Below are 55,624 nucleotides of genomic sequence, written 5' to 3' on the forward strand. Positions count from 1 at the left end.
GATGACACGGATCTCGCGGGCGACGCCGCCGAGGCGCTCGACGCCGCCCACCCCCTTCACGCCCTGGATCTGGCGGGCGACGACGTCGTCGATGAGCCAGGACAGGTCCTCGGGCGTCATCGCCGGCGCCGAGGCGCCGTAGACCATGATCGGCAGGCCGGCGATGTCGACGCGGCTGACGATGGGCTCGTCGATGGTGCGCGGCAGGGTGACCCGGACCTTGGCGATGGCGTCCTTGACGTCGTTCACCGCCCGGTCGGTGTTGGTCTCCAGCCGGAACTCGATGGTGGTGGTCGAGGTGCCCTCGGCGATGGCCGAGGTGATGTGCTTGACGCCCCTCACGCCGGCGACCGCGTCCTCCACCACCTTGGTGACCTGGGTCTGCAGCTCGGAGGGGGCGGCACCGGCCTGCGTCACCAGGATCGAGACGATCGGGATGTCGATGTTGGGAAAGCGCGTGATCGGCAGGCTGCGGAAGCTGACGATGCCGAGCACCACCAGGACCAGGAACAGGACGATCGAGGGGATGGGCTTGCGGATCGCCCAGGCGGAGACGTTGAGGCGCATGGCGTCAGATCCCGCTCACTTGGCCACCGTGTCGGCAGAAGGCTTGGCCGCCGTGTCGGCAGAAGGCTTGGCCGCCGCGTCGGCGGCCACCGCCGCCCGGACCATCCGGATGCGGTCGCCGTCGCGCAGGAAGCTGCTGGCGCGCACCACCACCGCCTCGTCGGCCTCCACGCCCGAGCGCACTTCGAGCAGGCCCTTGGCCGAGAGGCCGGGGACGATCTTGCGCGCCTCGACGCGGCCGTCCACGGCCACCAGCACGCCGGCGCCGCCGTCGGCCCGGTAGAGCACCGCCGAGAGCGGCACCGTCACGCCCTCGCGCCGGCTGACCTCGACCCGGCCGCGGGCGAAGGCGCCGATGCGCAGGCCCGGATCGGGATCGAGGCTGATGCGGACCTTGCCGAGCCGGGTGGCGCGGTCGATCTCGGGGTCGATGCGGCGGACCCGGCCGCCGAGGGTGCGGCCCTCGTCGAGGTCGAGGCGGGCGGGGTCGCCGACCTCGAGCCGGGGCATCGCGGTCTCGGGCACCTCGCCTTCGAGCTCGATCTCGCCCCGGGCGATCAGGCGGAACAGCGGCTCGCCCACGGCGGTGGCGGTGGCACCGACCCGGGCGGTGCGGCGGTTGACGATGCCGGCTTCGGGGGCGCGGATTTCGGTGCGGGCCCGCCTGAGGGCGATCTCGCTGGCCTGGGCCCTGGCGGAGGCGAGCTCGGCTTCCGCCAGTTGCAGGCCGCCGCGGGCGGAGGCGAGGCGCCCCTCGCCGGATTCGGCGGCCGAGACGCGCTGCTCCAGGGTGACGGCGGTGGCGTTGCCGGTCTTCACGAGCGACCGCGCACGCTCCAGGGACAGGTTGGCCTCGGTCTGCGCGGCCTGCGACTGCACGATCTGGCTGCGGGCCTGGACGATGGAGGCCTCGGCCTTGGCGATGGCGGCGCGGTTGGCCGCCTCCTGCGTCTCGACCATCTCGCGCGAGAGCCGGGCCAGCACCTGGCCCTTCTCGACGCGCGCGCCCTCCTCGACCAGCAGTTCGGTGATGCGGAAGCCCTCGACCTCCGGCGCCACCAGGATCTCGTCGCGGGCCACCAAGGTGCCGGTGACCACGGCCTCCTCCACCAGTTCGCGCCGGGCGGCGGGCGCCACCGTCACGGCGGGCGCCAGGGCCGCGGCGTCCGGCACCGTGGAGGGCTCGGCCGCAGCGAGGCCCGCCGATCCGAGGACCGACGCGGCGAGGGCGAGGACGAGGCGGGTGGCGTGCATCGGTTGTCGGGGCCCGGCGGACGTGTTGACGCGGGGACGGACGCGTCGCGCCGCTGCCCCCCGAGCACCCAGCGGTGCCCGGCAAGGCCGGCGTTTTCAAGGCCCCGAGGTTTCCGGACCGTTGCGCCGTCGTCGCATGGCGGCCCGGACCGCGGCATCGTCACGGACTGCAACCGGGGGCCGCGTCCGGCGTTGACCGTCCAGATATCCACCGGGTGAAGGCGGAGCGGACATGACCATCTACCAGATCAAGCAGACCACCAGCGGTGCCGTGCTCTGGACCGGCCAGGCGAGTGACGCCGATTCGGCCCTCGACGCGATGGCCCGCGAGGCCGGCTACACCCACTTCAGCGCCCTGCCCGATCAGATCCGCGCGAGCGGCGTGGTCGCCACCGAGCTGACCCAGCTTCGTTGACGCGGGGGCTTCGGCCTCCGTCGACCATCCTCCCCGGGACCGCAGCCCACACGGCTGCGGTCCCTTGACGTGCCTGGGGCGGGCGCCCATTCCGGCCGCCATGGCCCGTCCCTCCACCGCCCTGTGGCGGCCGTACACGCAGATGCAGACCGCGGCGGCGCCGCTCGAGGCGGTGCGCACCCACGGGTCGCGGATCGTTCTCGCCGATGGGCGCGAACTCGTGGACGGCATCGCCTCGTGGTGGACGGCGGTCCACGGCTACAACCATCCCCACATCCGCGCCGCCGTGGCCGACCAGCTCGCAGCCATGCCGCACGTGATGTTCGGCGGGCTCAGCCATGCCCCGGCCGAGCGCTTGGCCGCGCGCCTCGCCGCCCTGCTGCCGGGCGACCTCGACCACGTCTTCTTCACCGATTCGGGGTCCGTCGCCGTCGAGGTTGCCCTCAAGATGGCCGTCCAGATGTGGACCAACCGCGGGGTGGCCGGGCGGACGCGCTTCCTCGCCTTCCGGGGCGGCTACCATGGCGACACCATGGGGGCGATGTCGGTGTGCGACCCCGTCGACGGCATGCACCGCGCCTTCGGCGACGCGGTGCCGGCCCAGGTCTTCTGCGACCTGCCGCGGTCGGAGGCCGAAGTGGAGGCCCTCGACCGGACGCTGGCAGCCAACCGCGAGACCCTGGCCGGGGTGATCGTCGAACCCCTGGTGCAGGGGGCCGGCGGCATGCGGATGCACGCCCCGGAGGTGCTGGCGACCATCGCCCGCCTCGCCCGGCGCCACGGGCTGCCCCTCATCTGCGACGAGATCTTCACCGGGTTCGGCCGCACCGGCACCCTGTTCGCCTGCGAGCAGGCGGGCGTGGTGCCCGACATCCTGTGCCTGTCGAAGGCGCTCACCGGGGGCACCATGGCGCTGGCCGCCACCGTGGCGCGCACGGAGGTGTTCGAGGCGTTCCTGTCCGACGATCCCGCCCACGCGCTGATGCACGGCCCGACCTTCATGGCCAACCCGCTGGCATGTGCGGCGGCCAACGCCAGCCTCGACCTGTTCGAGACGCAGCCGCGCCTCGAACAGGCCGGTGCCATCGCCCTGCGCCTCGCCGAGGGGCTGGCGCCCCTGTCCGGCCTGCCCGGCGTCGTCGACGTGCGCGTGCTGGGCGCCATCGGCGTGGTGCAGCTCGCGGCTCCTCCGGATCTGGCCGACCTCAAGGCCCGCTTCGTCGCGCAGGGCGTCTGGGTCCGGCCGTTCGGCGACATCGTGTACCTGACCCCCTCGCTCGCCATTCCCATGGCCGACCTCGACCGTCTCGTGGCGGCGGTGACGCGCGTGGTGCGGGACGTCGTCGGCGAGGGAGGGCTGCAACCCTGACCGGCCTCGGTCGTTGGGTCACTGACACGCCGCGCGGTGCGCCCTCGCACGCCGCCGGCGCCGATACCCTTCGCAAAGAGGACGGCTATCGTGGTGGAACAGACGACAGGCCCGGCCGGCGACCGCCCGGTGATCCTCCTGGTGGAGGACGAGGCGCTGACGATCATGGATCTCGCCGACGTCCTGGAGGATGGCGGCTACGACACGGTGCAATGCGCCTCCGCCGAGCGGGCGCTCGGCATCCTGCAGGCGAGGCCAGACATTCGCGGCCTCGTCACCGACGTCGAATTGTCGGGCAAGGTCAACGGGTTCGATCTCGCCACCGCCGTCTCGGAGGCGCGGCCGCACCTGCCGATCGTGATCGTCTCGGGGCGGGCCGCACCGGACCCCGAGCGGATGCCGGACGGCGCCCATTTCATCGCCCGTCCGTGCACGGGCGAGGACATCCTGCACCAGATCAGGCGACTGATGCCGTGCTGAGGGAGCCGGCCCGCGCCACGATCCCGTCCAGGTCGCGGTGGTCGCGGTAGATCGGGACGGCGCCGGCCGCCGCGAGGTCGGCGCCGGAGCGGTCGTGGCTCCAGTGGCCGCCGCCCGTGAAGCCGGTCACCCGCATACCCGCCGCCCGTGCCGCGATCACGCCCGGCACGCTGTCCTCGATCACCAGGCAGGCGGCCGGGGCCACGCCCATGGTCGCGGCGGCGTGCAGGAACAGGTCGGGGGCCGGCTTGCCCCGCGCCACCATGGTCGAGGAAAAGATCCGTCCCTCGAACAGGGGCAGCAGGCCGGTGAGGCCGAGGGAATGGCGCAGCCGCACCGGATCGCTGCTCGATGCGACGCAGAACGGCAGGGACAGCGAGGAGACCGCACCCGCGATTCCGGGCATCGGCGTCAGCCGCGCGTCGAACGCCGCCAGGGTGTCGGCCTTGAGCCGGGGGAGGAACCCCTCCGGCGCGGCAATGCCGGTATCCTGGGTGACCGCGGCCATGATCGAGGCCATCGACATGCCGGCGAACCGCGCCCGCACGGTGTCCACGTCGATGGCGACACCGATGCGGTTGAGACCGGCCGTGAGGCAGGCGAGACTGATCGGCTCGCTGTCGATGAGCACGCCGTCGCAGTCGAAGACGATCAGGGCGAGGGGGGCATGACTGTCGGGAGCTTGGCCGTCAGGAGCATGGCGGTCGCCTGTCGTCGGTGTCGCTGGTGGTCCACTGTCCCGCATGCCGCCCCTGTGGCATGGCTTGCGCGCACCCCGCAACCGCAGCCCGATGCTGCGCTCCTCATCCCGTCACGGCCGAACCGGCAGGGTCTTCAGCCGCCATGCTCCGCTTTCTCCTCCGCGCCCTCGGCCTCGTCATCCTGGCCGCGGGCTTCGTCTGCCTCGTCTATGACGGCGCCCGTTCGGTGGCCAACAACGGGTTGCGCGTCACGACCCTCGGCGAACTGCCTCTGACCACCCTGGCCACGCCGCTGGCCAACCTCAAGACCGCGATCGAGGGCATCGCGCCCTGGCTGTGGCAGGCGATCCTGCTGCCGCTCGGCGTCGCCCCCGCGGCACTGATCGGCCTGGTGCTGGGCGTGATCCTGCTCTGGATCGGCCAGCCCCTGCGCGAACCCGCCCGCTCCTACGGCCCCATCCCCGCCGGGCGCCGCGGCGGGCCTGCGGGACCGTAACCCGCGCGACCGTGCCCGCGAGACCGTGCCCGGTTGAGCGCGAGCCGGCTCGCCGTCACGCACGACGTAGACGAGAAACGGTTGCGCTCGGGCCTCCGATCGGTTGTCTCTCCGCCGCGAACGAATCACGGGAGGAACCATGTCGGGTCACGGGGCCGTAGACGGCGCGAACAAGAAGATCGCGTTGCTGATTTCGGTGCTGGCGCTGTTCCTGGCGCTGGCGGAGACGCTGGCCAAGGGCGCGCAGACCGAGGCGCTCAGCGCCAACGTCGAGGCCGCCAACCAGTGGTCCTTCTTCCAGGCGCGGACCATCCGCGGCACCATCCTGCGCAGCGCCGACGAGACCCTGGTGCTCACCGCGCCCGGGGGCGCCGAGGCGGAGGCGGTCAAGGCGAAGCGGGCGGAATGGGCCAAGACCCTGGCGCGCTGGGAGTCGGACCCCGCCTCCGGCGACGGCCGCAAGGAACTGCAGGAGAAGGCACGCGCCTCGGAAGCGCGCCGCGACCTCGCCCTGCACCGCTACCACCAGTACGAGATCGGCTCGGCCGCGTTCCAGATCGGGATCGTGCTGGCTTCGGCCCAGGTCATCACCGGTATCGCGGCGCTCGGCTTCCTCGGCGGCGGCCTCGGGGTGATGGGCCTCGCGCTCCTGGGCTTCGGTCTCTACGCGCCGCACGCCCTGCCGTTCTTCCACTGACCGCGAGAGGGGGACCGCCTCGGCCCCCTCTTACCCCCTCACGCCGCCGCGGTGGCCTGACCCTCGGCGCGCTCGCGGGCGAGCCGGGTGACGGTCACCTGGTCGACCTTGCCGGTGCCGAGCATCGGCACCTTGTCGACGACCACCACCTCGGCGGGAATCGCGATCTCGGTGGCGCCCTTGCCCTTGGCGAAGACCTGGTAGTCGGCCCGCGTCGCGCCCCTCGCCTCGGTGAACAGGATCAGCCGCTCGCCCTTGCGCGCGTCGGGCACCGCGGCCACCGCGCTCGGGGCCTGGGGCCAGAGTTCGGCGGCGAGCGACTCGATGGCGGCGAGCGACACCATCTCGCCGGCGATCTTGGCGAAACGCTTGGCCCGGCCCTTGATGGTGACGAAGCCGGCCGCGTCGATGGTGACGATGTCGCCGGTGTCGTGCCACCCGTCGGCCGGCGGCTCCAGCACGCCCGGCTTCTCGGCGCGCAGGTAGCCGAGCATGACGTTGGGGCCGCGCACGAACAGGCGCCCGCCCTCCTCGATCCCCGGCACCGTCTCGAGCCTGGATTCCATGCCCGGCATGATCCGCCCGACGCTGCCGAACTTGTTGAACATCGGCGTGTTGAGCGCCAGCACCGGGCCGGTCTCGGTGACGCCGTAGCCTTCGAGGATCCGCAGGCCGAATTTTTCCGCATAGGTGCGCCGGGTCGATTCCTTCACCGGCTCGGCGCCGGCCAGGATGTAGCGCAGGGAGCGCAGGTCGTAGGCATGCGCCGCCCGGGCGTAGCCGGTGAGGAAGGTGTCGGTGCCGAAAAGGATGGTGCTGTTCGAGCCGTAGATGAGCTCGGGCACGATCCGGTAGTGCAGCGGCGAGGGGTAGAGGTAGACCGGCACGCCCGAGACCAGCGGCAGCACCAGCCCCACCGTCAGCCCGAAGGCGTGGAAGACGGGGAGCACGTTGAAGACCTTGTCGGTGCGGCCGAAATCGATGCGCGCGGCGGCCTGGGCGGTGTTGGCGAGCATGTTGCGGTTGGCCAGCACCACGCCCTTGGGCGTGCCCTCCGAGCCCGAGGTGAACAGGATCGCGGCCGGGTCGTCGCCCTTTCGCGCCACCAGGGGCTTTCGCTTGGCCAGGATCCCATTGGCGAGCAGGCCACGCAGCTTGTCCGTGGTGGAGATCGTGGCGCGCACGTCTTCGAGGTAGACGAGCTTCACCGCACCCTGGATCGCCTCGACCAGCCCCCCGAGGCGGGCCTTCTCGATGAAGCCGCGCGAGGTCAGGATGGTGGTGACCTGCGCCGCCTTGCAGGCGGACAGGATGTTGGCGGGCCCGGCCGAGAAGTTGATCATCGCCGGCACCCGGCCCGCCGAGGCCAGGGCGAAGAAGGTCACCGCCGCGCCGTTGGCGTTGGGCAGCATCAGGCCGATGGGACGGCCCTCCGGCGCCAGCGGCATCAGTTTGCGGCCCAGCACCGTGGCCCCCATCACGAGGCGGGAGTAGGAGAGCTTGCCGGTGATCGGGTCCTCCACCGCGGTGCGGCCCCAGCCGTAGTCCTCGCCCGCCGCGATCAGCGCTTCCATCAGGCCGCGGTCGATCGGCGTGGTGTCGAACACGAGGTTCGACATGATGCCGTAGAGGGCGGCCCCCGCCGCCTGCCGGCGGTTCTTGCCCTTGAGGGCGGGATCGACCTCGAGGCGCACCGGCGGCATCACGGTGACGACGATCTTGGGCCACCAGCGCCCGCGCACCTGGTCCCGCGACAGGCGGGAGAAGATGGTCTTCTCCGGTCCCTCGATGCGCACCGGCACCACCATGGCGCCGGACTTGTCGGCGATGAGCCCGGCCCCGTCGTAGACCTTCATCAGGCTCCCCGTCACCGTGAGCCGGCCCTCGGGGAAGATGATCAGCGTCTCGCCGTTCTTGACGGCGTTGATGAGGGTGCGCGTGCCCATGGGCTTGGTCGGATCGAGCGGCATCGCCTTGGTGATCCGCAGGAACGGCTTCACCCACCAGCGCTGCGCGATGCCGTGGTCGATGGCGAACACCGGCTCCTGGTCGAGGAGCGACAGGGCCAGCGGCGCATCGAGGAACGAGACGTGGTTGAGGGCGATGATCGCGTTGGGGCCGGCGGCCTCCACGTTCTCGAGGCCGCGCACCTCGAGGCGGTAGAAGGCGCGGAACAGGATCGAGAGGAAATCGCGAAACGCACTGGTGGGCATCACCGTCAGGATCACCGCGCCGGCCACGAGGTTGAGCACGGAGATCAGCGCGAACAGGGCGGCCATCGACCAGCCCGCGCCCTGCAGGGCGGCCAGCGCCAGGGTGCCGCCCACCATGAAGGCGGCGGTGAGCACGTTGACGGCGCCGATGACGCGGGCGCGCTTGTCCTTGTCGGTCCAGGCCTGGACCGCGGCGAAGGAGGGTACGATGTAGAGGCCGCCGGCGATGGCCAAGCCCACGAGGTCGATGGTGACGCGCAGGCCGGTGCCCGTGGCGAGGAAGGCCTGCGCGCCGACGAGTTCGCCGCTGCCCGGGGGGAGGTGCGACAGCGTCCAGGCGAGGTCGAGGCCGAACAGGCCCATCAGCACGGCGCCGATCGGGGTCGGCAGCAGCACGATGCGCCCGCTCGCCAGCCAGGAGGCGAGGCCCGAGCCCAGCGCGATGCCCACCGAGAACATGGCCAGCAGCAGCGTCACCACCGTCTCGGAGCCGTGGAGGCTGTTCTTGACCATGACGGGCAGGAGCGAGAGCACCACCGCGCCCACCAGCCAGAACCAGCTCACGATGAGCGAGCCGCGCCACAGCCGGGTGTCCGACCACAGATCGCGCAGGAGGTCGCGGGTCGAGCGGGCGATGTTGGGGTCGATCACGAGATCGGGCGCGCCTTCGCCGGTGCGCGGGATGCCGCGGGCGCAGAGCCAGCACAGGATCGCGAAGGCCATGATCATCACGCCGAAGGCGGCGGGCTCGCCGCCCATGGCGGTGGCCAGCCCGGCGACGATGGTGCCCAGCAGGATCGCGAGGAAGGTCGCGCCCTCGATGAGCGCGTTGCCGGCCGGCAGTTCGGCCCGCTTCAGGTGATCGGGCAGGATGCCGTACTTGATGGGTCCGAACAGGGCGGCGATGGCGCCGAACAGCCCGAGAGCCACGAACAGGACCGGAACCGAGTGGAGGTAGAAGCCGAGCACCGCGGCGCCCGCGGCGAAGATCTCGGCGAACTTCAGGCGCTTGGCGACCACCGCCTTGTCGTAGCGGTCGGCGAGCTGGCCGCCGAGGCCCGACAGGATGAAGAACGGGCCGATGAAGACGGCGCTGGCCAGGGTGACGAGCATGCCGGGGGACGCGCCGTCGCCGCCCTGGCTGACCTTGAACAGGATCAGGAACGCCAGGGCGTTCTTGAGGAAGTTGTCGTTGAAGGCGGAGAAGAACTGGCACCAGAACAGCGGCGCGAAACGGCGCGCGGTCATCAACGAGCGGAACATGGCATTCTCCTCCGGCGGGAGCATGACTGCCCGCCACATAACGAAGCGTCAAATTCGGGCCTGCGCGGCTCATTTCGGGTGAGCCCGGCCGCGATCTATTTGAACGACGTGCAAATTATGGCGTCGTTTTATACGCCGTGCAATCTTGATCCGGGGGCGCCGGGCCCCTAAGCCGCCGGCTCCGTGCGGCGCCGCACGGCCGGGCGGGAGGGACGAGCGCGGTGACCGAGCCAACCCGAAGCAGAACGACGGCGCGGCGCGGCACCGGCCCGCGCGGCGAGCACAGCCGCGAGGAATTCTCGGCCCTCGTCACCAAGGCGGCAGAGGGGCTGGTACGGACCGAGGGCCTGCGCGGCCTCGGGATGCGGCGGCTGGCCGCCGTGATCGGCTACGCCCCGAACTCGATCTACAACGCGGTCGGCGACCTCGACACGGTGGTGATGCGGGTGAACGCCCGCACCCTGGCGCGCCTGCACGCGGCCCTCGTCGCCTCGGTGGACGCCGGAGCGACGCCCCGCGCCAACGCCCTCGCGCTGGCCGACACCTACCTCGCCTTCGTGGCCGCCGACCCGCAGGTGTGGAGCCTCGTGTTCGAGCATACCCTCGCCCCGGATTCGGCGTTCCCGGAGTGGTATGCGGCGGCCCTGGCCCAGGCCACCGACCTCGTCGACCGGGTGCTGGCCCCGATGATCCCCGATGCGACGGAACGGCGCCAGGCGGTGGCGACCCTGTGGGCGGGCCTGCACGGGCTGGCCTCGCTCTCGACCTCGCGCAAGCTCGCGGTGCTGACCCCGGAGCCGCCCCGCGACCTGGCACGGCTGCTGGTGGGGCGGTTCCTGGGTCCCTAAACGCCCGGGCCCGGCACCCGCGCCGCGGCCCGGATCGCTTCGATGTCGAGCCGGGCCGGCGCGTCCAGACCGGTGACCGCGAGGCGGGATGCGCCGGTGGCGAACAGCAGCGCCAGGGCCTCCTTCAGCGAGGCCTCCCCCGCGATGGCCGGGGCGCCGGGGGCGTCGCCGGGACTCGCGCAGGCGGCCACCGTGACGAGGGCGAGGCGGCGCAGCACCCGGTCCTCGCCGAGGAAGGCGGCGACGCCCGCGTCGGCGGGGGCCGCGAGCAGCGTCAGGGGCGCATCGGCCTGGGCGATCCGGCCCTCGCGCATCACCACGACCCGGTCGGCGAGCCGCATGGCCTCGTCGAGGTCGTGGGTGACCAGGATCACGGTCTTGCGCAAACGACGCAGGATGGCGCCGATCTCCCCCTGCAGGCGGTCGCGGGCGGCCGGATCGACCGCACCGAAGGGCTCGTCCATCAGGAGCACCGGCGGGTCGGCGGCCAGTGCCCGCGCCACGCCGACCCGCTGGCGCTGGCCGCCGGAGAGGGCGTCGGGCCGGCGCCGGCGGTACTGCCCGGGATCGAGGCCCACGAGGTCGAGCATGGCGTCGACCCGCGCCTCGACGCGGGCGCGCGGCCAGCCCAGCAGGACGGGCACGGTGGCGACGTTCTGCGCGACGCTGCGATGGGGAAACAGCCCGACCCCTTGCAGCACGTAGCCGATGGAGCGGCGCAGGACGACCGGATCGACCTCGGCCACGTCGCGCCCCGCCACCCGGATGCGACCGGCATCGGGTTCGACCAGCCGGTTGACCATGCGCAGGGTGGTCGACTTGCCGCAGCCGGACGGGCCGATCAGGGCGCAGGTCGTCCCCTCGGGCACGGTGAGGTCGATGCCGTCCACGGCCGGGCGCTCGGCGCCGGGATAGCGCTTCGAGACGGCCTCCAGGCGGATCACGGGGGCGGACCCGACCGGACGGCGGCCCGGGTCAGCAGCCCTTGCAGATCGAGCCCATGGTGGTGCGCATCTTGGCGTCCCAGGCCTTGTCGCGGGCGGCGGCCTCGCGCTGGGCCTTGAGCATGGCGGCCTCGGTCCCGGCCTTGGAGAACGGGGCACCCTTGGCGGCGGTCCGCTCGGCGGCGCCCGGCGGCTTGGTGACGCCGGTGGCGGTGACGGCGCGCTGCCCGCCCGCGGGCCGGGCGGCGGGATCCTGCGCCATCGCCCCGGACGCGGCCGAGCCGGTAACCAGGACGATCAGGGCGAGGAGGGCGGCGGCTTTGGCCATGGCGGTGTCCTGGAAGGGGGGAGGCAAGGCGGTGGCGAGAGGGCGCCACCGGCCCACGCCACCGGCCGGCGGCGGGAGCCGGCGCAGTGTGGCAGAGATGATGAAAGGATCCGCCCAGCGATACCCACCACCCGGCCGGCGGACAACCGCCGGCGGGCGACCCTTTGCATCCTCCGCCGTTAGCCGACACAGATGGAAAGATTGTGGCCGGGCCGGATCGCCCGGGCCCGCAAGGCCGACCGAGCGTGGCCGATGGAGGACGCCGCCGATGCATCGACCCGACGGCCCGACGCGGCGCGAGGCCGTGGCCGCCGCCCTCGCCCGCCTCGCCCCGCGCCTGCCGGCGTTCGAGGCGGGGGCGGTGCTCGACCGGGTGCTGGCGAGCCCTGGCCTGCGCCGGGGCCGTCCGGAGGCGTCGGCCTGGCTCGGCCTCGTCGCCTATGCCCGCCACGTCTGCACCGACTACGACGACCTCCTCGACGAGGGCTACGACCGCGACAGCGCCCGTCACTTCGTGCGCGACGACATCAATGCCGCGCTGGCCGGCTGGGGTGTCGCGCGGCGGGTCAGCGGCGAGGAGACGGAGGACGGCGACGACCCGGCATGACCCGGTCGGGAGCCGCGACGCGGTCGCGCGAAGGCCGGTGGAGGTGTATGAGATCGGGCCGACATCAATCCCGGGATCGAGGTCTCCCTCATGCAGATCAGCGCACGCAACGTCATCAAGGGCACCGTGGTGTCGGTGGAGACCGGGGCCACGACCGCCCACGTCAAGATCGAGATCGCACCCGGCCAGGTCGTCACCGCCGCCATCACCAACGACGCCGTGGCGAGCCTGAAGCTGGCGGTGGGCAAGCCCGCCTATGCCGTGGTCAAGGCCTCCGACGTCATGGTCGCGGTGGATTGAGGCCGATGCGCACCCGGCTCCTCGCCTGCCTCGTCGTCGTCCTCGCCGGGGTCGCCGCGTCCGCGGCGCGGGCGGGCGAGACCGAGGCCTGCGCCTCCTTCGACTGGCCGCTCCAGCGCGAGCTCGCGTGGTTCTCCGCGCCGGACCTGCCGCGCCTGGCCTCCGGTGCCACCCTGCCGCCGGAAATGCCGGGGGCGGTGCTCGCCCTGTCGGCCGAGGCCCAGGCGCGCCTGCCGCTCACGCCCTCGCGCGAACCCAAGCCCGAGACGCGCGGCGGCGTCCTCGAGATTCCCGCCCCGCTGATGCCGGGGATCTACCAGGTCACCCTCTCGGAAAAAGCCTGGATCGACGTGAGCCAGGACGGGACCACGACCCGCCCGCCGCTCGCCAGCACCCGCCGGCAGGGATGTCCCGGGATCGCCAAGAGCGTGCGCTTCCAGCTCGGCACCCGGCCGGTGACGATCATGGTGAGCGGCGCCGAGGCCGACAGCATCCGGATCGCGGTGGCGCCGGCCGAGTGAGGCCGATGCCCTCGACGCAGCGGGCCAGGATGGACTAGCGTCCGGCCCATGATCCGATCCCCCGCCTTCGCCGCGTTCCTCGCCCTCGCCGCCCTCGTCCCGTCCCCGGCCGCACTGGCCCAGGACCGCGGCACCCTCGACGCCAAGCCGCTGCCGCCGCTGGCCAATCCCGACGATCCCTCGACCCCCGCCAAGGCCCTGTTCGGGCGCGCCACCAGCCCGGCCCCGGGGCCGGAGGCGGCCTACGGTTCCTATGCCAGGGGCTGCTTTGCCGGGGGCGAGGCGCTGGCGGTGGACGGCCCGACCTGGCAGGTGATGCGCCTGTCGCGCAACCGGATGTGGGGCACCCCCCACCTCGTGGCGTTCATGGAGCGCCTGGCCGCCAAGGTGCCGCGGGTCGGCTGGCCGGGCCTGCTCGTGGGCGACATGTCGCAGCCCCGCGGCGGCCCGATGCTGACCGGCCACGCCTCGCACCAGCTCGGCCTCGATGCCGACGTGTGGCTGACGCCGATGCCCGACCGCCGCCTGAGCCGGTCCGAGCGCGAGGAGATGTCGGCCACCAACGTGGTGCGGCCCGACCGCCTCGACATCGACCCCGGCGTGTGGACGCCCGAGCACCTCAAGCTGATCCGGCTCACGGCGCAGCAGCCCGAGGTGGCGCGCCTGTTCGTCAACCCGGCGATCAAGAAGGCCCTGTGCCGCGAGGCCGACGGCAACCGCGGCTGGCTCTCCAAGGTGCGCCCGATGTACGGGCACAACTACCATTACCACATCCGCCTCGCCTGCCCGGCGGGGGCGGCGCAATGCGAGGACCAGGCCTCGCCGCCCGGCAGCGACGGTTGCGGCGAGGAGCTCGCCTATTGGTTCAGCGACGCGGTGCTCAACCCGCCCAAATCCACCAAGCCGGGCAAGCCCAAGCCGCCGATGACCATGGCCGCGCTGCCGCCGTCCTGCCGGACCGTGCTCAAGGCCCGCTGAGGGACCGGGCGGGCCTCAGCGGCCGGCCGGTGCCCGCGGTGGCACGATGCGATAGGCCACGATCGACCGGCCGTGGCCGATGGCGGTGAGGGCGCCGGGCAATGGGTTCTCGCGCACCGGACCGATGACGTAGAGGGCGTCGAACGTCGTCAGCCATTCGTTCATGGCGGCCGGCAGGCCGGAGTAGCGCGCGCCCTGGCCGATGGCGGCGAGCGTGTCGATCGAGGGCAAGGCCAGGCCTGCGTCGAGGGAGGCGAATTCCGGCCGGGGCAGGATCGGCTGCTTGCCCTTGGCGGCGAACAGGACCGTGACGAAGGCATCCACGTCGCGCACCGCCAGCACCGCCAGATGCCGTACGGGCTGGCCGTCCGGGTCGGCGCCGGAGGACCTGTCCGGCGTTGCGCTATGGGCCACAAGGATGCGGGGATGGGGCGGCAGCTGCGCGAAGGTGGCCAGGACGGCCTGCGCCTCGGCGTCGTGGCTGCGCTGGACCGGGACCACGGCGAGGATTCCCGCCAGCGCCAGGGCGGCGAGGACCGCCACCAGGGAGACACGCGGCGCCCGCGCCGGCAGCCGCCATTGCAGGAAGGCCGGCAGGATCATCGCCGCCGCCGGCAGCAGCCGGGTGTCGGCCATCACCGAATCGAGCAGGCGGTACGGCATCGCGACGTAGAGGAGCGCAAACCCGACGGCGAGCCAGCGTCCGGTGGCATCGAAACGCAGCTTTCCCTCGCGGGCGAGGACGTAGCCCGCCATCGTCAGGACGCCCACGGTCACCAGGGACACCGGCATGCTGTAGCTGTTGACGATGAGGATCTGGAACAGCTTGTCGCGCCACAGCCAGACCACGCCGGTTTCGTCCGAGGCGCCGTCGCCCGCCAGCAGCAGCCCCGCCACCACCGGCATCGGCGCGGCCAGGATCGCGAACGTGCCGAGGTTCCGGGCGGTCGGACCCCCGGTCCAGAGGTCGCGCAGGGCGACGACGCCGAGGGTGAAGCCGTAGATGCCGAGCGCCACGAGATGGCCCACCGAGAGGGCGGCCACCAGCACGACATGGAGCCCGAGGCGGAGGAGCCAGCCGCGACGGGCCAGGGCGAGCCAGGCGGCGATCCCCCACAGGGCGAGCCCGAGGGCGAACACGAAGTTGAGGAAACCGTAGGCGAAGGGCTCGCTGTTCATCCAGACGAGGGCCACGAGCCCGGAGATGCCGAAGCGGCGGGCCCATACCCATTCGATCGCGGCCGCCCCCGTCGCCACCAGGACGAGGCCCGCGACGAGGAAGGCCTTGGTGGCCGCCTCGACCCCGATCCAGCGGCCCAGCGGCGGCACGATCAGGTCCATCGCCAGGTTCGGGTAGAAGCCCCAGTCGCTACCGTAGAAGGGGTTGGCGTCCGGCCCGTCGAGGCGGGCGAGCACCCACATCCGGGCGAGGTGGTTGGCGTAGTCGACCTGCGCCGGCAGGGCCGAGGCGATGGGCAGCACGAGGCTCGCGGCGAGAAGGCTCGCGAACAGCGCCGCCATCGCGCTGTCCGCCGCGGTCCATGCCGAGGGCGCCCCCGTCGACGGGCTGAGCGAGGAGGCCATCGGCGTTCGAGATCAGAAGGAGGAGACGCGGCTGTTGCGCCGGGTGCCGATCGCCTTGTAGCCGGAATCCGGCCCGGCCTGCGTGTTCGCCTCCTCGACCCGGGCCGGCTCGGGCAGCTTGCCGACGCGCTCGATCCGCACCCCGGCGTAGTGACCCCGGCGCCAGGCGAGCTTGACGAGGCAGACGAAGTTGCGCCCCACCACCTTGAGCATGAAGGTGTCGGGCAGCACGCAGGAGGCGGGGACGCCCAGGCGCGCGCCGGATTTCGAGATGTCCTTGACGTTGCAGGGCAGCTCGGTTCCGTCGAGCAGCCGGATCAGCGCGATCCAGTTGGTCTCGCTGCGGGCCTCGCGCCGCTCGATGAAGGTCGAGGACATCGCAGCATGGCCCTGGATGTCCTGGTCCAGGAGTGCGCGCCCTTCGGCGTCTTCGACGATGCTGTGCTGATGCGATGTCACGCAGCCCTCTGAAAACCGCTCGCCGAACCCTTTCGAGACCCTGCACCGGAGCCGTTAAATATTACTCACGTTCATGCGGCCCGCCGGCCTGCCGCCGGATCACCCATCCGTGATCGGGACCGGGCGCCCTACTTGTCGTGGTGACCGGCGGCGATGCGGTCGGTGAGTGCCATGAGGATGCCGGAGACCACGAACACCATGTGGATGCCCACGAGCCACGCCAGTTCGCGGTCGCTGGTGTTCTTGAGGTCCATGAAGGACTTCAGGAGCTGGATCGCCGAGATCGCGACGATCGACGACAGGAGTTTCAGCTTCAGGCCGGTGAAGTCGATCGTCCCCATCCACTCGGGCCAGTCCCGATGGTCGGAATGGTCGATCTTGGACACGAAGTTCTCGTAGCCCGAGAACATCACGATGATCAGCAGCGAGGCCGTGAAGGAGAGGTCGACGAGGGTCAGCACGCCGAGGATGATCTGCGCCTCGTTCGCCTCGGGCGCGTGCAGGACGAAATGGATGAGCTCCTGGATCAGTTTGTACAGGAGCACCATGATGCCGATGGCCAGCGCCCCGTAGAAGGGCGCCAGCAGCCAGCGGCTGGCGAACAGCGCCCGCTCGAAAACCCGCTCGATCATTCCCATTCCACCCCGCCTCGACCGGCTGCGCATGTCGCATGCGTGAACCGGGCCAGCAAGGCCGAGCTTGGGTCTCGGCGCGGGCGATCGTCAGGTGGAGACGCCGGTCCCGATCGGGCAGGCGACGCCGGTGCCGCCCACGCCGCAATAGCCGGCCGGGTTCTTGGCGAGGTACTGCTGGTGGTAGCCCTCGGCGAAGTAGAACGTGTCCAGCGGTACGATCTCGGTGGTGATCGGCGGGAACCCGCGCTCGGAGAGGGCGGCGCCATAGGCATCGCGCACGGCTTTGGCCGTGGCCGCCTGCGCGTCGGTGAGGGTGTAGATGCCGGAGCGGTACTGGGTGCCGACGTCGTTGCCCTGGCGCATCCCCTGGGTCGGGTCGTGACTCTCGAAGAAGGTCCTGAGCACCGCCTCGAGGGGCAGCGTCGCGGGGTCGAACACCACGAGGACGACCTCGTTGTGCCCGGTCTGGCCCGAGCAGACCTCCTCGTAGGTGGGGTTGGGCGTGTAGCCGCCGGCATAGCCCACCGCCGTCACGATCACGCCGTGGGGCAGCGTCCAGAACTTGCGCTCGGTGCCCCAGAAGCAGCCGAGCCCGAGCACGATCCGCTCGGCGCCCTCCGGGTAGGGCCCCTTCAAGGGTTGGCCGTTGACGAAATGCCGCTCCGTGGTCGGGATCGGGTCGGGGCGGCCGGGCAGCGCCTCGGCGGGGCCGGGCATCACCGGCCGCTTGCGGAACATCTGGAGCATCGCGGGATCGCCTCGTCGCAACGGGTTCGGACCCTCACGATATGGGGCGGCGCGCGCCGGTTGCGTAGGGAGCGCGACGACGCCCCCCATGTCCGCGCGCCTCAATCCGCGAAGACGTACCCCCCGAGGATGCGCAGGCCCACCGGCAGCCCGGCGGCGAGGCGGGCGGTGTCGGAGGCCTCCACCACCACGGTCTTGCCCTCGCCCTCCCGGTCGACCTCGATGCGCTGGCGTCCTTGCGTGCGGTAGGAGGAACGCACGGTGCCGTGGAGATGGGCCTCGTGGGCCTCCGCGAACTGGAGCTGCCAGGGCCGGGCGTAGAGCTTGACCGGGCCGACGAGGCCGGGATGGGCCACCACGGGGGTGGCGCGCCCCTGGACGAAGACCTGCCCGTCGCGCGCCAGGGCCTCGATCTCGATGGTGTCGCCGAGGAACTTGAGCACGGTGGCCGAGACCGGGTTCTCCTGGACCTCGTCGGGGGTGCCGACCTGTTCGAGGCGGCCTTTGTCGAGCACCGCGACCCGGTCGGAGAGTTCCAGCGCCTCGTCCTGGTCGTGGGTGACGAAGATCGTGGTCTGGCCGGTGCGGTCGTGGATCTCGCGCAGCCAGCGGCGCAGATCCTTCCTCACCTGGGCGTCCAGCGCGCCGAAGGGCTCGTCGAGGAGCAGGACGCGAGGCTCGACGGCGAGCGCGCGGGCGAGCGCGATGCGCTGGCGCTGGCCGCCCGAGAGCTGGCTCGGGTAGCGGTCGGCGAAGCCCGACAGCTTGATGAGGTCGAGGAGGTCGCCGACGCGGGCCTTGATCTCGGCCTTGGCCGGGCGCTCGCTGCGCCTGCGGGCATTGAGGCCGTAGGCGATGTTCTCGGCCACGCTCATGTGCTTGAACAGGGCGTAGTGCTGGAACACGAACCCCACCGCGCGCTGCTGCACCGGCAGCTGCGTGGCGTCGTCGCCGCCGAAGATGATGCGGCCGCGATCGGGGAAGTCGAGCCCGGCGATGATGCGCAGGAGCGTGGTCTTGCCCGAGCCCGAGGGGCCGAGCAGCGCCAGCAGCTCGCCCGCCCGCACGTCGAGGGAGAAATCGTGCAGCACTGCCGCCGTGTCGAAGGTCTTCGACAGCGCCTCGACGCGGATCGCGGTGGAGCCGCCCACGCCGTCAGTGACGCCGTGCGCCCGCCGCGATGTCGGCACTGTAGCGCCATTCGAGGACGGATTTGATGACGAGGGTGACAAGAGCGAGACCGGCAAGGAGGGAGGCGACGGCGAAAGCGGCAACGAAGTTGTACTCATTGTAGAGGATCTCCACGTGGAGCGGCAGCGTGTTGGTGAGCCCGCGGATGTGGCCCGAGACCACCGAGACCGCGCCGAATTCGCCCATCGCGCGGGCGTTGCAGAGGAGCACGCTGTAGAGCAGCCCCCAGCGGATGTTGGGCAGCGTCACCGTCCGGAAGGCGTGCCACCCCGACGCCCCGAGGGTGAGCGCGGCCTCCTCCTCGGCGGTGCCCTGCTCCTGCATCAGCGGGATCAGCTGGCGGGCGACGAAGGGGAAGGTGACGAAGATCGTCGCCAGCACGATGCCGGGGATGGCGAAGATGATCTGCACGTCGCGTTCGATCAGCCAGGGCCCGATCAGCCCCTGCGCCCCGAACACGAGCACGTAGATCAGCCCCGAGACCACCGGCGAGACCGAGAACGGCAGATCGATGAGGGTGACGAGCAGGTTCTTGCCCTTGAACTCGAACTTGGCGATGGCCCAGGCCGCGGCCACGCCGAACACGAGGTTGAACGGCACCGCGATCGCCGCCGCGATCAGGGTCAGCCGGATCGCCGAGTGGGCGTCGGCTTCGGTGAAGGCGGCGAGATAGGCCGCCCATCCCTTGGCGAACGCCTGGACGAACACCGTCACCAGCGGCAACACCAGGAACAGGGCGAGGAAGCCGATCGCGACCGCGATCAGGAGCCACCGCACGAATCCGCCCTCGGTGACGACGCTGGCGGTGCGCGGCGCCGGCTGCGACGTCGGTCGTGACGGTCCCGGGGCCCGTACGGCGAGGCTAGACATAACCGAACCTCCTGCGGCTCCAGGCCTGGATCAGGTTGATGGCGAGCAGCGTCACGAACGAGATGCCGAGCATGATCGTGGCGATGGCGCAGGCGCCGCCGTAGTCGAATTCCGAGAGCTTGATGACGATCAGGAGCGGCGCGATCTCGGAGACGTAGGGCAGGTTGCCGGCGATGAAGATGATCGAGCCGTACTCGCCGACGCCCCGCGCGAAGGCGAGGGCGAAGCCCGTGAGCACGGCCGGGATCAGGGGCGGCAGCACCACCTTCACCAGGGTGTGCCAGCGGCCGGCCCCGAGGGTGGCGGAGGCCTCCTCGATCTCCTTGTCGATCTCCACGATGAGCGGCTGTACCGTGCGCACCGCGAAGGGCAGACCGATGAAGACCATGGCGATGAAGATGCCGAGCGGCGTGTAGGCCGCCTCGATCCCGAGCTTGGCGAGTTGCGCGCCGACCAACCCGTTGGGAGCGTAGAGGGCGGCCAGCGCGATGCCCGCCACCGCCGTGGGCAGGGCGAAGGGCAGGTCGACGACCGCGTCCACGATCCGCCGGCCGGGAAAGTCGTAGCGGGTCAGCACCCAGGCGACGATGAAGCCGAACACCGAGGCGACCAGCGCCGCCAGCAGCGAGATGCCGAAGCTGACCCGCAGCGCCGAGGCCACGCGCGAATCGGTGGCGACCTCCCAGATGCCCGCGAACCCGAGCTGAGAGGCGCGCAGCACCAGGGCGGCCAGGGGCAGGAGCACGATCAGGCTCAGCACCGTCAGCGTGTAGCCGAAGGTGAGCCCGAAGCCGGGGATCACGCTCGGCTGGCGGAAGCGGCGTCGGGGGCGGAGCGGCGGTTCGGCCATGGCGTGGTCCTGGAGATGGTCTCGAATCTCGGGTCTGGCGCCCCTCCCCTCGCGGGGAGGGACCGCGCCTTCAGCGACCGGCCTTGCTCAGCTGGTCGAACAGACCGCCGTTGTCGAAGTTCTTCTTCTGGATGTCGTCCCAGTTGCCCTGGAGATCCTCGATCCTGAAGAGCTTGACCTCGGGCAGCAGGGCGAGATCCTCGGGCTTTGCCGCCTCGCGCCGGCTCGGGCGGTAGTGGTGCTTGGCGAACAGCGCCTGGGCCGTGTCTGAGTACAGGAACTGCAGATAGGCCTCCGCGGCCTTGCGGGTTCCCTTCTTGTCGACGTTGGCCTCCACCAGCGCCACCGGCGGCTCGGCGTAGATCGAGACCGGGGGCACCACGACGTCGAACTTGTCGCGGCCGAACTCGTCGAACACGAGGTAGGCCTCGTTCTCCCAGGTCGGCAGCACGTCGCCGAGGCCGCGCTGGGCGAAGGTGACGGTGGAGCCGCGCGCACCGGTGTCGAGCACCGGCACCTGGCCGTAGAGCTGGCCGACGAAGGCGTTGGCCTTGTCGGCGTTCTTGCCTTCCTTCTCGTAGGCGTAGCCCCAGGCGGCGAGGAAGTTCCAGCGCCCGCCCGCGGACGTCTTGGGGTTGGGGGTGATGACCTTCACGTCGGGCTTCACGAGGTCGCCCCAGTCCTTCACGCCCTTCGGGTTGCCCTTGCGCACCAGGAACACCACCGTGGAGGTGTAGGGCAGCGCCTGGTTGGGGAGCTTCTCGCGCCAGTCCGCCGACACCTTCTTCGAGATGCGCGCGATGGCGTCGATGTCCGAGGGGATGCCCAGCGTCACCACGTCGGCGGGGATGCCGTCGATGACCGTGCGGGCCTGCGAACCCGAGCCGCCGTGCGAGGCGCGCACCGTGATGGTCTCGCCGGTCTTGGCCTTCCACTCGGCGGCGAAGGCGGCGTTGATGTCCTTGTAGAGCTCGCGCGTCGGATCGTACGACACGTTGAGGAGCTCGGTCTGCGCCCAGGCCGCCGTCGGCGGGGCCACCGCCAGGCAGGCGGCGACCGCGAACCCGCGCAGGGGACGGCTGCGGCGGGCGCGGCGGCGCCCGGTCTGGCTGGCGTCGATGGCGGTCACGTCGTCACTCCGGATCGTGGTTCGATGGCATCGTCCCCGCTCCCGGGGATTCCGTCGCTCCGATATCGTTCTTTTTAAAGAACGAAGTCAAGCACCGGCGCCCGGCGCCGGACCCGAGATATGGCAATTCCGACGCCCTCCGTCACCACAAGGCGTACCTCCCGGCCCATTATGGAAGAACGTCACACGGCGCAGGCTCTGCGGAGAAGAAAAATCCGGCTGTCACGAGTTCTTTAGAAAGAACATCCTTTGCTTCGTGTGCCCGTCGGGAGCCGGGGGACAGGCGCGTGGCGGAATGCCGGCCCGGCCCGGATCCTCGCGCGGCGACCGCCGACCCTGGACCGCCCGTGGCCGGCTCCGGTTCTCGCGAGCGTCCGCTTTCCCGGCACTGTCGCGACGGGCCGAAGTACGGCGAAACCCGCCGCATGACGGCCCGCGTCAGGCGTCCGGCCGGGAGACGGACCGGGGCCGACTGTCAAGGAATTTGGCGGGCCGGAGGCGTCAAAAAAAATCCCGGAGACCGACCGGGAAAGGAAGCCCTAACCGCACAACGGCTTGGCTTGTCCCGCCGGCCGATCGCCTCCTCGGCGGCGTTCGAAACGCTGTCCTAGGTGATGGACGCACCCGCAGAGGCAGGGTTACTAAACCGTCAAGGCCGACGAATCGGAAGGATGCCTCGCGAGCATCGCCAGCAGAGCAAGGGCAAAATTCGCCAGATGCAGAATATTACACTGACCCAGCGCGAAAGAGATACGGTTCTTGCAGCATTGCGCTACTATCAGTACTATAGATTGCAGGGTCATCCCTTCGACCCGCGTCACGATCACTTGATCGATGCCATCGCATGCCATACCGGCGATAGCCTAGACCTTGCGGAAGTCGACGATCTCTGCGCGGGCCTGCGCGGCAACAACCATGCCCTGGGTGCCGCCGCCTGAGGGCACGAACGGCCGTTCCCGCGGGCGAGGACATGCCTCGCCGCGCGTGCGGAACTGCCATGGCCGGTCACGACGGTCGACGGCCGGACGACGATCGACGCGGGCGGCTACGGGTTCGCGGGGCGGGGTGCGGCGGCGAGGTGGCCGCGGGCACGGCCGACGGCGGCTTCGCAGGCTCCGGTGTCGGCCTTGGCATCCGCGGTGCGCGCTTCGTCCAGGGCGACCCTGGCCTGCATGGCGCGGTCTCCGCCCTCTCCCGCACTGGCGCTCACGGCCGGCGGAGCCGCCATCGGCGCGGAGCCGGCCTCGCCCTCGCGGCCCTGACCTTCCCTGGCGCCGGCGGCGGCCTTTCCGCTGGTGGAGGCGGAGATCGCCGCACCGGCCTGGTCCTTCACCTGGCTTTCGAGGGACGCGATGGCGTCGCCGCAGGGTGAGGCATAGGCGGGTGCCGCCAGGGTGAGCACCGCGGCGGCGAGACAGAGGCGTCGTATCATGTCGGACGTGTCCTTCGAGAGCGCGGGGCGCGGATGAGGGGGGGGCCACGCGGGGCGGCGCATCCTCATCCAACCCGCCGGACCCACCGAAGGTCCGCCCTCCCCGGTCGCAGGGACCGGAGAGGGCGCGATTCGTCAGGCGCTGGCCTGGTTGCGGATCGGCAGCTGGCGGATGCGCCGGCCGGTGGCGGCGAACACCGCGTTGGCGATGGCCGGGGCCACCGGCGGCACGCCGGGTTCGCCGACGCCGCCCAGCGGCTTGGCGTAGTCGTTCGAGGGCAGGAGGTGGACGTGCAGTTCCTTCGGGGCGGCGTCGATCCGGGTGATCTCGTAGCCGTCGAAGTTGTTCTGCTGGGCCCGGCCGTCCTTGAAGGTGATCTCGGACGAGAGTGCGAGCCCCATGCCCATCACCACGGCGCCCTCCATCTGCGAGCGCACCCGCTCCGGGTTGACCTGCGGCCCGCAATCGACCGCGATGTCGATGCGCTTGACCGAGACCACGCCCTTGGCGTCGACCTCCACCTCGGCCGCCACGGCCGTGTAGGTGACGAAGCTGTAGTGGCCGGCGATGCCGAGCCCACGGCCGCTCGCGAGCTTGCGGCCCCAGCCGGCGCCCTTGGCCGCCGTCTCGATGACCCGGCGCAGGCGCCCCGTCTCGATCGGATAGCGGGCCGGATCCTCGCCGTAGTTCCAGACGTCGCCGAGCGTGGTCGGGTCGATGCTGCGATCGGGCCCGATGAGGTCGAGGAGGTAGTCCTTCGGGTCGCGGCCCGCCGCATGGGCGAGTTCGGCCACGAAAGACTGGATCGCGAAGGCGTGCGGGATGTTCGAGACCGAGCGGAACCAGCCGATGCGCACGTGCGCGTCGGCTTCCGGGTTCTCCAGGCGGACGTTGGGGATCGCGAAGGGGGTGTTGGTCAGCCCCATGCCGAGCTCGAACGGCAGCTGGTTCTTGGCGCCCGGCGCGAAGATCGAGCCGATGGTGGGGGCGGCCGAACGGTGCAGCCAGGCCACCGGCATGCCCTTGGCGTCGAGGCCGGCCTCCAGGCGCTCCACCGAGATGGTGTGGTAGTAGCCGTGGTGGAGGTCGTCCTCCCGGGTCCAGATCAGCTTGACCGGGGCGCCGTCGACCTCGCGGCTGCACAGCGCCGCCTCGAGCACGTAGTCGGGCTTCGACTTGCGGCCGAAGCCGCCGCCGAGCAGGGTCACGTTCACGCGCACCTTGTCGGCGGCGAGCCCGAGAGTCTTGGCGAGGCGGTCGTGGGTCGCCTGCGGCGCCTGGGTGTTGGCCCAGGCCTCGCAGAACCCGTCCTTGATCCGCACGGTGGCGGCGGGCGGCTCCATCGGCGCCTGGACGAGGTGGGGCACGAAATACTCGGCCTCGACCTTCTGCTTGGCCTTCGCCATCGCGCCGTCGACGTCGCCGGTGTTGCGCACGACCTTGCCGGGGGCGCGGGCCGCCTTCTCCAGCTCGCCCCGGAAGGCGACGGAATCGTAGGTGGCGTTGGGGCCGTCGTCCCAGGTGATCTTGAGGGCCTCGCGGGCCTTCATGGCCGCCCAGGTGTTCTTGGCCACCACCGCGACGCCGCCGATGGGCTGGAACTCGGACGGGATCGCCGGGGCCGGGATCGTGAAGATCTTCACGACGCCCGGCACCTTCTTGGCCTCGCTGTCGTCGAGGCTCGCGACCTTGCCCCCGAACACCGGCGGCCGCGCGATCAGCCCGTACAGCATCCCCTCGAGGCGGGTGTCGATGCCGTAGATCGCCGTGCCGGTGGTGATGTCACGGTTGTCGATGAGATGGACCTGGCCGCGGCCGGATTCGGCACGGCCCTCGGTCTTGCCGATGTAGCGGAACGCCTTGGCATCCTTGAGGACCACGCCCTCGCGGGCCGGCACCGGCAGTTCGGCCGCGGCGGCCGCGAGTTCGCCGTAGCCGGCCGTGCGCTTCGACTTGGCGTGCGTGACGACGTGGTTCTCGGCCTTCACCTCGGCCACCGGCACGCCCCATTGCTTGGCGGCGGCCTGGACCAGCATCAGCCGGGCCGCCGCGCCGGCATGGCGCAGGTGCGGGAAGAAGTGGCGCAGGGACCGGGACCCGTCGGTGTCCTGGTTGCCGAAGCGGGCCTCGTCGCCCCAGGCCTGAGCGACCTTGACCTTCGACCACTCGGCGTCGAGCTCGTCGGCGACCACCATGGCCACCGAGGTGCGCACGCCCTGGCCCATCTCCGAGCGATGGCAGGTGACCGTGACGGTGCCGTCGGTGGCGATGGCCACGAACACCTTGGGGTCGTCCTGCCAGCCGTGCGGCATGGCGTCGGCGCCGAACTTCTTGGGCCCATCGGCCTTGTCCTGCGCCAGGGCCGGCTCACGCCAGGACAGGGCCAGGACCAGGGCGCCCATGCCGCCGAGCATGGCGCGGCGGCTGACGTTGGCCAGCGCCGAGGGGGTTTCGGGGGAGGTGGTGGCCGCTGCGGCCATCGCGCGTGCGTCGTGGATCACAGGCGATCTCCCTTGGTGGCGGGCTTCGAGGTTCCGGGTTTGGAGGTGCCCGCGGCCTGATGGATGGCGGCGCGGATGCGCGGATAGGTACCGCAGCGGCACAGGTTGCCGGCCATGGCCTCGTCGATCTGCGCGTCGGTGGGCTTGGGGGTCTCGGTGAGAAGGGAGGCCGCCTGCATCATCTGCCCGCACTGGCAGTAACCGCATTGCGACACGTCGAGATCGCGCCAGGCGACCTGGACCGGGTGGTTGCCGTCCCGTGACAGACCTTCGATGGTGACGACGGCCTGGCCTTCGGCCGCCGACATCGGCGTGACGCAGCCCCGCACGGCGCTGCCGCCGAGGTGGACGGTACAGGCGCCGCACAAGGCCTGGCCACAACCGAACTTGGTGCCGGTCAACCCGGCTTCGTCGCGAAGATACCACAGCAGCGGCATGTCGGGGTCGCCGTCGAAGCTGCGTTCAGCTCCGTTCACGGTGAGTTTAATCATCGATCTCGTCCTGTCAGGGGCGCGTCGCGCAAAGGTCGAGGAGCGGGCCGCGCGGAGGGGGCCATCCGGCCGACGGACACGATCCATTGCCGGCGGTCGGGACTTCGGGGTCTCGCGGGTTCGGGCTCGTTGGGTCCGCGCCCGCCGCTCTTCGGTATCGCTATAAACTACAGGAGGGCTTCGCTGCAGCGCAACAGAAGCGGATCGGACCCGCCGGGCGCCGGACGCGGGGCGTGCCGTTGCGCACGCCGGGGTCGGCTCGCCCGCGGGTCTGGCGGAACATTCACCGAGGGTCGCCGCGGACCCGGGGTCCGCGGCTCGTCAGCAGGGCCGATGCACCGGCCCGGATGCGGGGCCGGTGCCCACGGGGCCGGCGCCGTGGTCCGCTCAGGCGGTGGCTTCGCCGTGGAGCTTCTCGACGTATTCCCAGTTCACGAGGTTCTCGAGGAACGCCTTGAGGTAGTCGGGGCGGCGGTTGCGGTAGTCGATGTAGTAGGAGTGCTCCCACACGTCGACGCCGAGGATCGGCTTGGCGCCGTGCACCAGCGGGTTCTCGCCGTTGGGGGTCTTGAGGATGGCGAGCTTGCCGTCCTTGACCGCGAGCCAGGCCCAGCCGGAGCCGAACTGCGAGACGCCGGCCTGGATGAAGTCGACCTTGAACTTCTCGAAGCCGCCGAGGTCCTCGTCGATCTTCTGCGCGATGGTGCCGGGAGGGGCACCGCCGCCGTTGGGCTTCATCCAGTTCCAGAAATGCAGATGGTTGAAGTGCTGGCCGGCGTTGTTGAACAGCGGCTGGTTGGTGCCGTAGGCGGCGACCACGATCTCCTCGACGGTCTTCCCGGCGAGATCGGTGCCTTCGAGCAGCTTGTTGCCGGTGTCGACATAGGCCTTGTGGTGCTTGTCGTGGTGAAACTCGAGGGTTTCCTTCGACATGTAGGGGCCGAGCGCGTCGTAGGCGTAGGGCAGGTCGGGAAGGGTGAAGGTCATCGGCTCTCTCCGGATCTCGGGGCTCGGGGCTCGGACCCCGGCGCAAAGGCTGCGCCGCGATGGGCCACCGGCCCGGCGGTAGGTAGGTCCCCGCCTCGCCGAGGGCAACGCCGCAACGGCAAAACCGGTCCCGCACGGGCCCCGTTTCGCAACCGGTTTTGCAAAAGGACACCATGCCTTTACGATGCGCCACCTGTCACGCGTACCCCGACCCCCGAGACCTCCATGATCATTGCGCTGTTCGCGCTGTCCATCGCCATGATCGTCGGCGGCATCGCCTCGGTGGTTCAGGGATTCCCCTTCGTCAGGCTGGAGAGCGGACTGGCGATGACCATCGCCGGGGCGACCACGGCCTCGGCCGGCGGCGTGCTCCTGGGCCTCGCCGTCCTCGCCCGTCAGGTCCGGGCCCTGGCCCGCTCCCTCGCCTCACCATCCTGGCAAGCCTCCCCATCCTGGCAAGCCCCCCCATCCTTGCAGGCCGCGCCGTCCCATCGGGAGGTGGACTTGGCCGAGACGGTCTCCCTGCCGCCCGACTCGGCGATCGATGCACCCCACCGCGACCGGGGCCGGCTCGATCCGACCGGCCTCGATGAGGGCTCCGAAGGCAAGGCTTCCGAAGGCGAGACGTCCAGAGATAAGTCTTTCGACGGTAAGGCTTCCGCGAGCCGCCGGCCCCTCGTCGCCGGCACGTCCGTCCTCGCGGCCGGAGCCGCCGCGGCGGCGATGCCGAGCGCATCTCCTGCGGCACGTCCCGAGCCGACCTTCGAGGAGTCGCTCGGCGCGACTCCGCCGGACGCGCCCGTCCCCCCCCCTGCTCCCACGCCCGCATCGGACCTCCATCCCGACGAGGCCGTCCAAGGCGAGCGGACCGAGCCGCACGACCTCGCGCCCGCTCCGGCTCCCGAGCCCGCCGCGCACGAGTCGGCGCCGCCGACCCCCGCCGACGCCGAGCCGTTCGCGCCCGCCGAAGCCCCGGACCTCAGGCCCGCCATCATCGACCCGGCGCCAGCCGAACCCGTCGCGCAGGCTGCCGCCCCCACCCTCGAGGTGGTGGGGACCTATGTCTCGGGGGGGAACACCTACGTGATGTTCTCGGATGGCTCGATCGAGGCGGAGACCCCGCGCGGCCGCTTCACCTTCGAATCCCTCGACGAACTCAAGGCCTTCGTGGAAGCGGGCGGCGAAACCGACGGCCGTGGCACGCCCTAGCCACGACCGCGCGGCGCAGCCCGATCAGGACAGGGACCACGCAGGGGGGCCGGCCGAGCGTGAACCCTAGCGGTCAGCACCTCTCGCGAACGGACCGCGCGCGCCGGCCGACCATCCCGGGGTGGCCGGATAGACCGCGTGCCGTCTTTCTCGTCGCGACGCCGCGAAGGCATGCGCATCTCACCGGCCTGCCGTGACGCCTGGCAGGAAACCTGATTTCAATAGAGATCGGCCTGCAAACGTCTTTCCCGAAAACACGCTTCGGTTGCCGGAAAAATGCGTTGTTTGGGAGAGTCATAATTCTGAATATTTTCCTTTCGAAACCAGGCCGATGACGACACGCTTTCGACCGGATAGTCTTTGTCGATGGTGATCGAGCTCAATCTCTGACGATGAACGTTATTACCGACGATGCCACATCGATATAATTTAGTTTATTACGAATCATCATTTGATGATTTTTACAGCATGATGTGAAATATTGACATTCGGCATGGCTATAAACCATTATGATATCTATCATTTTAAATATAAAATGATAATTTTTATCTTGTAAATCTGCAGCCATGATTTTTTGTCGGCGACGATCCCATTGTCCTCGCAAAAAAATCTGCGACTCATAACCTATGAATGCAGACTCGCCTCGACCGGAATGTATGGTAAAAACTTTACTCGCTGGCGTTTCGCGCTGGAGCACAGGGTAGGGGTTGTAGCGACAATGGGCTGGACGCCATTCCGCCGCGTGACGTCGACATCATCGCTGCGGCACGACCAGGACGACGCGCGTCGGGATGCGGAGCAGCCTCCGATGGCATCGCCGGGTCTCCCGAGGGCCGTGGTCCCCGAGTTCATCCATCATCCTCTGCCCGAGAATAAGCCGGACGCCGCCGGTCGGACCCGAACATTGGATGCGATCGGTCAGCGCGACGAGGTCGTTCGCCAGCGTATCGACTCCATGACGAACCGGCTCGAAGACCTGCGGACACTGCAGGACGACTTCGCCCTGATATTGGACCCCCTGTCCAACATCAGCGCCGAACTCTTGAAGGCGAGCGTTCAGGTCGAGGACTTGAAGCAGAAGCTTTCGCAAGAGGTGAAGAACTCGGGGACCCTGAGGGAACTGGTCGCCAATTTGACGACCGACATCTCCCGCGTCAGCCGTGAGCTCGCCGAGTCGCAAGTCCACGCCGAGCAGATCTCCGACCGGCTGAAGGAGGGCGAGGCCGCCGTCGTCGCGCAGAAGATCGAGCTGCGGGACAAATCGAGCCTTGTCGAAAGCCTGGAGCGCCAACTTTTCACGGAGACGGAACAGAACAAGGCGTTCGCGAGCGAGAACCGCGCGCTGCGTCAGGAGGCGCAGGCGGCCGACACGGCCCTGGCGCGTTCCGAGCACGAACTGGCCGATGCGCGCGAGAAGCTCGGTCTTCTCGAGGCTGAAGGCCGTCGGCTGCAGCTTCTCAGCGAAGAGCAGGCGGCCCGGCTTGCGGACCTCGACTTCAAGTATCGGGAATTGGAGACGACGACCGACGCCGACCATCAGCGCCTGCGTGCGATCGAAGGTCAGTTGGCGGCCGAGCTATCCCTCCGGGAGCGCAACGACGCGCAGCACGAAACGGAGATGTCCGCGCTTCGGACCGAGCGGGCGAGCCTCGCCATGAAGCTGGAGACGTCGTCCAACCGGGCCGCCTCCACCGAACAGCTGCTCGTTCAGGCCAGGAACCAGCTTCGCGAGAAGGACGAGGAGTTCCGGTCCGCCGACAGGAGCCTGAAGGAAGCCGTCATCGCACGCACGACGTCCGAGCGGCGGCTCGAGGCGATCCAGGCCGACCTCTCCCGGCAGAACGAGCGTTTCATCGACATCCAGCGGGTGAAGGGCGACCTCGAAAGCCGCTGCGACATGCTCAACAAGGCTCTGGCCGCGAAGGATGCGGCCCTCGAACAGGCCAACAACCGCAATGCGTCCCTGAACGACCGGATCGAGCATCTGACCCATCGGCACGAATCCGTCCGGGCCGATCTGGAGACGTCGAACCGGCGCCTGCTGGAAGATCTCCAGAACGAGCGCTCGGAACGGTCGCTGCTCCAGGGCGCCCTCGATATCGCCCGCGAGAGCCGTGTTTCGCTGCAAAAACAGCACGATGCCTTCAAACGCTCGGGGCGGCCCTGGCGGGACATCGGCAAGGACGACGCGAACGCCGAGTCACCGGACTATTCGGGCGAAGAGGCCAGCAACGTGCGCCCCTTCAATACGCCCAGCAAGTGATGCCGACGCAATTCATGATCACGGGAAGCGACAATGTCTGATCAAGCGCTGAAAAGTGGTGGCTCTCCCACGGCGTCCGTCCTGATGCGACCGTGGCAGGCGAATGTCGGCCGCACGGGGGACAAGGTCATCAGCCTCTCGGCCTCCACCCAGGAAGGCACCCTCCCCTCCTCCGAGAGCGTCGGCGCGTCGGCTTCTCCGCAGCGGGAATGGATGTCGGCCATCGAGCTCGTCCAGGAGGCGAGCGAAGCGATCCGGATCACCGAGGAGCGAGCGGTCGATCTCGAAAACCAGCTCAAGCACGTCATCACCCAAGCGGAAGACGAGATCAAAAGCCTGCAGCAGAAGCTCGCGTCGCAGCAGACCCTCCTGAACCAATCCGAGGAGCGCGCACGACGCGGCGAGGCGCGCGCCAAGGAGGCCGAGGCCTGGCTCATCCGCCTCCATGACGCGGTGTTCACGGCCTTCGGGCCCAAGAGCCGCAGCAAGCTCGCGGGCAACCAGCAGAACGGCGCCGATTCCGTCGACCCTTGATCACAGATCTTACCCCGTGATGCGGACTCCTTCTCCATACGGCGCCGAGGTTGCGGTCGAGTCGCCGAGCGATCGCGCCCCCCTCGGTGTCGAGGTTGATCTGTTCTGCGCGCTGGGACTGATCGAAGCCGCCGTCACTTCCATCGACAGGCTGCAAACCTGGAAGGAGGCCGTCGAGCCGCAGGCCATTCGGCTCATCGACCAGATCAAGACGGAGCAGGCGAAATGGGAGGCGGAGCGATCCGTTCTGTTCAAGACCCTCGCCGATCACGAAAACCAGATCGCCATGCTCAAGAGATCGCTCGAAGTCGCCCTCTTCGAGAAGCACGTGGCCCTGCAATTGTGCTTCGACATGAGGTCGAGATCCAATCTGATCGAACAGCAACCGTCTTCCCACGGCGAAAACACGCTGATCCGGCACGATGACCATACCGACTTGATCGCAACCGCGGGGTCGCATCTCTATATCGAGTAAACCGGTTTGACGGCTCTACCTCTTGCCGATCCGGCGACATCGCGGCTCGTCACCCTGTTCGGGCCGGGCCGGAGGAGCATCGAAAGGCCCACCCCCGTTCCGATGACGCCGACCGGAACCCCGTCCGAACGGTGATCCCCGTCTTCGACGATGGCGGACTCGAGCGAATCCGGCGCCTTCGGTGATCGGATGTCGGCAGCGCCGCACCGCGATCCTGAGATGCCAGCACGGCCGAGGGACGATCGATCCCGGTCCCGGCGGACGAACGCCGCAAGCCGCAGGTCGTCGAAAGCCGGCACAGGACCCGTGACATCGGATTCGGCCGATGGCCGGGGTCTCTGACGGTGCCGGCGGAGAGGATTGAACTCCCGACCTTCGGTTTACAAAACCGCTGCACTACCGCTGTGCTACACCGGCATCCGACCGAGACGTGCTACCAGCGGCGAGGCCGGCATTCAAGCGGGTCGTCCCGGTCGTGCACGGTCGGGGCCCCCTCCCGGTGGGCGGGCGCCACCGCGTCGTGACGCCCGTAAACGCGCTTGGCATCGCTCGAGGTCGCGGCGTTGCCCCGTCACAACGGATTGAGGGTGTCGTTCCGGGCAGGCAGGGGCGCGCGCATCGTGAGGCGAAAGCCCTCGGGGGCGTAATCGGTCGTCACCTCGGCGCGCACCTGCGTGGTCAGCACCCGTTGCAGCAGCCGCGAGCCGAAGCCCTGGCGGGTGGGGGGCGCCACCGTGGGTCCGCCGCTCTCGACCCAGGCGAAGAGCAGGGTGCCGCAGGCGTCGTCCGGCTCCACGGCCCAGGTCACGGCGACCCGTCCGGCGCGGGTCGAGAGCGCCCCGTATTTGGCGGCGTTGGTGGTGAGTTCGTGGATGGCCATGCCGATCGGCACCGCGACCTCGGAGGCGAGGTCGACCGCCGGGCCGATCAGGGTGACGCGGGCGTCGGGCTCCCCGTCGAGGGCACCGTCGGCATAGGGCTTGAGTTCGTTGGAGAGCAGGTCGCGCAGGCCCGCCATCTGCCAGGTGGCGCCGGTGAGCACCGCATGGGTGTGGGCCAGCGACACGATGCGCCCGACGAAGGCGTCGTAGAAACTTTCGATGCTGGTGGCGTTGCGCGCGGTCGAGCCGACGATGGCCTGCACCGTGGCCAGGGTGTTCTTCACCCGGTGGTGCAACTCGCGGATCAGGAGGTTCTGGCGGTCCTCGGCGAGGCGCCGGTCGGTGACGTCGGCCACGACCCCGATCAGGCGCCGCGGCAGGCGGTCGGGGGTGTCGCGCTCGAAGCGGCCGGCCATGTCGATGACCCGCCAGGTTCCGTCGTCGGCCCGGCGGATGCGGCCACTCACATGCAGGATCGCGTCGTCGCGCAGGGCCGCGGAGATCGCGTGCCGGAACGCCATGCGGTCCTCGGGGTGGAGGATGTGATCGAGGAACTCGCGCTTGCCGACGGCCCCGTCTTCGGGACGGCGGCCGAAGATCGCGAACATGCGCTCGTTCTCCCAGATCGCGCGGTCGTCGAGCATATGCCACTCGAAGATGCCGAGATCGGCCAGGGATGCGGCGATGCGCAGGCGCTGCTCGCGGTCGCGCAATGCGTCGCGGTCGGCGACCCGGGCGGTGACGTCCTGCAGCACGCCGACCATGCCGGTGAGCGACCCGTCCGGTGCCAGGGTGCCCTGGCCCCGGGCCATCACCCAGACGGTCCGGTCCTCGTGCCCATGGCGCACACGGGCCTCGACGGCATAGGGCACGCCCGCGTGCCCGGACTCGCGCACCGTCAGCCCGATGCGCTCGGCGTCGGCCGGATCGAACCGCGCGCGCAGGGCCGCCCAGGACAGGGCATGGCCGGGGGGATGGCCGAGGATGTGCGCGGCGCGGCGAGACAGGGTGACGAGGCCGGTGGCACGCTCCCAGCGCCACTCGCCGAGCCCGGCCGCGGTGAGCGCGTCGCGGTTCTGCTCGGCCCGGACCATCTCGTCGGGGTCCACGGGCTCGACCACGAGGACCCGCACGGCGCCGGCCGTCGATCCGGAGGGACGCACCCGCACGGGAATCGCCGCGCCGTCGGCCTGACGCCACAGGCGGATGCCCTCGGGCACCGGGTTCATGGTCTCTCCGACGGTCCCCAGCGGCCGGTCGTCGAGGCTGCCGGGAGGCCGGCCGACGATGGCGCACAGGCGGGGATTGGCGCTGAGGATGGTGCGGCCGTCGGGCGACAGGATCGCGAGGCCGGTGGCGGCCAGGTCGAAGGCCACGCGATGCGCGTCCCCCCCGAAGGCCGAGGCCGCCTGCGCCGTCGGATCGTGATCCGCCCTGCCGCCCAACACGCGAACCTCACTCGGACCCGCCGGCGTCAAGCCTGCCGTCGCGGCACACCCGACTGAATTCAGACCATGATCGCAGATGATTCCGGCCACAAGGTGCCATTCGTCCAATCATCGACGGACGGACGGCTGTTCCCCATCTTGACGAAGGACGGTGAGATACGTCGGCCGGCGGCCGGCGGCGATGGCCTTGGCCTCGTAGCGGGTGCCGGGCCAATCCGGCCAGGGCCGCGTCCAGTCGGTGGCCGCCCTCGCGGTCCACGCGAGGTCCGGGTTGCGGGCGACGCGCACCAGCGTCCAGCCGGCGTAATCGTCGATGTCGCTGGCGAAGCGAAAGCTGCCGCCGGGCACGAGCACGCGCGCGATCTCCGCCAGGCTCTCGTCGGAGACGAAGCGGCGCTTGCGCTGGCGGCGCTTGGGCCACGGGTCGGGATAGAGCAGGTAGACGCGCGTCACGCTGGCGTCGGGCAGGGCGGCCAGCAACGCGGTCGCGTCCTCGTCCCAGATCCTGACGTTGCGCAGGTCGCGCTCGTCGATCTCGCGCAGGAGCTTGACGACGCCGTTGACGAAAGGCTCGGCGCCGATGATGCCGACGCCGGGCTCGCGGGCCGCATTGGCGGCCAGGTGCTCGCCGCCGCCGAAGCCGATCTCGAGCCAGACCTCGCGGACCGGGTCCGGAAACAGGGCCGCGGGATCGAGGAACGCGCCCTCTCCCGGCAGGGCGATCCTCAGCTCCGGCAGGAGGGAGGCCAGCCGCTGCTCCTGGAGCGCGCGCAGGCGCTTGCCCTTGCGCCGGCCGAAGAAGGCGCGCTCGGGCGCCTCCTCGCTCGCGATACCGCCCGCCTGGGGCGGGTCATCCCCCCGCCCCACCATGCGGAACAGGCCTCAGAACGCCGACTTGAGGCTGTCGGCGAGGTCGGTGCGCTCCCACGAGAAGCCGCCGTCCGCGTCGGGTGCCCGGCCGAAGTGGCCGTAGGCCGAGGTGCGGGCGTAGATCGGCTTGTTGAGGCCGAGCTTCAGGCGGATGCCGCGGGGCGACAGGTCGAGGGCGTCCATCAGCACGCCTTCGAGCTTGGCCTCGTCCACGGTGCCGGTGCCGTGCAGGTCGACGTAGATCGACAGGGGCTTGGCGACGCCGATGGCGTAGGCGAGCTGGATGGTGGCGCGGGTGGCGAGGCCCGCGGCGACCACGTTCTTGGCGAGGTAGCGCGCGGCATAGGCCGCCGAGCGGTCGACCTTGGTCGGGTCCTTGCCCGAGAAGGCGCCGCCGCCGTGGGGGGCGGCCCCGCCGTAGGTGTCGACGATGATCTTGCGGCCGGTGAGGCCGGCATCGCCGTCGGGGCCGCCGATCACGAACTTGCCGGTGGGGTTGACGTGCCAGACGGTGGAGCCGTCGATCCAGCCCTTGGGGAGGGCCGCCTGGATGTAAGGCTCGACGATGGCGCGCACGTCGGCCGAATCGAGGCTCTCGTCCACGTGCTGGGTCGAGAGCACGATCTGGGTGACGCCGACCGGGCGGCCGTCGACGTAACGCACGGTGACCTGGCTCTTGGCGTCGGGGCCGAGCTTGGCCGCGTCGCCGACCTTGCCCTTGCGGGCGTCGGCGAGGTCCTTGAGAATCTTGTGGGCGTAGTAGATCGGGGCCGGCATCAGCTCGGGGGTCTCGTCCGAGGCGTAGCCGAACATGATGCCCTGGTCGCCGGCACCCTCGTCCTTGTTGCCGGCGGCGTCCACGCCCTGGGCGATGTCGGCCGACTGGGCGTGCAGGTGGATGGCGATGTCGTTGTGCTTCCAGTGGAAGCCCGACTGCTCGTAGCCGATGTCCTTCACCGCTTCGCGGGTCAGCTCGGTGAGATGGTCGAAGGTCACCGAATCGGGACCGCGGACCTCGCCGGCGATGACGATGCGGTTGGTGGTGGCCAGGGTCTCGACGCCCAGACGCGCCTCGGGCATCGCCGCGAGATAGGCGTCGACCACGGTGTCGGAGATCCGGTCGCAGACCTTGTCCGGGTGACCTTCGGAAACCGACTCGCTCGTGAAGAGGTAGTTGGAACGCGGCATTGAGGACGATCCCCGGCTGTGGGTACGCCCAGATTCGATGGCGTTGGACCCGGTCTTCGGAAGGCCGAGGTTCTGGCATCGGCCTGTGGCAGGGTCAAGCCGAAAGACCGGACACGTTCGTGGCGACGAACGAAACGGTCGTTAGAGCAGACGCGGGCCTTCACCGGGACGGCCGCGTCGGGCCATCGCGCCTTCAGGTCCCCAGGCGGGTGCCGAGAACCTGGATGGCGGCCGCGAAGTCCTTGCGGCCGTCCTCCGTGAAGTGCCGCTTGACGTGCTCGGCCACCACCTCGGCGAGGCCCTGCCAGGAGCCCGGCGCGGCATCCGCCGCTGAATCCGCCGCGAAGGCCTGCTGCGGCCTTTCCGCGAACCCTTCCGGCGGCACGTCGTCGAGGCGCTGCATGCCCTCGAAGAAGTACGCCACCGGCACGCCGGTCAGCCGGCTGAAGGTGTCGAGGTGGATGGCGCTGATGCGGTTGGTGCCCTTCTCGTACTTCTGGAGCTGGGCCGCCGACATGCCGAAGCTCTGGGCCACCCGCTTCTGCGTCAGGGCCGCCTTCTTGCGCTGGAGGGCGATGCGCTGTCCGACATGGACGTCGCGTGCGTCGGTCTTCTGGCCTGCCATGGAGTCTTGACCTCGTGCGAGCCGGCCACGGCGATCAAGCTCGGCCGTGGCGCCAGAGGGCGCGGATAGTAGATTTTAACATAGATGAAAAGGACACCCCGTCGGGTTACGTTCCCTCTCCCTCGCGGAGCGCTAAACCATGCCGAGCGCCTGCATGTAGAGTTCGAGGATCGCCTCTTCCTCCTGGCGCTCGGCGTGGTCCTTCTTGCGCAGGGAGACGATCTTGCGCAGGGCCTTCACGTCGAAGCCGGTGCCCTTGGCCTCCGCGTAGACGTCCTTGATGTCGCCGGCGAGGCCGGCCTTCTCCTCTTCGAGGCGCTCGATGCGCTCGATGAAGCTCTTGAGCTGGTCGGCGGCGACGGAGGAGGCGTCGACGGCGGGTGCGGGAGAGGCGGCCATGATCGTGCGATGTCCTTCGAATCGGCGGCGCGGCGACAGGTCGGCGCCGCGCCCGTCGATCCGGATTAGGCGGTCGAGCTTACCGGGAGATTAGGGCCCCGGCGGAAATCGGCGGTGCCGATCCCCCCGGCCCACCAGGGCGATTCGCATCGCGCCGCGACGCCGTTGTCCCTTCGATAACCCTCAGTGCGGTTCGGCCTGGACCTTGGCGAAGGCCGCCTGCTGCTCGGGCGTCGCCTCCGGCTGGCGGCGCTTCCAGTCCTCGTAGGGCATCCCGTAGACGTGCTCGCGGCTCTCGTCCTTGCTCAGTTCCAGGCCGCGGGCGTCGGCCTCGTCCTTGAGCCAGTTCGAGAGGCAGTTCCGGCAGAAGCCGGCCATGGTCATCAGGTCGATGTTCTGCACGTCCTCGCGGGCCCGCAGATGCGCCACGAGACGGCGGAAGACGGCGGCTTCGAGTTCGGTGGTGGTGGCGGTGTCGATCGTCATGGCGCGGACTCCTCGTCGTGCGTGCCAAGAGAGGTCGGCGTCCATGCCCCGGGCGTCAAGCCGTCGGGGCGAGGTGGGGCCGCAGGAGCCCGGCGAATCGCGCCGCCCATTCCGCCTCGCCGGCCTCGTCCGCGATCAGGTCCTGGCGGATCTCGACGAGGGCGTTGGGCAGGCCGCGGGCGATGGCGTGGCGGTCGACGGTGTCTCCGGGCAGGCCGCCGCCGTAGGGTTCGTTGTCGCCCACCGTCAGCCCGGCCGGGTCGGCGCGCAGGCCCGCCACGAGGGGGGCGCTCAGGCGGTCGTCGTGGTCCCACAGGATGCCGACGTGCCAGGGGCGCGGGTCGCCGCGCCAGCACGGGGTGAAGCTGTGGATGGTGACGATGGCCGGCGGCGCGCCCGCCGCCATCGCCGCGGCGACATGGGCGTCGATGGCCCGGTCGTAGGGTTCGTAGAAGCGGGCGATCCGCTCCGCCTTGCCGGCCTCGTCGATGCGGGCGTTGCCCGGCACCACGGCCCCGTCGGAGAGCCGCATCACCAGGGTCGGGTCGTCGCGTCCGCGGTTCGGGTCGATGACGAGCCGCGAGAAGGTGGTGAGGACGGCGGGCGCACCGAGGAGGGCGGCGAGGCGGCGGGTCACCCCGGCCGCGCCGATGTCGTAGGCGATGTGGCGGGAGAACTCGGCGTCCGGAACCCCGAGCCGGCCGAGGTCGTCGGGCACGTGGTTGGAGGCGTGGTCGCACAGAAGCAGCAGGCCGCAGGCGGGGTCGCCCGGAACGGTCTCGACGGGATGGGGGCCGTGCGAATGAGGGCTGGGCATGAGGCTCGAACGCTCCGGGGTTGCGGGCGGGGGCTGGCTCAAGGAAGTCCGGCAAGCCGCGGACCAAGCCGCGGGCCGCGTCATCTCGCGCTTGCCCGCGCGGCGGGCGTCGGGCACAGCACGTATCGCGGGTCGCGACGTCACGGCAACATCCCGGCAGCGGGACTTCGACGCCGGCGGGCCGTGCGTTCGTCGAAAGAGCGACCGCCAAAGCGACACGAGAGACGGATACGCCCGCCATGACAGCGCCCTCCCCCGCCCCTTCGGCCGCCCGCGCCCTCCTCCTCGGCTTCCTCGACGAGGCGATCGCCGCGGCCCATCCGGCGCGCTGCCTCGCGCCGCACCTGCCGGCCCCCGGGCCGGGGCGCCTCATCATCCTCGGTGCCGGCAAGGCCGGCGGCAGCATGGCGGCGGTGGCGAGCCGGTTCTACCGGGAGACGCACGGGGTCGACGCCGAGCGCATCGCCGGCTTCGCGGTGGCGCGCCACGGCTACGGCGAGGAGGCGCCGATGATCCGCATGGTCGAGGCCGGCCACCCGGTGCCCGACCAGGCCGGCATCGACGCCACCATCGAGACCCTGCGGCTGGCCGGCGACGCCGGCCCCGAGGACGACGTGCTGGTGCTGCTCTCGGGCGGCGGCTCGGCCAACTGGATCGCCCCGGCCGGCGACCTCACGCTCTCCGAGAAGCAGGCGGTGACCAAGGCGCTGCTGCGCTCGGGCGCGCCCATCGGCGAGATCAACGCCGTGCGCAAGCACCTCTCGCGCATCAAGGGCGGGCGCCTCGCGGTGAAGGCGCGCAACGCCCGCTCGATCCTGACGCTGGCGATCTCGGACGTGCCCCACGACGATCCGGCGGTGATCGCCTCGGGGCCGACGGTGCCCGATCCCACGACGCTGGCCGACGCGCTGGCCATCTGCGAGCGCCGCGGCATCCCGCTGCCCGACACGGCACGGGCGCTCCTCAACGACCCGGCCAACGAGACGCCCAAGGCCGGCGATCCCGCCTTCGCGCGCTCGGAATACATCATCGTCGCCCGGCCCATCGACGCGCTGGAGGCGGCGGCGGCGGCGGCGCGCAAGGCCGGCTACGAGCCGGTGATGCTCGGCCCCGACGTGGAGGGCGAGGCCCGCGAGGTCGCGGCCGAACACGCCAGGCTCGCCAGGGAGATGGCGCAGGCCGGCCGGAAAGTCGCGATCATCTCGGGCGGCGAACTCACCGTCACCATCCGCGGCGAGGGCCACGGCGGCCCCAACCAGGAATACGCCCTGGCGCTCGCCATCGCCCTCGAGGGCCATCCGGGCATCCTCGGCATCGCCGCCGACACCGACGGCACCGACGGCGGGCGCGGCGAGGCCACCGACCCGGCCGGCGGCCTCGTCGATCCCACCACCCTGGAGCGCGCCCGCGCCGCCGGCCTCGATCCGGAGGCGATGCTGGCGGACAACGATTCGACCAAGTTCTTCGCCACCATCGGCGATCTCGTCCAGCCGGGCCCGACGCGCACCAATGTCAACGATTGCCGGATCATCCTTGTCGGATAAGCGACCGCGTCGGCGCCGACTCGGACAGCGTGGCCTGGGACGGCTGTTGGCGCCCTGGGGCGGGGCGATCGCGATCCTCGTCCTCGCCACCCCCGCCCGGGCCGACCTGCGCCTGTGCAACCAGACCACGAGCAAGGTCGGGATCTCGCTGGGCTACCGCGACGCGCAGGGCTGGGTGACCGAGGGCTGGTGGGACCTGACGCCCAAGGCCTGCGAGACCCTGCTGCGGGGCTCCCTCTCGGCCCGGTTCTACTACGTGTTCGCGGTGGACTACACCCGCGGCGGCGAGTGGAGCGGCCGCTCGCTGATGTGCACCAAGGACTCGGAGTTCACCATCCGCGGGGTCGAGGACTGCCTCGCCCGCGGTTTCGACCGCAACGGCTTCTACGAGGTCGACACCGGCGAGCAGAAGAGCTGGACGATCCAGCTCAGCGACCCGAACCAGCCGGCCGGCGGCGCCCCGCCGTGAGGCTCGGGCCCGATCGTCGCAACGCCGGCGAAGCGAGGGCCATCGCGCTTGCTTGGCGGCGGGATAAGGGCCTATGTCCACTGGAGGACACCGGATCGACGGCGGTGGGACGACAACCATCGCGGGTCTTCATCCGGCGTCCGAAACGCGCGGGACGATGGAAACGCTCGGGACAAGGGCATGTCCCCGTCCGTCCGGGCACCTTCGCGTGAGGAACGAACCGACTCGCGCGTGAGGAACGAACCGACTCGACCCGGTCTTTGACCCGAGCCGCCCTGAAGGGGCTCGTCGGGCGATCGAAGCGAACCCAGGAAGGCGAGAGACGTGGAGCAACGTGATGCATGGCGGATCACCGACCGGCTGAATGCTGAGCACGGCAAGGGCGATCCGTTCGCCGCCGCCGTCCGGGCCACCCGCATGGCGATGATCATCACCGACCCGCGCCTGCCCGATAACCCGATCACCTTCGCCAACGACGCCTTCCTCCAGATGACGGGCTATTCCCGCGAGGAGGTCATGGGCCGGAACTGCCGCTTCCTGCAGGGACCGGACACCGACCGGGCCGAGGTCGCCCGGATCAGGGAGGCCATCGAGAGGCGGGAGGACGTGAGCGTCGACATCCTCAACTACCGCCAGGACGGCAGCACGTTCTGGAACGCCCTCTACATCAGCCCGGTGATCAACGAGGACGGGGAGCTGCAGTTCTACTTCGCCTCGCAGCTCGACGTCACCGACCGCAAGATGAACGAGTTCCAGGTCAGCGCCGACAAGGACCGCTTCGAGCGGGCCGTCGCCGAGCGGACGCGGGAGCTGGAACTGAGCAACCGCGACCTCGCCGCCGCCCTCGAACTGCGCACGACGCTGCTCCACGAGGTCGATCACCGCGTCAAGAACAACATGCAGATCATCGCCTCGCTGATCAGCATGCAGCTGCGCACGATCCCCGACGAGGGGATCAGGGCCTCGCTGACCACGACCCTGAGCCGGGTCGAGGCCATGAGCACCGTCCATCGGCGCTTCTACCAGTCGGGTGACGTCTCGCGGTTCGACGTGTCGGAATTCGTGCGCGACCTCGTCTCCGACCTCGTGATCGCCACCGGCCGCCAGGACATCAGGACCGACCTCGACCTCGAGGCCATCGACGTGCCGGCCGACAAGGCCGCCCCGCTGGCGCTCATGGTCAACGAGGTGCTGACCAACGCGATCAAGCACGGCTTCCCGCAGGAGCGGGGCGGCACCATCCGGACGGTGGTGCGCCGGGACGGGACCACCTGCCGGATCACCATCGTCGACGACGGCCACGGCATGTCGGAGGACGGCAAGACCCGCCCGTCCTACGGCCGCAAGCTGGTGGAGCGGCTCGGCAGGCAGCTGCAGGCCAGGACAACCTGGGCCGACGCCAACCCGGGCACCCGCGTCGAGATCGCCATGCCGATCGAGCAGCGGAGGCGCGGATCATGACGGAGTCCCGGCCGCTCAACGTCGTCATCGTCGAGGACGAGGCCATCCTGGCCATGGAACTCGAGAACATGCTGGAGGATGCCGGCCACGTCACCGTCGGCTGGGCCACCTGCCTCAGCGAGGCCGAGGAGCTGCTGCGGGAGGTGAGCGCCGACCTCGCCCTCGTCGACATCCACCTCTCGGACGGGATCACCGGCATCGAGGTCGCCGACCTGTTCCGCCGCCATACCGGGGCACCGGTGGTGTTCATGACGGCGAACCCCAAGCTGCTGCCCGAGGATTTCGCCGGCGCGGTCGGCGTGATCGCCAAGCCCTACACCTCGATCGGCGTGATGGCGATGATCGACTACCTGCAGCAGGCCATCAGCGCGCCGCCGCCGTCCGTCAGCCAGCCCAACGGGCTGACGCTGGCCCCCGACTACCGGGAGCGGTGGTCGGCCTGAGCGACTCCGGTCCTGGCGCCGCCGGTTCTGGCGAGCGGTCGCTCGTCAGACGCCGCGCAGGCCCTCGAGCATCTTGGCCTTCGTGAAGGGCACCGAGCGCAGGCGCACGCCGGTCGCGTCGAACACCGCGTTCGAGATCGCGGACGGCACGATCGCGGCGGCCGGCTCGCCCGCCCCCCAGGGTTTTTCGGTGGGCCGGTCGATCAGTTCCATCACCACCTCGGGCACCTCCGGGAAGGCGAGGATCGGGTAGCTCGCCCAGTCGAGGCTGGTGACGGCGCCCCGGTCGAAGGTCACCTCCTCCTTGAGCACGCGGCTCACGGTCTGGATCACGTTGCCTTCGAGCTGGTTGCGCACCCCGTCGGGGTTGATGACCTGGCCGCAATCCTGGACGACGACGAAGCGCGGCACCCGGATCGCGCCGGTGGCGCGGTCGACCTCCACCTCGGCGACGCCCGCGACATAGGTGCGGTAGAGTTCGTAGCGGACATAGGAGACGCCGCGGCCGCGCAGCACGTCGCCGCCGGTCTCGGCCCGCGGCGAGGGCCTGCTCTCCCACTTGGCCAGGGCGAGGGCGCGGGTCAGCACCTCGGCCCCGCGCGGGTCGTTCAGGAGCCGCATCCGGTATGCGGCGGGGTCGACGCCGGCGGCCGCCGCCAGCTCGTCGAGGAAGGCCTCGTTGGCGAAGGTGTTCTGCATCCGCCCCGGCGTGCGGATCCAGGACGGGCGCAGCGGCGTCTCGGCGAGGCGATGGCAGACCGTGCGCACGTTGGGCAGGGCGTAGGGCAGCGCCGAGTTGTGGACGATGTTGCCCGGCGCCAGGGCGGTCTCGTGCGGCAGGCCGGCGAGTTCGGCCGCCACCAGCGGCACGTTGCCGGCCCCGCCCTCGGGGATGAAGAATTCCGAGGTCCAGGCGACGATCGCCCCGGCGGCGTCGAGGCCGCCCTTCAGGTCGATCAGCGTCGGCGGGCCCTTGGGATCCCAGCCGTGCTCGTCGGCCCGCGACCATTGCACCCGCACCGGCCGGCCCACCGCGCGCGCCAGCAGGGTGGCGTCGGCGGCGGCGTCCTCGTGGCCGTTGCGTCCGTAGCAGCCCGAGCCTTCGAGGTAGATGCAGCGTACGTCCTCGGTGGGCAGCCCGGTCATCGCCGCGAGCTGCCGGCGCAGGGCATGGGTCATCTGCGAGGCCGACCAGCAGGTGAGCCGCCCGTCCTTGAACTCGGCGACCGCGCAGGAGGGGCCGATGGAGCCATGGGTGTGGATGGCGAAATCGTAGGTGGCGACAAGCACCTTGGCCGCCTGCGGCAGCGCCGCCGCGACGTCGCCCACCGCGCTGGTCACGTCGTCCTTGGCGACGCGGGTGGCGCGGACGTGCTGCCACAGCTTGTCCTGCTCGGGCAGCCCGGCCCAGGCCGACCAGCGCGGGCGCAGCGCCTCGGCCGCCTTGATCGCCCCCCATTCGGTCTGGGCGACGATCGCCAGGAAGTTGCCCTCGCGCACCACCTTGACGACGCCGGGCATCGCCAGGGCGGCGGCATCGTCCACCGCTTCCAGCCTCGCGCCGATGGTCGGCGGGCGCACCACCCGCCCGTGGACCATGCCGGGCACCTTGAGGTCGTGGATGTAGGTGAAGCGCCCGGTGACCTTGCCCGGAATGTCGATGCGCGCCACCGACTTGCCGACGAGCGCGTAGCGGGACGGGTCCTTGAGCGGCGCGTCCGCGTCGACCTTGAGGGCGAAGCGCTTGTCCTTGAGGAGGTCGGCGAAGGGGATGCCGCCGATGGCGCCGTCCTTGAGGGCGAGGCCGGCGGCGGGGACGCCGAGGCGGTCGGCGGCGAGCCCGAGCAGCGCGGCGCGGGCGGTGGCCGCCGCCTGCCGGATCTGGGCGCCGCCGTTCTGGATCGACAGGCTGCCGTAGGTCGGCCCCTGGTCGGGGGTCAGGCCGGTGTCGCCCTGGACGATCGAGACGGCGCCCATCGGCAGGTCGAGTTCCTCGGCCGCCATCTGCTTGAGGGCGGTCTTCACGCCGGTGCCCAGATCGACCTTGCCGGAGAACACGGTGACGCGGCCGTCCGCGCCGATGGCGAGGAAGCCGTCGACCTCGTCGCCCGCCACCGATTTCGGCAGGCCCCGCGTCGGCAGGGCGGGGGGCAGCGGCGGCGCGGCGGCGGCGGCGCGCGGCAGCAGGGAAAAACTCACCACCAGGGCGCCGCCGCCCTGGAGGATGGCGCGGCGGGACAGGATCGGGTCGGACATGGTGGGCCTGTCGGATCTCAAAGGGACGCGGCCGCGCGCTTCACGGCGCGCAGGATCCGCGAATGGGTGCCGCAGCGGCACAGGTTGCCCGCCAGCTCCCGCTTGATCGCCGCGTCGTCGGGGTTGGGGCTGCGGGCGAGCAGCGCTGCCGACTGCATGATCATGCCGTTGATGCAGTAGCCGCATTGCGCGGCCTGCTCGGCGATGAAGGCGGCCTGGACCGGATGCGGCCGGTCGGCCGAGCCGAGTCCTTCCAGCGTCACGATCTTCTGGTCCGGCCGCAGGCTCGACAGCGGCGTCGTGCAGGAGCGCACCGCGACCCCGTCGACATGGACGGTGCAGGCGCCGCATTGGCCCAGGCCACAGCCGAAGCGGGGGCCGTGCAGGTCGAGGTCGTTGCGCAGGACGTAGAGGAGCGGAACCTCGGGATCGTCGCTGCGCACGCTCACCGCGCGCCCGTTGACGTCGAGCGAGACCGGCTGGCCCATGGTGCTTCTCCGACCATCCTGTCTGGATGGGTTCCAGAGAGTGGCCTAGCAATCCGCCCCGACGGGGGTCAAGGGACGGCCGGGCGCCTCCGCGGGCCGGCCCGCGCGCATTCTCATCGCCAGCTCATCCCCAGGCCGTCTTCCCGCGTCGGCGGGCCGCGGCGTCTCGGACCGTCACCAGGGCCGCCTCGGCCACCGCGATCTGGCCCGACAGTTCCTTCGGCCCGAGGGGGTGGTAGGCGAGGCGCGGGCTGGCGCGCTCGGCCTGCGCCAGAGCGAGGCCGGCCAGCGGAATCTCGGCGATGCGGCGGGCCTCCTCGGGCGGGATGCCCAGAAGCCTCGCCCAGGCGGTGTTGCGCGCCAGGCGCCCGCCCGCGTGCAGCCGGCGCAGGCGCCGGCGCCAGCCATAGCGGAACAGGGCGCTCGGCAGCGGTTCGAGGCGGGCGTCGCACAGGGCGTCGGGCAGTTCGCAACGCGACCGGATCGTGTCGGCCACGCCCCCGGGGGCGCGGCCGGTGAGGCGGGCCGAGATGGTGACGACCACATCGACCGCGTGGCGCACGCGCAGGCCGTGCTGGAGCAGGGCGGCCACGAAGGCGCCGTCCTCGCCCAGCGCCATCGGCGGCATGCCGCCCACCTGCCGGTAGGCCGACACGCTCACGGCCAGCGTCGCCCCGATGGTGGTGCGATGGCACGGCCAGGGATCGTTGGGATCGGGATCGATCAGCGCCTCGGCCTCGGTGAGGAGGTCGCTGTAGGCGTCCTCCAGCCGCCCCCTGGCGGGCAGGGAGGGCGGCAGCAGCGCGGCCTCGTCGGCATCGAGCTCGACCCGGCCGGCGACCGCATCGGCCCCGGCGGCCATGGCCGCGAGGTTGCGCTCCACCCAGTCCGGCGGGACCCGGCTGTCGGCATCCGTCGACAGGATCGTGCCGCCCTCCCCTTCCGCCTCGAGCCAGTCGGCGGCGGCATTCATCGCCTCGCGCCGCGCCCAGCCGGCGTTGGCGCCGGAGAACGTCACCTCGACCACCCGCACCGGCAGCGACATCCCCGCCAGCATGCCGGCCACGATGGCGGGGGTGGCGTCGGTGCAATTGTTGAGGAACAGGACGAGGCCGAGACTGCCCGGCACCAACCCGGCCTGGGCGTCGATCGCCCGCAGGCAGGCGCCGATCCGCTCGGCCTCGTTGCGCACGGGAATCGCGATGACGGCTTCGATCCTCGCGGCGGGGAAGCTCGGTTCGGGAGAGGAGGACACGACTGACTCCGGGGGACCGGACCGGGGGCGGTCCAGGGCGACGGCTTAGCAGTTTCACGGGCTGTGGGGGACGGGTTTCCAAGCCGGCGCATCGGGGGCACCGACGACGAAGCGGCCCGGGTTCGAGCGACGATGGCGAGACACGCCCAACACCATCGATCCGATCGTCCGGACAAATCCGCGAGTATTCGAAGGGATTGCTTTCCTCGCTCACGTAGCCGGAACGTTTTCATCGCCAATTTAACGAAATTTAACCCTTCTGCACGAGAATGTAGCCCGGCCTCATTAGAGGTTGCAACGGTTTCGAAAACAGATACGCCAAGGTGGATGACGTGAAGATCCTGAATAATCTCAAACTTTTGAGCAAACTCGCCATCCCCACGGTTCTGTTGGTTACGGTCGCGCTCGGCTTGATGATGCTGTCGTGGTCGAGCCTGAACAGCCTCGACCGAAGCACGCAGAGGATCGTCGATGTCACGGCCATGCGCGCGGTGACGGCCCTCCAGATGGCCTTCGCCATGGACGAGGCGACGATCCGCGAGAAGAACGTCATCATCGAGACCGACGGTGCCGCGATGCAGGAGCAGCAGCGGCATTACGCCGAGGCGCGGACGAACGCCCTGGCCGCCGTCGACCGCCTGATCGCCCTGGCCGACACGCCCGAGCGCCGCACCGGCAACGAGGGCATCAAGGCCCTGCTGACGGAGTTCTTCGCCGCGGCCGACCGGTCGATCGCGCATGGATTGAAGAGCGAGACCGAGGCCGCGACGAAGGTTTCGAACGGCCCGGTCCGCGAGGCCCGCGCCAAGCTCGTCGAGGCCGTGAAGAAGCGGGTCGACACCAACATGAACGACCTCAACCTCGCAAAAGCCAAAGCTTCCGAGGTCGCCGGTTCGGCCGTGCAGACGCTCGTGGTGGCCGCGGCGGTCGGCCTTTCGGTCGCCGTCGGCCTTCTCGCCGCCATCGTCGTCCTCGGCGTCACCCGTCCGCTCGCAGCGATGACCGCCGCCATGGGAGGCCTCGCCGCGGGCGATCTGGCCGTCGAGGTCCAGGGCGCCGGGCGCAAGGACGAGATCGGCACGCTGGCGCGCGCGCTGCAGGTGTTCAAGGACAACGCGGTCACCGTCCGCCGCCTCGCCGCCGAACAGGCCATCGAGGACGAGGCCAAGATGCGCCGGGCCGAGCGCCTCGACCAGATCACCAAGAGCTTCGAACACAACGTCGCCGCCCTCACGCACGGCCTGGCCGGAGCCTCCACCGAGATGGAGGCGACGGCCAAGTCCATGGCCGGCATCGCCGAGCAGACCACGCAGCAGACCATGATCGTGGCCGGCGCCGCCGAGGAGACCTCCGCCAACGTCCAGACGGTGGCCGCGGCCAGCGAGGAGATGTCGGCCTCGGTGCAGGAGATCGTGCACCAGGTGAGCCAGTCCTCGCAGATCGCCGGCCGCGCGGTGGAGAACGCCCAGCGCACCGACGCCACCGTGCGGCGCCTGGCCACCACGGCCGAGCGCATCAGCGCCTTCGTGTCGGTGATCGCCAACATCGCCTCGCAGACGAACCTGCTGGCGCTGAACGCGACCATCGAAGCGGCGCGGGCCGGCGAGGCCGGGCGGGGATTCGCCGTCGTCGCCTCCGAGGTGAAGGAGCTCGCCGGCCAGACCGCCAAGGCGACCGGCGAGATCGGCGAGCGGATCACCGAGATCCAGGCGGCGACCCAGGAAGCGGTCGCCGACATCGAGGCGATCGGCCGGATCATCGGCGAGATGTCGAGCTACGCCGCGTCCATCGCGGCCGCGATGGAGGAGCAGGGTGCCGCCACCCAGGAGATCACCCGCAACGTGCAGGAGGCCGCCAAGGGCACCGAGCAGGTGACGATCAACATCTCCGACGTGCGCCAGGGGGCCGGCCAGACCGGCGCGGCGGCGTCCCAGGTGCTCAGCGCGGCCCAGGAGCTCTCGCGCCACTCCGAGAGCCTGACGCGGGAGGTCGGCAGCTTCCTCGCCAACGTGAAGGCCGCCTGACGACCGCCATCCTCGGCGCCGCGAACGGCGGGCGCCGAGGAAACCGCCGAGAATACCGCCGAGGACACCACACGCTCCCCCTCCCCGGGACGCTCCGGTCCCGCGCTGCCGGCCGGGGGCCTACCCCTCCGCGTCCTGGGAGAGGTCGACCCGCTGGACGATCAGGGCGACCGTGACCGTCAGCACCCGCTTCCCGTCCGCGTCCCGCACCTCGACCGTCACGTCGCGGGTATCGCTGCGCGGAATGCGATCCTTGCCGATCGAGACCACGGCGTGGATCGCCTCCTGCTCGGCCCGTTCGAGATCCGGGAACGCCAGTCCGTCCTCGTCCTGGATGAAGAGCGGACCTTCGCGGACGTCGAAGTAGAACAGGGGCATCGTTGCTCTCCGGCTGAGCGGATCGTCGGGGGCGCCCCGTGGCGATGGGCGATCGGTTCTGGAATATCGGTCTTGCTACCATTCCCGGTTGATCACTTCGTGATGCGGAAATGGGCTTCGCTCAGGCGCCGCGCGGGCTCGGTGATACGGTTCCCGCTCGATTCAAGCGGGAACCGTATCAGACAGGAACTTATCTCGCGGCGCGCTTGCGCTGGTGGAGATAGGTCGCGTCGAACTCCGCCGTCCGCAGGAGCTCGTCCCAGGCCCGGATGACCAGGACGCTGCCGCGCAGGGTGATCATGCCCCTGCCGCGCATCTCCTGAAGCACGCGGTTGACGTGGACGCTCGACAGGCCGGTCGCATCGGCGAGATCGACCTGCGTGACCGGGAGCGGACAGCGATGGTCGCCGGCCAGCCCCACCGCCTCCTGCTTGAGGTACAACTCGCAGAACAGGTGGGCCATGTGGTCGAAGGCCGAGCGCCGCCCCATGCAGAGCATCCACTCGCGGAAGATGGCCGCGTCCACGAGGGTGTCGCGCCAGAGCGTGGCGGCGATGCCGGGACAGCGCGCCGTGAGGTCGTGCAGGGCCTCGTGCGGGACGAAGGCGACGGTGGCGGTCGTGAGAGTGGCGAGGCTGTGATCCATCGACGGGATGTGGAGGCTCTGCAGGTCAGGGATGTCGCCGGCGATGTGGAACGAGAAGATCTGGCGCTTGCCTTCGCTGATGATCTTGTAGCGGCAGGCCCAGCCTTCGAGGATGAGGCAGCACTGGGAGGCCGTGTCGCCGTCGCGCACGATGTCCTGGTTCGGCCGCAAGGTCTTGAGCGTGACGGGCAGGCCCTTGATCGCCCTGCACTCCTCGTCCGACAGCGCATCGATGCTTTCCAACTGGCGGATGAGCGGCGAGAGGGGATGCTCAACGTTCGAGACCATTCTTGTCGCTTCGCCCCTGCATGACAGACGGATGCTCACGCTGCGTCCGGGTATCGAAACCCGTTTTCGCGTGGCCGACGCGGTTGATGCCATGAGGCGGATGTCACGCCCGCACACTCACTCACGTTATGAATTTCATAACCCATGTCACACCCGATGGCTCCCGCCGGCCGAAAAGTCTTTGCTTTGGCGACAGCACGTTTTCGCAGGACGAAGCGCGCGAGCACGCGCACCGAATAGAGGATCACCATTGCTCGCGTCGTGCACGCCCGCTCTTGAATTCTACAATCGCATTTTACCGAGATAGTCTTACGTGCCGGCAGGGCGGTCGCCCCGACAACGCGATTTTCGTGGCAGCACCGACGATGTGTCGATCCGGATGCCGGCCGTGACCCTATTCGCCTCTTCGGGTTGGGGCAGACAAGCTTTAACCGACCACCCACCCTCTCGACGACAGTGAAACAGAAGTATTCCTCCGCCGCTCGTCTGCCAAAAGACCGGCGGCCTGCCGTCGATCCGCCGCGGACGGTCCCGCCGCGGGCGACCCGGGACGCGAGGCGATGGGGCCGCCGCGCTTGACGGGATGGCGGTGTCGGTGCTTGTGGCCGCTCGCTCCGTTCGGCCGGTCTGACACGACGGCCCCGCTCGCACAGGTTGGAGGCCGCCGTGAAACGCGCCCGTCGTACGAAGATCATCGCCACCCTCGGTCCCGCCTCCGACACTCCGGAGATGATCGAGAGGCTGTTTCGCGCCGGCGCGGACGTGTTCCGGCTCAACATGAGCCACCTGCCGCGGGAGAAGCTGCCCGAGAAGATCGAGGTCATCCGCACCATCGAGCGCGAATTGCGGCGTCCCATCGCGATCCTCGTCGACCTGCAGGGCCCCAAGCTCCGGGTCGCGGCCTTCGCCGAGGGCAGCGCGATGCTCCGGAACGGCGACAGCTTCGTCCTCGACAGCGACCCGACCCCGGGCAACGTCACCCGCGTCTTCCTCCCCCACCCCGAGATCCTCTCGGCGCTGGAGCCCGGCCACGTCGTCATCATCGACGATGGCAAGCTGCGCCTGACCGTCACCGAGGTCTCCGAGGGGCGCGCCGTCACGCGGGTCGAGGTCGGCGGCAAGATCTCCAACCGCAAGGGCGTCTCCCTGCCCGACACGGTGATCCCCGTGGCCGCGATGACCGAGAAGGACCGCGGCGACCTCGAGGCCGGCCTCAACGCCGGCGCCGACTGGATCGCCGTCTCCTTCGTGCAGCGCCCCGAGGACGTCGCCGAGGTCAAGAAGGTCTGCGCCGGGCGCGCCCTGGTGATGGCCAAGATCGAGAAGCCGCAGGCGCTCACCCGCCTCGACGAGATCATCGAGATCTCCGACGGCATCATGGTCGCCCGCGGCGACCTCGGGGTGGAGATGCCCCTGGAGCAGGTGCCGGGCGTGCAGAAGCGCATCACCCGCTCCTCGCGGCGCCTGGGCAAGCCCGTGGTGGTGGCCACCCAGATGCTCGAATCGATGATCACGGCGCCGGTGCCCACCCGCGCCGAGGTCTCGGATGTCGCCACCGCCGTCTACGAGGGCGCGGACGCCGTGATGCTCTCGGCCGAGAGCGCATCCGGCGGCTTCCCGATCGAGGCCATCAGCATGATGAGCCGCATCGCCGAGCAGGTGGAGCGCGACGCCCTCTACTGGACGATCCTCACCGCCCAGCGCTCCGAGCCCGACGCCACCGCCTCCGACGCCATCGCCGCGGCGGCCCACCAGATGGTGGACGCCCTCGGCCTGACCGCGATCATGGCCTGGACCCATTCGGGCTCCACCGCCATGCGCCTGGCGCGCTCGCGCCCCAACGCCACCATCATCGCCCTGACGCCGAAGCGCGAGACCGCCCGGCGCCTGGCCATGTGCTGGGGCACGCACCCCATCGTCACCAACGACGCCAGCGACGTCGACGACATGGCCTTCCGGGCGGCCAAGTTCGCGGTGCGCGAGCGCTTCGCCGAGATCGGCGACCGCATCATCGTGGTGGCCGGCGTGCCGTTCGGGACACCGGGCGCCACCAACCTCGTGCGCATCGCCTTCGTGACGCGGGACCACGCCGCCAAGGCGTGACGCCGCCGTCGCGGACAACCGGAAGGCCCCCGCGCACCGACCCGCCCACGGCCGGCGTTCAGGTGCGGTGGCCCTGCCCGTTCAGCCTCAGCCCGGGCACGTCGGGCCGCACCGTCCCGCGCTCGGGGAATGCGGCGGCCCGCGGCTGGGGCGTGCGGTCGGGCAGCGCCGGTTCGACCCGGTTGCGGCCCCGGCGCTTGGCCTCGTAGAGCGCCTGGTCGGCCCGGCGCAGCAGCGCGTCGAGGTCGCGCTCAAGGGCCCGGCCCTGCGTGCGGGTCGTCGCCACGCCGATGCTCACGGTGACGGAGAGGTGGGGCAGGGACTCGAGGCTGAGCCGTTCCACCGCCCTCCGGATCAGGTCGGCCGTGTCCAGCGCGGCCGCGGCCTCCCGGTCGCGCAGCAGGCAGGCGAACTCCTCGCCGCCCATCCGCCCGAACACCGCCTCGCCCGGCAGCAACGCCTGCACCGTGTGGCAGAACCCGACGAGGACGCCGTCGCCGACCGCGTGGCCGTCGGCGTCGTTGATCCGCTTGAAGTGGTCGAGGTCGAACAGGAGCAGGGCAGCCGGCCGGTCCGTTCCCGCCAGGACCGCCTCGGCGCGGGTGACGAAGGCCCGGCGGCTGGCGATCCCCGTCAGCGGATCGGTGTCGGCCGCCCGCCGCTGCAGCAGCTCGGCCCGCTCCTTGGTCAGGGCCATGAAGACGAAGGCCAGGGCCAGGCTGAACAGCATGGCGGCCAGGCACACCCAGGCGAGCCAGGGCGACTGCAGCGGGTTGAACCCCGGCGGAGGCGCGGGCTGGATCATCGCGAGCGGGATGCGCAGCCAGTACAGGGCGGCATAGGCCCCGAGGATGACGACGGCCGGGTAGCGCGAGACCAGCGGTTCGGCCCGGCCACGCCAGACGTCCACGGCCGAAAGCCAGCAGAAGCCGCCGGCCAGCAGCGAGGCCAGCATCACCCGCGCCGGGGCGCTCTCGTAGAACGGCGGGACGAGGCAGGCCGCCAGCCAGACGCCGACCCCGGTGCCGGCCTGCCAGAACCGGAGCGGGCGCCCCTCGAAGGCGAGGGTGCCGCTACGGATGAGGCCGTAGGCGCCGATCATCACGGCATTGCCGATCCCGATCGAGGTCCAGTCCGGGATCGTGCCGCGCAGGGCGAGCAGGCAGGAGGCGAAGGCGCCGACGACATGGGCGATGCCCCAGATCGCCAGGGCGCGGACGGTGCGGGCCTGGCTCCACGACAAAAGGAACAGGCTGCCGACCATCCCCGTCAGCAGGGCCGTCGCCACCAGCAACGTCGGCGCATCGAGCTGCATCGACCAGTCCCATCCCCACGTGATTCGGTTTCCGCACGACTGAAGCGGAACCGTATCACGCGGCGGCGAACTCGCTTGCCAGGAACGCCTCCACCTCGGCCCGGTCGATGCCCGGGGCGATGAAACTCCTGCCGATGCCGCGGGCGAGGATGAAGGTCAGGGCGCCGTCGCGGACCTTCTTGTCCTGGGCCATCGCCGCCAGGATGGCCCCGGCGTCGCCGCAGCCGCCGGGCACCGCCTGCAGGCGGGTCGGCAGGCCGGCGAGCGCCAGGTGGTTGGCGACGCGGCCCGCCTCCTGGCCGGGGCAGAGGCCGAGGCGGGCCGAGAACCGGAACGCCAGGGCGAGACCGATGCCCACCGCCTCGCCGTGGACGAGGCGGGCCGAATCGTAGCCCGTCAGCCGCTCCAGGGCATGGGCGAAGGTGTGGCCGAGGTTGAGCAGCGCCCGTTCGCCGTCCTCGCGCTCGTCGCGCACCACCACCCCGGCCTTGGCCCGGCAGCAGATCGCCACCGCCTCGTCGCGCTCGGGGCCGCCGGCGAAGATGCCGGCCCAGTTGGCCTCGCACCAGTCGAAGAACCCGGCATCGGCGATGAGGCCGTATTTGGCGACCTCGGCGTAGCCGGCCCGCATCTCGCGGCTCGACAGGGTGTCGAGGGTGGCGGTGTCGGCGACGACGAGGCGCGGCTGGTGGAAGGCGCCGATCAGGTTCTTGCCGTGGGGCGAGTTGATGCCGGTCTTGCCGCCCACCGAGGAATCGACCTGGGCGAGCAGGGTGGTGGGCGCCTGCACGAAACGCACGCCCCGGCGCAGGGTGGCGGCGGCAAAGCCCGCCAGATCGCCCACCACGCCGCCGCCCAGGGCCACCACGACGTCGTTGCGCTCGATCCTGTGGGCGAGCAGGCCGTCGCAGACCTGCGCGTAGGTGGCATAGCTCTTCGAGCCCTCGCCCGGCGCCACGACGACGGTTCCCGTGCGCAGGCCGGCGGCCTCCAGGCTCGCGCGGACGCGCTCCCCGTAGAGCCCGGCCACGGTCTCGTCGGTGACGATCGCGGCCGCCCTGGCGCCGAGGCCGGCCACCGCCTCGCCGATCGTATCGAGGAGGCCGCGGCCGATGCGGATGTCGTAGTCGCGGCCCGCGTCGAGGGGAACGTGAACAGTGAGAGGAACTTGGACGGTGAGGGGAGCAGTCACTGCGCGGCGACGCCTTGGTTCGAGGGGCCGTTGAGGCGAGCGTCGAGGGCTTCCATCACGTCCTGCACCACGCGGTCGTGGGAGACGTCGCGGGAGGGTACCACCACGTCGGCGACCTCATAGACGGGATGGCGCACCGCCATCAACGCGCGCATCGTGCCCTCGGGATCCTCGGTCTGCAGCAGCGGCCGGCCGCCGCGCTTGCGCACCCGGCGCATCAGCACGTCGAGCTCCGCCTTGAGCCAGACGGAGACCCCGTGCTCGGCGATGCGCAGCCGGGTGGTGTCGCGCATGAAGGCGCCCCCGCCGGTGGCGAGCACCAGCGGCCCCTCGCGCAGGAGCCGGGCGATCACCCGCTCCTCGCCCTCGCGAAAGCTCGGCTCGCCGTAGATGGCGAAGATGTCGGGGATGCTGAGGTGTGCCGCGTGCTCGATCTCGGTGTCGGCGTCCTTGAACATCAGGCCGAGGCGCCCGGCCAGGCGGCGCCCGACGGTGCTCTTGCCCGCCCCCATCAGGCCGACGAGGACGATCGAGCGGCTGCCCAGCGCCCGGCGCAGGCGCAGCTCGATCGGATCGCTCTCGGGCTCGGGGGGAAGGTCGTTCATCGGCTCAAGGCTTCGGGGGGCTCAGGCTTCATGGGCTAAGGCTGCGTGGGCTCAGGCTGCTCGGGCTCAGGCTTCGTGGCGGCTTGCGCGTCCGGTCTCGGCGGGGCTCTTTCGCAAACCCTTACCGTGTTTCGGGATGAGGGCGAAGCGGGAGGGGGGCGGGCCCGCCGCACCGTTTCGCCGGCTCGCTGTGGCCCGGAAGTCCTTGCCTTCCGCCGACCCCTGGGAGAAACCCCTTCCACCGCAGCGCGATATCGCCCCCGCCCCCCGCCCGATCGAGGTTCGCCCGACGTGCCGACCCTGTTCCGCTTCCTCGCCACCATCGCCATCCTCGGGGGGCTGGCCTTTGCCGGAATGGTCGCCCTCGCGACCCTGGTGGTGCCGACGCCGCGCGAGATGAGCGTCACGATCCCCGCCTCGAAGCTGCAGCCGCCGCCCAGGTGACCGGTGTCGAGGTGACGAGCGCGGAGGCGGCCCCGCAGCCCTGGCCCGGCGAGGGCTACCTCGAGATGCTGGCGGCCGAGCGCGGCGCCGCCGCCAACACCCTGGAGGCCTACCGCCGCGACCTCACCGACTACCTCGGCGCCCTCGACGCGAGAGGGATCGCGCCCGCCGCCGCCGAGCCGGCCCAGGTGCGGGCCTATCTCGCCGATCTCGAGCCCCGGGGCCTCTCGGCGGCCTCCGCGGCCCGGCGCCTCTCCTGCATCCGCGGCTTCCACCGCTTCCTCTACGCCGAGGGGCTGGCCACGGGCGATCCCACCGTAGCGCTCACCGGCCCGCGCCGGGGCCGGGGCCTGCCCAAGGTGCTCTCGGTGGCCGAGGTCGACCGGCTGCTCGGGGTCGCCCGCGAGGCCGCCGCCATCGGCGAGGGCGGGGTGCAGGCGCGGGCGATCCGCATGCACTGCCTTCTCGAACTCCTCTACGCCACGGGCCTGCGCGTCTCCGAGCTGATCGCCCTGCCCCGCCGGGCCGCGACCACGCGGGACCGCTTCCTGATGGTGCGCGGCAAGGGCGGGCGCGACCGGCTGGTGCCCCTCACCGAGATGGCGCGGGCGGCGATGCGCCTGCATCTCGCCCGGTTGCGGGGCGAGGGCCCCTGGCTGT

At 70.6% G+C, this 55,624-nt stretch carries 56 protein-coding genes and 1 tRNA gene (2 of these 57 cut by a window edge); 23 read left to right on the forward strand and 34 right to left on the reverse strand.

What is annotated here, in order from left to right:
* A protein-coding gene (locus ASG59_RS10865) for an efflux RND transporter permease subunit (protein ID WP_056408823.1) crosses the window boundary here: on the reverse strand, nt 1–567 show its start. The gene continues 2,571 nt to the left of window position 1, outside the view; the window shows 567 of its 3,138 coding nt (coding positions 1–567); the start codon lies at nt 565–567; its stop codon lies off the left edge, out of view.
* 15 nt (nt 568–582) lie between these two features.
* Nucleotides 583–1,821 carry an efflux RND transporter periplasmic adaptor subunit gene (locus ASG59_RS10870; RefSeq protein WP_056408825.1) on the reverse strand — a complete coding sequence of 413 codons (1,239 nt, stop codon included), beginning with the start codon at nt 1,819–1,821 and terminating at the stop codon, nt 583–585.
* A 232-nt stretch (nt 1,822–2,053) separates the two neighbouring features.
* On the opposite strand from ASG59_RS10870, the gene ASG59_RS10875 reads away from it, so the two are divergent.
* The 3 genes from ASG59_RS10875 (at nt 2,054) to ASG59_RS10885 (ending at nt 4,085) form a co-directional block, all read left to right on the forward strand.
* On the forward strand, nt 2,054–2,236 hold the full coding sequence (locus ASG59_RS10875; protein WP_055879936.1) for a hypothetical protein: 183 nt from the start codon (nt 2,054–2,056) through the stop codon (nt 2,234–2,236).
* Nucleotides 2,237–2,336: 100 nt separating this feature from the next.
* Nucleotides 2,337–3,605 carry an adenosylmethionine--8-amino-7-oxononanoate transaminase gene (locus tag ASG59_RS10880; protein ID WP_056408827.1) on the forward strand — a complete coding sequence of 423 codons (1,269 nt, stop codon included), beginning with the start codon at nt 2,337–2,339 and terminating at the stop codon, nt 3,603–3,605.
* Nucleotides 3,606–3,695: 90 nt separating this feature from the next.
* The gene (locus ASG59_RS10885) at nt 3,696–4,085 is read left to right on the forward strand and encodes a response regulator (RefSeq protein ID WP_156387516.1); all 390 of its coding nucleotides are present in this window, start codon (nt 3,696–3,698) and stop codon (nt 4,083–4,085) included.
* On the opposite strand, the gene ASG59_RS10890 is transcribed toward ASG59_RS10885, so the two are convergent.
* Nucleotides 4,063–4,737 carry an HAD family hydrolase gene (locus ASG59_RS10890; RefSeq protein ID WP_056408910.1) on the reverse strand — a complete coding sequence of 225 codons (675 nt, stop codon included), beginning with the start codon at nt 4,735–4,737 and terminating at the stop codon, nt 4,063–4,065. The two genes, ASG59_RS10885 and ASG59_RS10890, sit on opposite strands and share 23 nt — an antisense overlap.
* 191 nt (nt 4,738–4,928) lie before the next feature.
* Here ASG59_RS10890 and ASG59_RS10895 point away from each other — a divergent pair, with 191 nt between their 5' ends.
* Together ASG59_RS10895 and ASG59_RS10900 are read left to right on the forward strand one after the other, a co-directional pair.
* On the forward strand, nt 4,929–5,282 hold the full coding sequence (locus tag ASG59_RS10895) for a hypothetical protein (RefSeq protein WP_056280819.1): 354 nt from the start codon (nt 4,929–4,931) through the stop codon (nt 5,280–5,282).
* A 139-nt stretch (nt 5,283–5,421) separates the two neighbouring features.
* Nucleotides 5,422–5,979, forward strand: a complete 558-nt coding sequence (locus ASG59_RS10900) for a DUF4337 domain-containing protein (RefSeq protein WP_056280821.1) — start codon at nt 5,422–5,424, stop codon at nt 5,977–5,979.
* 38 nt (nt 5,980–6,017) lie between these two features.
* On the opposite strand, the gene ASG59_RS10905 is transcribed toward ASG59_RS10900, so the two are convergent.
* Nucleotides 6,018–9,455: an acyl-[ACP]--phospholipid O-acyltransferase gene (locus ASG59_RS10905; protein ID WP_056408913.1), complete on the reverse strand. Its 3,438-nt coding sequence runs from the start codon at nt 9,453–9,455 to the stop codon at nt 6,018–6,020.
* Between the two features lie 362 nt (nt 9,456–9,817).
* On the opposite strand from ASG59_RS10905, the gene ASG59_RS10910 reads away from it, so the two are divergent.
* Nucleotides 9,818–10,303 (forward strand): TetR-like C-terminal domain-containing protein, encoded by a 486-nt coding sequence (locus ASG59_RS10910; protein WP_244472255.1) that lies wholly within the window; start codon nt 9,818–9,820, stop codon nt 10,301–10,303.
* Here ASG59_RS10910 and ASG59_RS10915 read toward each other — a convergent pair.
* Complete coding sequence (locus tag ASG59_RS10915; RefSeq protein WP_055879960.1) at nt 10,300–11,247, reverse strand: ABC transporter ATP-binding protein; 948 nt, start codon at nt 11,245–11,247, stop codon at nt 10,300–10,302. The two genes, ASG59_RS10910 and ASG59_RS10915, sit on opposite strands and share 4 nt — an antisense overlap.
* Before the next feature lie 31 nt (nt 11,248–11,278).
* On the reverse strand, nt 11,279–11,575 hold the full coding sequence (locus ASG59_RS10920; protein ID WP_082528728.1) for a hypothetical protein: 297 nt from the start codon (nt 11,573–11,575) through the stop codon (nt 11,279–11,281).
* A 268-nt stretch (nt 11,576–11,843) separates the two neighbouring features.
* On the opposite strand from ASG59_RS10920, the gene ASG59_RS10925 reads away from it, so the two are divergent.
* From ASG59_RS10925 to mepA, 4 genes are all read left to right on the forward strand, one after another.
* Nucleotides 11,844–12,182, forward strand: a complete 339-nt coding sequence (locus ASG59_RS10925) for a DUF2293 domain-containing protein (protein ID WP_055879966.1) — start codon at nt 11,844–11,846, stop codon at nt 12,180–12,182.
* A 90-nt stretch (nt 12,183–12,272) separates the two neighbouring features.
* Nucleotides 12,273–12,482: a TOBE domain-containing protein gene (locus tag ASG59_RS10930; RefSeq protein ID WP_055879968.1), complete on the forward strand. Its 210-nt coding sequence runs from the start codon at nt 12,273–12,275 to the stop codon at nt 12,480–12,482.
* Nucleotides 12,483–12,487: 5 nt separating this feature from the next.
* A complete protein-coding gene (locus ASG59_RS10935; RefSeq protein WP_056408829.1) occupies nt 12,488–13,003 on the forward strand; it encodes a hypothetical protein in 516 nt (171 codons plus the stop codon).
* 48 nt (nt 13,004–13,051) lie between these two features.
* Nucleotides 13,052–13,981 carry a penicillin-insensitive murein endopeptidase gene (gene mepA / locus ASG59_RS10940; protein WP_055879975.1) on the forward strand — a complete coding sequence of 310 codons (930 nt, stop codon included), beginning with the start codon at nt 13,052–13,054 and terminating at the stop codon, nt 13,979–13,981.
* 15 nt (nt 13,982–13,996) lie between these two features.
* Here mepA and ASG59_RS10945 read toward each other — a convergent pair whose 3' ends face one another.
* The 8 genes from ASG59_RS10945 to ASG59_RS10980 all read right to left on the reverse strand — a co-directional run bounded on the left by ASG59_RS10945 (nt 13,997) and on the right by ASG59_RS10980 (nt 21,389).
* Nucleotides 13,997–15,502 carry a hypothetical protein gene (locus ASG59_RS10945; RefSeq protein WP_156399210.1) on the reverse strand — a complete coding sequence of 502 codons (1,506 nt, stop codon included), beginning with the start codon at nt 15,500–15,502 and terminating at the stop codon, nt 13,997–13,999.
* 75 nt (nt 15,503–15,577) lie between these two features.
* On the reverse strand, nt 15,578–16,024 hold the full coding sequence (locus ASG59_RS20910) for a hypothetical protein (protein WP_056280831.1): 447 nt from the start codon (nt 16,022–16,024) through the stop codon (nt 15,578–15,580).
* 128 nt (nt 16,025–16,152) lie between these two features.
* Complete coding sequence (locus ASG59_RS10955; RefSeq protein WP_056280833.1) at nt 16,153–16,656, reverse strand: TIGR00645 family protein; 504 nt, start codon at nt 16,654–16,656, stop codon at nt 16,153–16,155.
* Between the two features lie 90 nt (nt 16,657–16,746).
* Nucleotides 16,747–17,406 (reverse strand): peptide-methionine (S)-S-oxide reductase MsrA, encoded by a 660-nt coding sequence (gene msrA / locus ASG59_RS10960; RefSeq protein ID WP_056408833.1) that lies wholly within the window; start codon nt 17,404–17,406, stop codon nt 16,747–16,749.
* Nucleotides 17,407–17,507: 101 nt separating this feature from the next.
* Entirely contained in the window at nt 17,508–18,557 is a 1,050-nt protein-coding gene (locus ASG59_RS10965) for a sulfate/molybdate ABC transporter ATP-binding protein (RefSeq protein ID WP_056408836.1), read from the reverse strand.
* Between the two features lie 4 nt (nt 18,558–18,561).
* Entirely contained in the window at nt 18,562–19,467 is a 906-nt protein-coding gene (gene cysW, locus ASG59_RS10970; RefSeq protein WP_055879991.1) for a sulfate ABC transporter permease subunit CysW, read from the reverse strand.
* Complete coding sequence (gene cysT, locus ASG59_RS10975) at nt 19,460–20,317, reverse strand: sulfate ABC transporter permease subunit CysT (protein WP_055879994.1); 858 nt, start codon at nt 20,315–20,317, stop codon at nt 19,460–19,462. The genes cysW and cysT overlap by 8 nt, the downstream gene beginning before the upstream one ends.
* A 70-nt stretch (nt 20,318–20,387) precedes the next feature.
* Nucleotides 20,388–21,389 carry a sulfate ABC transporter substrate-binding protein gene (locus ASG59_RS10980; RefSeq protein WP_055881174.1) on the reverse strand — a complete coding sequence of 334 codons (1,002 nt, stop codon included), beginning with the start codon at nt 21,387–21,389 and terminating at the stop codon, nt 20,388–20,390.
* A 773-nt stretch (nt 21,390–22,162) separates the two neighbouring features.
* On the opposite strand from ASG59_RS10980, the gene ASG59_RS10985 reads away from it, so the two are divergent.
* On the forward strand, nt 22,163–22,384 hold the full coding sequence (locus ASG59_RS10985; RefSeq protein WP_055881177.1) for a hypothetical protein: 222 nt from the start codon (nt 22,163–22,165) through the stop codon (nt 22,382–22,384).
* A gap of 107 nt (nt 22,385–22,491) precedes the next feature.
* On the opposite strand, the gene ASG59_RS10990 is transcribed toward ASG59_RS10985, so the two are convergent.
* The 4 genes from ASG59_RS10990 to ASG59_RS11005 all read right to left on the reverse strand — a co-directional run bounded on the left by ASG59_RS10990 (nt 22,492) and on the right by ASG59_RS11005 (nt 26,858).
* Nucleotides 22,492–22,878, reverse strand: a complete 387-nt coding sequence (locus ASG59_RS10990; RefSeq protein ID WP_055879996.1) for a hypothetical protein — start codon at nt 22,876–22,878, stop codon at nt 22,492–22,494.
* A 135-nt stretch (nt 22,879–23,013) separates the two neighbouring features.
* Complete coding sequence (locus ASG59_RS10995; protein ID WP_055880000.1) at nt 23,014–25,380, reverse strand: xanthine dehydrogenase family protein molybdopterin-binding subunit; 2,367 nt, start codon at nt 25,378–25,380, stop codon at nt 23,014–23,016.
* Nucleotides 25,377–25,871, reverse strand: a complete 495-nt coding sequence (locus tag ASG59_RS11000) for a (2Fe-2S)-binding protein (protein WP_055880003.1) — start codon at nt 25,869–25,871, stop codon at nt 25,377–25,379. The genes ASG59_RS10995 and ASG59_RS11000 overlap by 4 nt, the downstream gene beginning before the upstream one ends.
* A 387-nt stretch (nt 25,872–26,258) precedes the next feature.
* Entirely contained in the window at nt 26,259–26,858 is a 600-nt protein-coding gene (locus ASG59_RS11005; RefSeq protein ID WP_055880007.1) for a superoxide dismutase, read from the reverse strand.
* Between the two features lie 225 nt (nt 26,859–27,083).
* On the opposite strand from ASG59_RS11005, the gene ASG59_RS11010 reads away from it, so the two are divergent.
* From ASG59_RS11010 to ASG59_RS11025, 4 genes are all read left to right on the forward strand, one after another.
* Complete coding sequence (locus ASG59_RS11010; protein WP_056408838.1) at nt 27,084–28,067, forward strand: hypothetical protein; 984 nt, start codon at nt 27,084–27,086, stop codon at nt 28,065–28,067.
* Nucleotides 28,068–28,902: 835 nt separating this feature from the next.
* Complete coding sequence (locus tag ASG59_RS11015) at nt 28,903–30,330, forward strand: chromosome partitioning protein ParA (protein WP_244475692.1); 1,428 nt, start codon at nt 28,903–28,905, stop codon at nt 30,328–30,330.
* 84 nt (nt 30,331–30,414) lie between these two features.
* Nucleotides 30,415–30,864, forward strand: coding sequence for a hypothetical protein (locus ASG59_RS11020; RefSeq protein WP_244472237.1), 450 nt, complete (start codon nt 30,415–30,417; stop codon nt 30,862–30,864).
* A gap of 16 nt (nt 30,865–30,880) precedes the next feature.
* The gene (locus ASG59_RS11025; RefSeq protein ID WP_156399211.1) at nt 30,881–31,339 is read left to right on the forward strand and encodes a hypothetical protein; all 459 of its coding nucleotides are present in this window, start codon (nt 30,881–30,883) and stop codon (nt 31,337–31,339) included.
* Between the two features lie 345 nt (nt 31,340–31,684).
* Here ASG59_RS11025 and ASG59_RS11030 read toward each other — a convergent pair.
* The 8 genes from ASG59_RS11030 to ASG59_RS11065 form a co-directional block, all read right to left on the reverse strand.
* A tRNA-Thr gene (locus ASG59_RS11030) sits at nt 31,685–31,756 on the reverse strand.
* A gap of 154 nt (nt 31,757–31,910) precedes the next feature.
* The gene (locus ASG59_RS11035; protein WP_056408917.1) at nt 31,911–33,596 is read right to left on the reverse strand and encodes an HWE histidine kinase domain-containing protein; all 1,686 of its coding nucleotides are present in this window, start codon (nt 33,594–33,596) and stop codon (nt 31,911–31,913) included.
* Nucleotides 33,597–33,776: 180 nt separating this feature from the next.
* Nucleotides 33,777–34,538 (reverse strand): tRNA (guanine(46)-N(7))-methyltransferase TrmB, encoded by a 762-nt coding sequence (locus ASG59_RS11040; protein WP_056408842.1) that lies wholly within the window; start codon nt 34,536–34,538, stop codon nt 33,777–33,779.
* A 12-nt stretch (nt 34,539–34,550) separates the two neighbouring features.
* Nucleotides 34,551–35,726 (reverse strand): methionine adenosyltransferase, encoded by a 1,176-nt coding sequence (gene metK / locus ASG59_RS11045; RefSeq protein ID WP_055880028.1) that lies wholly within the window; start codon nt 35,724–35,726, stop codon nt 34,551–34,553.
* 193 nt (nt 35,727–35,919) lie between these two features.
* Nucleotides 35,920–36,351 carry a helix-turn-helix transcriptional regulator gene (locus ASG59_RS11050; RefSeq protein ID WP_056408844.1) on the reverse strand — a complete coding sequence of 144 codons (432 nt, stop codon included), beginning with the start codon at nt 36,349–36,351 and terminating at the stop codon, nt 35,920–35,922.
* Nucleotides 36,352–36,483: 132 nt separating this feature from the next.
* Nucleotides 36,484–36,750 carry a DUF2312 domain-containing protein gene (locus tag ASG59_RS11055; RefSeq protein ID WP_055880034.1) on the reverse strand — a complete coding sequence of 89 codons (267 nt, stop codon included), beginning with the start codon at nt 36,748–36,750 and terminating at the stop codon, nt 36,484–36,486.
* Nucleotides 36,751–36,933: 183 nt separating this feature from the next.
* The gene (locus tag ASG59_RS11060) at nt 36,934–37,236 is read right to left on the reverse strand and encodes a DUF1244 domain-containing protein (protein WP_056408845.1); all 303 of its coding nucleotides are present in this window, start codon (nt 37,234–37,236) and stop codon (nt 36,934–36,936) included.
* 55 nt (nt 37,237–37,291) lie between these two features.
* The gene (locus ASG59_RS11065) at nt 37,292–38,053 is read right to left on the reverse strand and encodes an N-formylglutamate amidohydrolase (protein WP_055880040.1); all 762 of its coding nucleotides are present in this window, start codon (nt 38,051–38,053) and stop codon (nt 37,292–37,294) included.
* Nucleotides 38,054–38,292: 239 nt separating this feature from the next.
* Between ASG59_RS11065 and ASG59_RS11070 the strand changes: the two genes are divergently transcribed.
* The 4 genes from ASG59_RS11070 to ASG59_RS11085 all read left to right on the forward strand — a co-directional run bounded on the left by ASG59_RS11070 (nt 38,293) and on the right by ASG59_RS11085 (nt 41,970).
* Nucleotides 38,293–39,597, forward strand: coding sequence for a glycerate kinase (locus ASG59_RS11070; RefSeq protein ID WP_056408847.1), 1,305 nt, complete (start codon nt 38,293–38,295; stop codon nt 39,595–39,597).
* 46 nt (nt 39,598–39,643) lie between these two features.
* Nucleotides 39,644–40,066: a DUF1036 domain-containing protein gene (locus ASG59_RS11075; protein ID WP_244472238.1), complete on the forward strand. Its 423-nt coding sequence runs from the start codon at nt 39,644–39,646 to the stop codon at nt 40,064–40,066.
* Nucleotides 40,067–40,390: 324 nt separating this feature from the next.
* The gene (locus ASG59_RS11080; RefSeq protein ID WP_055880048.1) at nt 40,391–41,527 is read left to right on the forward strand and encodes a PAS domain-containing protein; all 1,137 of its coding nucleotides are present in this window, start codon (nt 40,391–40,393) and stop codon (nt 41,525–41,527) included.
* Complete coding sequence (locus tag ASG59_RS11085) at nt 41,524–41,970, forward strand: response regulator (RefSeq protein WP_055880050.1); 447 nt, start codon at nt 41,524–41,526, stop codon at nt 41,968–41,970. Before ASG59_RS11080 ends, ASG59_RS11085 begins: the two co-directional genes overlap by 4 nt.
* Nucleotides 41,971–42,015: 45 nt before the next feature.
* On the opposite strand, the gene ASG59_RS11090 is transcribed toward ASG59_RS11085, so the two are convergent.
* The 3 genes from ASG59_RS11090 to ASG59_RS11100 all read right to left on the reverse strand — a co-directional run bounded on the left by ASG59_RS11090 (nt 42,016) and on the right by ASG59_RS11100 (nt 45,969).
* Entirely contained in the window at nt 42,016–44,226 is a 2,211-nt protein-coding gene (locus tag ASG59_RS11090; protein ID WP_056408850.1) for a molybdopterin cofactor-binding domain-containing protein, read from the reverse strand.
* Between the two features lie 17 nt (nt 44,227–44,243).
* Nucleotides 44,244–44,714: a (2Fe-2S)-binding protein gene (locus tag ASG59_RS11095; RefSeq protein ID WP_055880056.1), complete on the reverse strand. Its 471-nt coding sequence runs from the start codon at nt 44,712–44,714 to the stop codon at nt 44,244–44,246.
* A gap of 124 nt (nt 44,715–44,838) precedes the next feature.
* Nucleotides 44,839–45,969: a glycosyltransferase gene (locus ASG59_RS11100; protein ID WP_056408852.1), complete on the reverse strand. Its 1,131-nt coding sequence runs from the start codon at nt 45,967–45,969 to the stop codon at nt 44,839–44,841.
* A gap of 332 nt (nt 45,970–46,301) precedes the next feature.
* On the opposite strand from ASG59_RS11100, the gene ASG59_RS11105 reads away from it, so the two are divergent.
* A complete protein-coding gene (locus ASG59_RS11105; protein ID WP_056280859.1) occupies nt 46,302–47,993 on the forward strand; it encodes a methyl-accepting chemotaxis protein in 1,692 nt (563 codons plus the stop codon).
* A 120-nt stretch (nt 47,994–48,113) separates the two neighbouring features.
* Here ASG59_RS11105 and ASG59_RS11110 read toward each other — a convergent pair whose 3' ends face one another.
* Together ASG59_RS11110 and ASG59_RS11115 are read right to left on the reverse strand one after the other, a co-directional pair.
* Nucleotides 48,114–48,371: a hypothetical protein gene (locus ASG59_RS11110; protein ID WP_055880062.1), complete on the reverse strand. Its 258-nt coding sequence runs from the start codon at nt 48,369–48,371 to the stop codon at nt 48,114–48,116.
* A gap of 190 nt (nt 48,372–48,561) precedes the next feature.
* Nucleotides 48,562–49,305: a Crp/Fnr family transcriptional regulator gene (locus ASG59_RS11115; protein WP_056280862.1), complete on the reverse strand. Its 744-nt coding sequence runs from the start codon at nt 49,303–49,305 to the stop codon at nt 48,562–48,564.
* A gap of 666 nt (nt 49,306–49,971) precedes the next feature.
* On the opposite strand from ASG59_RS11115, the gene pyk reads away from it, so the two are divergent.
* Nucleotides 49,972–51,408: a pyruvate kinase gene (gene pyk, locus ASG59_RS11120; protein ID WP_055881184.1), complete on the forward strand. Its 1,437-nt coding sequence runs from the start codon at nt 49,972–49,974 to the stop codon at nt 51,406–51,408.
* 58 nt (nt 51,409–51,466) lie between these two features.
* Here the strand turns inward: pyk and ASG59_RS11125 are convergent, their stop codons facing one another.
* The 3 genes from ASG59_RS11125 to ASG59_RS11135 are packed head-to-tail and all read right to left on the reverse strand — an operon-like array spanning nt 51,467 to nt 54,520.
* Nucleotides 51,467–52,723 (reverse strand): GGDEF domain-containing protein, encoded by a 1,257-nt coding sequence (locus tag ASG59_RS11125; RefSeq protein ID WP_056408855.1) that lies wholly within the window; start codon nt 52,721–52,723, stop codon nt 51,467–51,469.
* A 55-nt stretch (nt 52,724–52,778) separates the two neighbouring features.
* Complete coding sequence (gene aroB / locus ASG59_RS11130; protein WP_056408856.1) at nt 52,779–53,915, reverse strand: 3-dehydroquinate synthase; 1,137 nt, start codon at nt 53,913–53,915, stop codon at nt 52,779–52,781.
* Nucleotides 53,912–54,520 carry a shikimate kinase gene (locus tag ASG59_RS11135; protein WP_055880074.1) on the reverse strand — a complete coding sequence of 203 codons (609 nt, stop codon included), beginning with the start codon at nt 54,518–54,520 and terminating at the stop codon, nt 53,912–53,914. Before ASG59_RS11135 ends, aroB begins: the two co-directional genes overlap by 4 nt.
* Before the next feature lie 291 nt (nt 54,521–54,811).
* Here ASG59_RS11135 and ASG59_RS11140 point away from each other — a divergent pair, with 291 nt between their 5' ends.
* Complete coding sequence (locus ASG59_RS11140) at nt 54,812–54,964, forward strand: hypothetical protein (protein WP_055880076.1); 153 nt, start codon at nt 54,812–54,814, stop codon at nt 54,962–54,964.
* A gap of 11 nt (nt 54,965–54,975) precedes the next feature.
* Nucleotides 54,976–55,624: the 5' portion of a site-specific tyrosine recombinase XerD gene (locus ASG59_RS11145; RefSeq protein ID WP_056408919.1), read on the forward strand. The gene runs 302 nt beyond the window's last position; 649 of the gene's 951 nt are visible here — the first part of the coding sequence; it begins with the start codon at nt 54,976–54,978; its stop codon lies off the right edge, out of view.

The organism is Methylobacterium sp. Leaf466 (assembly GCF_001425565.1).
Lineage (GTDB): Bacteria > Pseudomonadota > Alphaproteobacteria > Rhizobiales > Beijerinckiaceae > Methylobacterium.

Coding starts and splice junctions, on each gene's coding strand:
- ASG59_RS11125 (WP_056408855.1), bottom strand. CDS start 52,723: ATGCAGCTCGATGCGCCGACGTTGCTGGTGGCGACGGCCCTGCTGACG.
- ASG59_RS10875 (WP_055879936.1), top strand. CDS start 2,054: ATGACCATCTACCAGATCAAGCAGACCACCAGCGGTGCCGTGCTCTGG.
- ASG59_RS11070 (WP_056408847.1), top strand. CDS start 38,293: ATGACAGCGCCCTCCCCCGCCCCTTCGGCCGCCCGCGCCCTCCTCCTC.
- ASG59_RS11060 (WP_056408845.1), bottom strand. CDS start 37,236: ATGACGATCGACACCGCCACCACCACCGAACTCGAAGCCGCCGTCTTC.
- ASG59_RS10880 (WP_056408827.1), top strand. CDS start 2,337: ATGGCCCGTCCCTCCACCGCCCTGTGGCGGCCGTACACGCAGATGCAG.
- cysT (WP_055879994.1), bottom strand. CDS start 20,317: ATGGCCGAACCGCCGCTCCGCCCCCGACGCCGCTTCCGCCAGCCGAGC.
- ASG59_RS10930 (WP_055879968.1), top strand. CDS start 12,273: ATGCAGATCAGCGCACGCAACGTCATCAAGGGCACCGTGGTGTCGGTG.
- ASG59_RS10925 (WP_055879966.1), top strand. CDS start 11,844: ATGCATCGACCCGACGGCCCGACGCGGCGCGAGGCCGTGGCCGCCGCC.
- ASG59_RS10955 (WP_056280833.1), bottom strand. CDS start 16,656: ATGATCGAGCGGGTTTTCGAGCGGGCGCTGTTCGCCAGCCGCTGGCTG.
- ASG59_RS11040 (WP_056408842.1), bottom strand. CDS start 34,538: ATGGTGGGGCGGGGGGATGACCCGCCCCAGGCGGGCGGTATCGCGAGC.
- ASG59_RS11090 (WP_056408850.1), bottom strand. CDS start 44,226: ATGTCCGACCCGATCCTGTCCCGCCGCGCCATCCTCCAGGGCGGCGGC.
- ASG59_RS10910 (WP_244472255.1), top strand. CDS start 9,818: ATGCGGCGGCTGGCCGCCGTGATCGGCTACGCCCCGAACTCGATCTAC.
- ASG59_RS11115 (WP_056280862.1), bottom strand. CDS start 49,305: ATGGTCTCGAACGTTGAGCATCCCCTCTCGCCGCTCATCCGCCAGTTG.
- ASG59_RS11020 (WP_244472237.1), top strand. CDS start 30,415: ATGCGACCGTGGCAGGCGAATGTCGGCCGCACGGGGGACAAGGTCATC.
- ASG59_RS11110 (WP_055880062.1), bottom strand. CDS start 48,371: ATGCCCCTGTTCTACTTCGACGTCCGCGAAGGTCCGCTCTTCATCCAG.
- ASG59_RS11005 (WP_055880007.1), bottom strand. CDS start 26,858: ATGACCTTCACCCTTCCCGACCTGCCCTACGCCTACGACGCGCTCGGC.
- ASG59_RS11135 (WP_055880074.1), bottom strand. CDS start 54,520: ATGAACGACCTTCCCCCCGAGCCCGAGAGCGATCCGATCGAGCTGCGC.
- ASG59_RS11085 (WP_055880050.1), top strand. CDS start 41,524: ATGACGGAGTCCCGGCCGCTCAACGTCGTCATCGTCGAGGACGAGGCC.
- cysW (WP_055879991.1), bottom strand. CDS start 19,467: ATGTCTAGCCTCGCCGTACGGGCCCCGGGACCGTCACGACCGACGTCG.
- ASG59_RS10905 (WP_056408913.1), bottom strand. CDS start 9,455: ATGTTCCGCTCGTTGATGACCGCGCGCCGTTTCGCGCCGCTGTTCTGG.
- ASG59_RS11065 (WP_055880040.1), bottom strand. CDS start 38,053: ATGCCCAGCCCTCATTCGCACGGCCCCCATCCCGTCGAGACCGTTCCG.
- ASG59_RS10935 (WP_056408829.1), top strand. CDS start 12,488: ATGCGCACCCGGCTCCTCGCCTGCCTCGTCGTCGTCCTCGCCGGGGTC.
- ASG59_RS11055 (WP_055880034.1), bottom strand. CDS start 36,750: ATGGCCGCCTCTCCCGCACCCGCCGTCGACGCCTCCTCCGTCGCCGCC.
- ASG59_RS10895 (WP_056280819.1), top strand. CDS start 4,929: ATGCTCCGCTTTCTCCTCCGCGCCCTCGGCCTCGTCATCCTGGCCGCG.
- ASG59_RS10945 (WP_156399210.1), bottom strand. CDS start 15,502: ATGGCGGCGCTGTTCGCGAGCCTTCTCGCCGCGAGCCTCGTGCTGCCC.
- mepA (WP_055879975.1), top strand. CDS start 13,052: ATGATCCGATCCCCCGCCTTCGCCGCGTTCCTCGCCCTCGCCGCCCTC.
- ASG59_RS10920 (WP_082528728.1), bottom strand. CDS start 11,575: ATGGCCAAAGCCGCCGCCCTCCTCGCCCTGATCGTCCTGGTTACCGGC.
- ASG59_RS11095 (WP_055880056.1), bottom strand. CDS start 44,714: ATGGGCCAGCCGGTCTCGCTCGACGTCAACGGGCGCGCGGTGAGCGTG.
- ASG59_RS11010 (WP_056408838.1), top strand. CDS start 27,084: ATGATCATTGCGCTGTTCGCGCTGTCCATCGCCATGATCGTCGGCGGC.
- ASG59_RS11000 (WP_055880003.1), bottom strand. CDS start 25,871: ATGATTAAACTCACCGTGAACGGAGCTGAACGCAGCTTCGACGGCGAC.
- metK (WP_055880028.1), bottom strand. CDS start 35,726: ATGCCGCGTTCCAACTACCTCTTCACGAGCGAGTCGGTTTCCGAAGGT.
- ASG59_RS10900 (WP_056280821.1), top strand. CDS start 5,422: ATGTCGGGTCACGGGGCCGTAGACGGCGCGAACAAGAAGATCGCGTTG.
- ASG59_RS10990 (WP_055879996.1), bottom strand. CDS start 22,878: ATGATACGACGCCTCTGTCTCGCCGCCGCGGTGCTCACCCTGGCGGCA.
- msrA (WP_056408833.1), bottom strand. CDS start 17,406: ATGCTCCAGATGTTCCGCAAGCGGCCGGTGATGCCCGGCCCCGCCGAG.
- ASG59_RS11050 (WP_056408844.1), bottom strand. CDS start 36,351: ATGGCAGGCCAGAAGACCGACGCACGCGACGTCCATGTCGGACAGCGC.
- ASG59_RS10870 (WP_056408825.1), bottom strand. CDS start 1,821: ATGCACGCCACCCGCCTCGTCCTCGCCCTCGCCGCGTCGGTCCTCGGA.
- ASG59_RS10985 (WP_055881177.1), top strand. CDS start 22,163: ATGCAGAATATTACACTGACCCAGCGCGAAAGAGATACGGTTCTTGCA.